General features: G+C 73.5%; 45 protein-coding genes and 1 riboswitch. Of the genes, 21 read left to right on the top strand and 24 right to left on the bottom strand.

From position 1 onward, the window contains the following. Positions 1-56: 56 nt before the first annotated feature. The 4 genes from ACFU5G_RS09200 to ACFU5G_RS09215 are packed head-to-tail and all read right to left on the bottom strand — an operon-like array spanning position 57 to position 3,696. Entirely contained in the window at positions 57-884 is an 828-nt protein-coding gene (locus tag ACFU5G_RS09200; protein ID WP_377242913.1) for an enoyl-CoA hydratase/isomerase family protein, read from the bottom strand. Positions 885-920: 36 nt separating this feature from the next. Beyond that, positions 921-1,673, bottom strand: a complete 753-nt coding sequence (locus ACFU5G_RS09205; RefSeq protein WP_377242915.1) for an SDR family oxidoreductase — start codon at positions 1,671-1,673, stop codon at positions 921-923. Continuing rightward, positions 1,670-3,064 (bottom strand): dihydrolipoyl dehydrogenase family protein, encoded by a 1,395-nt coding sequence (locus tag ACFU5G_RS09210; RefSeq protein ID WP_377242917.1) that lies wholly within the window; start codon positions 3,062-3,064, stop codon positions 1,670-1,672. Before ACFU5G_RS09210 ends, ACFU5G_RS09205 begins: the two co-directional genes overlap by 4 nt. Beyond that, complete coding sequence (locus ACFU5G_RS09215; RefSeq protein WP_377242919.1) at positions 3,061-3,696, bottom strand: VOC family protein; 636 nt, start codon at positions 3,694-3,696, stop codon at positions 3,061-3,063. Before ACFU5G_RS09215 ends, ACFU5G_RS09210 begins: the two co-directional genes overlap by 4 nt. A gap of 169 nt (positions 3,697-3,865) precedes the next feature. Here ACFU5G_RS09215 and ACFU5G_RS09220 point away from each other — a divergent pair, with 169 nt between their 5' ends. After that, positions 3,866-4,468 (top strand): muconolactone Delta-isomerase family protein, encoded by a 603-nt coding sequence (locus ACFU5G_RS09220; protein ID WP_377242921.1) that lies wholly within the window; start codon positions 3,866-3,868, stop codon positions 4,466-4,468. Beyond that, the gene (locus ACFU5G_RS09225) at positions 4,465-5,985 is read left to right on the top strand and encodes an MFS transporter (protein ID WP_377242923.1); all 1,521 of its coding nucleotides are present in this window, start codon (positions 4,465-4,467) and stop codon (positions 5,983-5,985) included. Before ACFU5G_RS09220 ends, ACFU5G_RS09225 begins: the two co-directional genes overlap by 4 nt. 15 nt (positions 5,986-6,000) lie before the next feature. Here the strand turns inward: ACFU5G_RS09225 and ACFU5G_RS09230 are convergent, their stop codons facing one another. After that, on the bottom strand, positions 6,001-8,772 hold the full coding sequence (locus ACFU5G_RS09230) for an ATP-binding protein (protein ID WP_377242925.1): 2,772 nt from the start codon (positions 8,770-8,772) through the stop codon (positions 6,001-6,003). Positions 8,773-8,998: 226 nt separating this feature from the next. Here ACFU5G_RS09230 and ACFU5G_RS09235 point away from each other — a divergent pair, with 226 nt between their 5' ends. From ACFU5G_RS09235 to ACFU5G_RS09250, 4 genes are all read left to right on the top strand, one after another. Next, a complete protein-coding gene (locus tag ACFU5G_RS09235) occupies positions 8,999-9,817 on the top strand; it encodes a hypothetical protein (RefSeq protein ID WP_377242927.1) in 819 nt (272 codons plus the stop codon). A gap of 9 nt (positions 9,818-9,826) precedes the next feature. After that, positions 9,827-10,816, top strand: coding sequence for a Dyp-type peroxidase (locus ACFU5G_RS09240; protein ID WP_377242929.1), 990 nt, complete (start codon positions 9,827-9,829; stop codon positions 10,814-10,816). A 98-nt stretch (positions 10,817-10,914) separates the two neighbouring features. Then, positions 10,915-13,281 (top strand): arylsulfatase, encoded by a 2,367-nt coding sequence (locus ACFU5G_RS09245; protein ID WP_377242931.1) that lies wholly within the window; start codon positions 10,915-10,917, stop codon positions 13,279-13,281. A gap of 11 nt (positions 13,282-13,292) precedes the next feature. Beyond that, positions 13,293-13,820, top strand: coding sequence for a hypothetical protein (locus ACFU5G_RS09250; protein WP_377242933.1), 528 nt, complete (start codon positions 13,293-13,295; stop codon positions 13,818-13,820). Between the two features lie 13 nt (positions 13,821-13,833). Here ACFU5G_RS09250 and ACFU5G_RS09255 read toward each other — a convergent pair whose 3' ends face one another. Further along, on the bottom strand, positions 13,834-14,607 hold the full coding sequence (locus ACFU5G_RS09255; protein ID WP_377242935.1) for a helix-turn-helix domain-containing protein: 774 nt from the start codon (positions 14,605-14,607) through the stop codon (positions 13,834-13,836). Positions 14,608-14,853: 246 nt separating this feature from the next. Between ACFU5G_RS09255 and ACFU5G_RS09260 the strand changes: the two genes are divergently transcribed. Both ACFU5G_RS09260 and ACFU5G_RS09265 read left to right on the top strand, forming a co-directional pair. Next, a complete protein-coding gene (locus tag ACFU5G_RS09260; protein ID WP_377242937.1) occupies positions 14,854-15,519 on the top strand; it encodes a DUF4097 family beta strand repeat-containing protein in 666 nt (221 codons plus the stop codon). Positions 15,520-15,610: 91 nt separating this feature from the next. After that, positions 15,611-16,420, top strand: a complete 810-nt coding sequence (locus ACFU5G_RS09265; protein WP_377242939.1) for an alpha/beta fold hydrolase — start codon at positions 15,611-15,613, stop codon at positions 16,418-16,420. A 99-nt stretch (positions 16,421-16,519) separates the two neighbouring features. On the opposite strand, the gene ACFU5G_RS09270 is transcribed toward ACFU5G_RS09265, so the two are convergent. The 10 genes from ACFU5G_RS09270 to ACFU5G_RS09315 form a co-directional block, all read right to left on the bottom strand. Continuing rightward, positions 16,520-17,626, bottom strand: coding sequence for an enolase C-terminal domain-like protein (locus ACFU5G_RS09270; RefSeq protein WP_377242941.1), 1,107 nt, complete (start codon positions 17,624-17,626; stop codon positions 16,520-16,522). 9 nt (positions 17,627-17,635) lie between these two features. Continuing rightward, positions 17,636-18,397: an IclR family transcriptional regulator gene (locus ACFU5G_RS09275; protein ID WP_158610440.1), complete on the bottom strand. Its 762-nt coding sequence runs from the start codon at positions 18,395-18,397 to the stop codon at positions 17,636-17,638. 24 nt (positions 18,398-18,421) lie between these two features. Continuing rightward, entirely contained in the window at positions 18,422-19,339 is a 918-nt protein-coding gene (locus ACFU5G_RS09280; protein WP_377242943.1) for a carbohydrate ABC transporter permease, read from the bottom strand. Between the two features lies 1 nt (position 19,340). Then, positions 19,341-20,309, bottom strand: coding sequence for a carbohydrate ABC transporter permease (locus ACFU5G_RS09285; RefSeq protein ID WP_377242945.1), 969 nt, complete (start codon positions 20,307-20,309; stop codon positions 19,341-19,343). Position 20,310: 1 nt separating this feature from the next. Beyond that, on the bottom strand, positions 20,311-21,642 hold the full coding sequence (locus ACFU5G_RS09290) for an ABC transporter substrate-binding protein (RefSeq protein WP_377242947.1): 1,332 nt from the start codon (positions 21,640-21,642) through the stop codon (positions 20,311-20,313). Between the two features lie 177 nt (positions 21,643-21,819). Further along, positions 21,820-23,166, bottom strand: a complete 1,347-nt coding sequence (locus ACFU5G_RS09295) for a dipeptidase (RefSeq protein WP_377242949.1) — start codon at positions 23,164-23,166, stop codon at positions 21,820-21,822. Positions 23,167-23,168: 2 nt separating this feature from the next. After that, positions 23,169-23,618, bottom strand: a complete 450-nt coding sequence (locus ACFU5G_RS09300) for a hypothetical protein (protein ID WP_377242951.1) — start codon at positions 23,616-23,618, stop codon at positions 23,169-23,171. Beyond that, positions 23,615-25,090 carry an APC family permease gene (locus ACFU5G_RS09305; RefSeq protein WP_377242953.1) on the bottom strand — a complete coding sequence of 492 codons (1,476 nt, stop codon included), beginning with the start codon at positions 25,088-25,090 and terminating at the stop codon, positions 23,615-23,617. Before ACFU5G_RS09305 ends, ACFU5G_RS09300 begins: the two co-directional genes overlap by 4 nt. 61 nt (positions 25,091-25,151) lie before the next feature. Continuing rightward, positions 25,152-25,442, bottom strand: a complete 291-nt coding sequence (locus ACFU5G_RS09310) for an SHOCT domain-containing protein (protein ID WP_377242955.1) — start codon at positions 25,440-25,442, stop codon at positions 25,152-25,154. Then, positions 25,442-25,924 carry a DUF6325 family protein gene (locus ACFU5G_RS09315; RefSeq protein ID WP_377242957.1) on the bottom strand — a complete coding sequence of 161 codons (483 nt, stop codon included), beginning with the start codon at positions 25,922-25,924 and terminating at the stop codon, positions 25,442-25,444. The genes ACFU5G_RS09310 and ACFU5G_RS09315 overlap by 1 nt, the downstream gene beginning before the upstream one ends. 148 nt (positions 25,925-26,072) lie before the next feature. Here ACFU5G_RS09315 and ACFU5G_RS09320 point away from each other — a divergent pair, with 148 nt between their 5' ends. Next, the gene (locus tag ACFU5G_RS09320) at positions 26,073-26,834 is read left to right on the top strand and encodes a hypothetical protein (RefSeq protein ID WP_377242959.1); all 762 of its coding nucleotides are present in this window, start codon (positions 26,073-26,075) and stop codon (positions 26,832-26,834) included. A 7-nt stretch (positions 26,835-26,841) separates the two neighbouring features. Here ACFU5G_RS09320 and ACFU5G_RS09325 read toward each other — a convergent pair whose 3' ends face one another. Together ACFU5G_RS09325 and ACFU5G_RS09330 are read right to left on the bottom strand one after the other, a co-directional pair. After that, positions 26,842-29,514: a LuxR C-terminal-related transcriptional regulator gene (locus tag ACFU5G_RS09325; protein WP_377242961.1), complete on the bottom strand. Its 2,673-nt coding sequence runs from the start codon at positions 29,512-29,514 to the stop codon at positions 26,842-26,844. Positions 29,515-29,643: 129 nt separating this feature from the next. After that, a complete protein-coding gene (locus ACFU5G_RS09330; protein WP_377242963.1) occupies positions 29,644-31,035 on the bottom strand; it encodes a cryptochrome/photolyase family protein in 1,392 nt (463 codons plus the stop codon). Positions 31,036-31,075: 40 nt separating this feature from the next. On the opposite strand from ACFU5G_RS09330, the gene ACFU5G_RS09335 reads away from it, so the two are divergent. Together ACFU5G_RS09335 and ACFU5G_RS09340 are read left to right on the top strand one after the other, a co-directional pair. Further along, positions 31,076-31,564: an HIT family protein gene (locus tag ACFU5G_RS09335; RefSeq protein WP_377242965.1), complete on the top strand. Its 489-nt coding sequence runs from the start codon at positions 31,076-31,078 to the stop codon at positions 31,562-31,564. 120 nt (positions 31,565-31,684) lie between these two features. Continuing rightward, positions 31,685-32,182 carry an NUDIX domain-containing protein gene (locus ACFU5G_RS09340; protein WP_377242967.1) on the top strand — a complete coding sequence of 166 codons (498 nt, stop codon included), beginning with the start codon at positions 31,685-31,687 and terminating at the stop codon, positions 32,180-32,182. 18 nt (positions 32,183-32,200) lie between these two features. On the opposite strand, the gene ACFU5G_RS09345 is transcribed toward ACFU5G_RS09340, so the two are convergent. Both ACFU5G_RS09345 and ACFU5G_RS09350 read right to left on the bottom strand, forming a co-directional pair. Beyond that, positions 32,201-33,070: a M15 family metallopeptidase gene (locus ACFU5G_RS09345; RefSeq protein WP_377242968.1), complete on the bottom strand. Its 870-nt coding sequence runs from the start codon at positions 33,068-33,070 to the stop codon at positions 32,201-32,203. 80 nt (positions 33,071-33,150) lie between these two features. Further along, positions 33,151-33,304, bottom strand: a riboswitch (cyclic di-AMP (ydaO/yuaA leader). 119 nt (positions 33,305-33,423) lie between these two features. Continuing rightward, positions 33,424-34,362, bottom strand: coding sequence for an NADP-dependent oxidoreductase (locus ACFU5G_RS09350; protein WP_377242969.1), 939 nt, complete (start codon positions 34,360-34,362; stop codon positions 33,424-33,426). 124 nt (positions 34,363-34,486) lie between these two features. Here ACFU5G_RS09350 and ACFU5G_RS09355 point away from each other — a divergent pair, with 124 nt between their 5' ends. After that, positions 34,487-34,999, top strand: coding sequence for a MarR family winged helix-turn-helix transcriptional regulator (locus tag ACFU5G_RS09355; protein ID WP_377242970.1), 513 nt, complete (start codon positions 34,487-34,489; stop codon positions 34,997-34,999). On the opposite strand, the gene ACFU5G_RS09360 is transcribed toward ACFU5G_RS09355, so the two are convergent. After that, positions 34,996-35,616: a DUF402 domain-containing protein gene (locus tag ACFU5G_RS09360; protein WP_377242972.1), complete on the bottom strand. Its 621-nt coding sequence runs from the start codon at positions 35,614-35,616 to the stop codon at positions 34,996-34,998. The two genes, ACFU5G_RS09355 and ACFU5G_RS09360, sit on opposite strands and share 4 nt — an antisense overlap. Positions 35,617-35,646: 30 nt before the next feature. Further along, positions 35,647-36,954: a phosphopyruvate hydratase gene (eno, locus tag ACFU5G_RS09365; RefSeq protein ID WP_377242974.1), complete on the bottom strand. Its 1,308-nt coding sequence runs from the start codon at positions 36,952-36,954 to the stop codon at positions 35,647-35,649. Between the two features lie 150 nt (positions 36,955-37,104). On the opposite strand from eno, the gene ACFU5G_RS09370 reads away from it, so the two are divergent. From ACFU5G_RS09370 to ACFU5G_RS09405, 8 genes are all read left to right on the top strand, one after another. Further along, entirely contained in the window at positions 37,105-37,527 is a 423-nt protein-coding gene (locus tag ACFU5G_RS09370) for a MarR family winged helix-turn-helix transcriptional regulator (RefSeq protein WP_377242976.1), read from the top strand. 89 nt (positions 37,528-37,616) lie between these two features. After that, entirely contained in the window at positions 37,617-38,093 is a 477-nt protein-coding gene (locus ACFU5G_RS09375; protein ID WP_377242978.1) for a GtrA family protein, read from the top strand. Next, complete coding sequence (locus ACFU5G_RS09380) at positions 38,090-39,556, top strand: glycosyltransferase (RefSeq protein WP_377242980.1); 1,467 nt, start codon at positions 38,090-38,092, stop codon at positions 39,554-39,556. The genes ACFU5G_RS09375 and ACFU5G_RS09380 overlap by 4 nt, the downstream gene beginning before the upstream one ends. Then, entirely contained in the window at positions 39,553-41,532 is a 1,980-nt protein-coding gene (locus ACFU5G_RS09385) for an ArnT family glycosyltransferase (protein ID WP_377242982.1), read from the top strand. The genes ACFU5G_RS09380 and ACFU5G_RS09385 overlap by 4 nt, the downstream gene beginning before the upstream one ends. Continuing rightward, positions 41,529-42,410 carry a DUF4397 domain-containing protein gene (locus tag ACFU5G_RS09390; RefSeq protein WP_377242984.1) on the top strand — a complete coding sequence of 294 codons (882 nt, stop codon included), beginning with the start codon at positions 41,529-41,531 and terminating at the stop codon, positions 42,408-42,410. The genes ACFU5G_RS09385 and ACFU5G_RS09390 overlap by 4 nt, the downstream gene beginning before the upstream one ends. Further along, positions 42,410-43,579 carry a glycosyl hydrolase family 8 gene (locus ACFU5G_RS09395; protein WP_377242986.1) on the top strand — a complete coding sequence of 390 codons (1,170 nt, stop codon included), beginning with the start codon at positions 42,410-42,412 and terminating at the stop codon, positions 43,577-43,579. The genes ACFU5G_RS09390 and ACFU5G_RS09395 overlap by 1 nt, the downstream gene beginning before the upstream one ends. After that, positions 43,576-44,229, top strand: a complete 654-nt coding sequence (locus tag ACFU5G_RS09400; protein WP_377242988.1) for a class F sortase — start codon at positions 43,576-43,578, stop codon at positions 44,227-44,229. The genes ACFU5G_RS09395 and ACFU5G_RS09400 overlap by 4 nt, the downstream gene beginning before the upstream one ends. Before the next feature lie 14 nt (positions 44,230-44,243). Beyond that, positions 44,244-45,050, top strand: a complete 807-nt coding sequence (locus ACFU5G_RS09405) for a polyprenol monophosphomannose synthase (RefSeq protein ID WP_377242990.1) — start codon at positions 44,244-44,246, stop codon at positions 45,048-45,050. A gap of 18 nt (positions 45,051-45,068) precedes the next feature. On the opposite strand, the gene ACFU5G_RS09410 is transcribed toward ACFU5G_RS09405, so the two are convergent. Continuing rightward, positions 45,069-45,851: an anti-sigma factor domain-containing protein gene (locus ACFU5G_RS09410; RefSeq protein ID WP_377242992.1), complete on the bottom strand. Its 783-nt coding sequence runs from the start codon at positions 45,849-45,851 to the stop codon at positions 45,069-45,071. Next, entirely contained in the window at positions 45,844-46,539 is a 696-nt protein-coding gene (gene sigK, locus ACFU5G_RS09415) for an ECF RNA polymerase sigma factor SigK (protein ID WP_377242994.1), read from the bottom strand. Before sigK ends, ACFU5G_RS09410 begins: the two co-directional genes overlap by 8 nt. Before the next feature lie 302 nt (positions 46,540-46,841). On the opposite strand from sigK, the gene ACFU5G_RS09420 reads away from it, so the two are divergent. After that, positions 46,842-47,780, top strand: coding sequence for a ferritin-like domain-containing protein (locus tag ACFU5G_RS09420; RefSeq protein WP_377242996.1), 939 nt, complete (start codon positions 46,842-46,844; stop codon positions 47,778-47,780). Positions 47,781-47,817: the final 37 nt, after the last annotated feature.

The raw sequence follows: 47,817 nt of genomic DNA on the forward strand, positions 1-47,817 counted from the left end.
GGTCGGCACAGGCCTGTGCCGACCTCGAAGCCAACTGCCGACCTGACGGGCGGCGCCTAGTCCTGCCGGAGCCGCCCGATCGCAGTGCCCAGGTCCGTCTCGACGCCGTCGGGCTGCTGGAGGCCGTGCTCGAACAGCCGGCCGACGAACGGCCGGTGCTCCGGGCGCCCGGCGGTGGCGAAGTACGCCGCCAGCCCGCGGGCGAGCTCGTCGTCGGCGGGCAGGGTCGCCACGTCGACGAGCTGCTTGATGCCCGCCACCGCCACCTTGTCGAAGGCGGCGATGCGGCGGGCGAACGCGTCGGTGACCTGCTCCAGGTCGGCGTCGGGCACGAGGCGGTTCACGTAGCCGTACTCGGCGGCCCGCGCGGCCGGGACGTCCTCGCCGCCGAGCAGGATCTCCAGCGCGCGGCCCCGGCCGACCAGCCGCCCGAGCCGCGCCATCGGCCCGCCACCCGGGACGGCGCCGACGCCGACCTCGAACTGGCCGAGCACCGCCTGCTCGGACGCGAACCGGATGTCGGTGGCCAGCACGAACTCGCTGCCCGCACCGCGGGTCCGGCCGCGGATCTCCGAGACGGTCGCCACCGGCACGCGGCTGAGCCGCACGAAGTTGTCCAGGTACGGGTGCAGGCCGGTGGGCCCGGGGCGCATCGCCACGACCCGGGCGGTGTCGGACCGGAAGTCCCAGTGCGCCATGAAGTAGCCGGGCGTCTCGCTGCGGAACACGACGACCGTGAGGTCGGGCGCCGTCTCGATCCGGTCGACCAGCGCCCCGAGCTGCTCGACGGTGTCGGGGTCCAGCAGGTTGACGGGCCCGTTGTCGAAGGTCACCCGCCAGTAGGACGGCGAGACCTCGTCGACGTGGAACTGCTCCGCGCTCATGGTCGTGCTCCTCACCCGACGGGCCGGAAGGACCGGTCACCAGACGAACTGCTGACCGCCGTCGATGTCGTAGGTCGCGCCGGTCAGCGCGGTGTTGGTCATGAGGTGGACCGCGAGCGCCGCCACGTCCTGCGGGCCGACGACCCGCCCGATCGGCAGGGTGTCCCGCAGCTCGGCGCGGCGCTCGTCCAGCCGGTCACCGAGCAGCGTCGCCGACAGCGGGGTGTCGACGAAGCCCGCGGCGATGAGGTTGACCCGCACCGGCGCGAGCTCCAGCGCAAGCGCCGCCGTGAACGGGGGCATGGCGGCGGTGGTGGCCGACGCGATGCCGAGGCCGTGGCCGACGCGCTTCGCCCCGGTGCCGCTCATGAGCAGGAGGGTGCCGCCCGGCCGCAGCCGGCCGGCGACGTGGCGGGCCACCTCCAGGCCCACGACCATGTGGGCACTGAGCGCGTCGCGCAGCTCTTCGGCGCCCATCTCCAGCAGGGGCCCGTAGTGCGGGCCGCCGGCCGTGATCAGGACGTGGTCGACCGGGTCGGGCAGCTCTGCGAAGAACGCCGCGAGAGCGGCGGTGTCGGTCGCGTCGAAGGCCGCGGTCTCCCGCGCGCCGACGTCCGCCGCGGCCCGCTCCAGGCGGGCCTGGTCCCGTCCGGTCAGGACGACGTCGGCGCCCTCGGCCCGGGCCCGGCGCGCGGTCTCCAGGCCGATGCCCGCGCTGCCGCCGATCACGACGACGGTCTGCCCGGCCAGCTCGGGGGTGCGCGGGGCCGGCGCGCCGGAGTCGCTCACGACTCCTCCGACGCCGCTGCCGACGCCACTGCCGACCCCGACGCCGCCGTCGGCTGCCGGTCCGCGGCGACCTGCGCGAGCAGGTTCTTCAGGGCCGCGTTGTAGATCTCCGAGAAGGTAGGGAACGGCTGGATGGTGTCGCGCAGCACCCCCAGGGGGATCCCGGCGCGGATCGCGACCGTCGCCTGCTGCAGCCACTCCCCCGCCTCGGGCCCCAGGCCGTAGGCGCCGGTCAGCACCTCGCCGTCGCTGAGCAGCGTGAGGAACCCGTTGGCGTCCGCGTACTCGCGCGTGTACGCGGCCGTCTTCGGCACCTCCGAGATCGGGGCCGTACCGCTGAACCGTGCCTCGGTGGCGCCGACGGCGGCCGCCTGCGGGTCGGTGAACACGACCCGCGGCACGGCGGTGTAGTCGGCATCGCGCGGGATGCCGAGGATGTTGTCCGCGACGACGTCGCCCTGGTACTTGCCGACGTGCGTCAGCATCCAGATGCCCGTCGCGTCGCCGACCACCCAGAGGTTCTCAGCGGCTCGCAGGCGCGCGTCGACCGGGATGCCGCGGGCCTCCGCCCGCACCCCGACCGTCTCCAGCCCGAGGTCCTGCACGCGCGGCCGCCGCCCGGTCGCGACGAGCAGCTTGTCGCCGCGCAGCTCCTGGCCGTCGTCGAGCGTCAGCACGTAGTCCGGGCCGTCCCGCCGGGCCTCGACGGCGCGCGGCCCGAGCACCAGCTCGATGCCGTCGCGGCGCAGCACCTCGCCGAGCGCCTCGCCCAGCGGCGCGGGCTCGCGCGGCAGCACGCGGTCGCCGGACCCGGTCAGGACCACCTCGCCGCCCAGCCGGCGCACGGCCTGGGCCATCTCGATGCCGACGGGTCCGCCGCCGAGCACGACCATCCGCCGCGGCACGGCCTTCATGCCGGTGGCCTCGCGGTTGGTCCAGATCCCCGGCAGCTCCCGCAGGCCCGGGACCGGCGGGATCACCGGCGACGCCCCGTTGGCCACGACCACGTGGCGCGCCGTGTAGGGGGTGCCGTCCACCTCCACGACACCGGGCCCCGCGAGCCGGCCCGTGCCCCGCAGCAGGTCGATGCCCTGGCTGGCGAGCCAGCGCACCTGCCCGGCGTCGGAGTAGTCCGAGACCATGAAGTCGCGCCAGGCGAGGGCCCGCTCGACGTCGACCTGGGCCGTGCCGGCCGCCTCCCGCACGCCCTGCACCGCCTCGCCCGGGCGGAGCAGCGTCTTGGACGGGATGCACGCCCAGTAGGAGCACTCACCGCCCACCAGCTCCCGCTCGACGAGCGCGACGCGCAGCCCGCCCTCGGCCAGCGCCCCGGCGCAGTGCTCCCCGGGCGACCCGCCACCGATCACGATGACGTCGTAGGTGCTGCTCATCCGTTCGCTCCTTCGCCCGCACCCGCGCCGGTCCCCGCCTGCTCGCGCACCATGTGGTCGGCGTACCAGGCGGGCCAGTCCGGGTCCTCAGCGCCGATGCGCGCCTCGTGCTCGCCGTGCGCGGCGGCGGCACGGCGGAGGGCCGCCGCGAGGTCCGCCGTCGAGGCGAACGTCGTGGCCGACGGGTCCACCCGCCCGGGGAGCCGCGTCGTGATCTCCTGCAGCAGCCAGCCGTTGCCGTCCGGGTCGCTGAACGACAGGAACGAGCCGTAGCTGCCGCGCTGCGGGTCCGGCCCGGACACCCGGGCGTCGGTCCCGGCGTGGTGGAACACGCCGCCCGCGTCGTGGAACACCTCGCTCGGGTCGGCGCCGAGCCGCTTGAGCTCGTCGCGCGCCGCCTCGATGTCGCCGACGATCAGGTGCAGCCCCTGGGCCGTGCCCGGTTCCTGGGCGGTGACCGAGGTGCCGAAGATGACCGAGGCCGGCGATCCGGGCGGCGTCACCTGCACCACCCGGAACGTGTCGTCGGTGGCGACGTCGGCGTCCAGCCGCCAGCCCAGCCCCGTGTAGAACTCCTTGGCCCGGTCGACGTCCGCGACCGGGACCACGACGACCTCGAGCTTCATGTCCATGACGTGCTCCATTGCTCGTGCGTGTGACGTTCCCCCCGAGACTCGCCCGGGTGGGCGCACGAGCGCACCAGGGAGTCACCCTGGTCCGCGCGGACCAGGGAGCGGCACGGGCGCGAGGTGCCCGGCGTCGGGCCGATGCTGGACGTGCTGGCGACCGAGGAGGCACGGCATGGAATACCTCGTCACGATGACCACCCGGGTTCCGGACGGCACGACGCCGGACGCCGTCGACGACGTCCGTGCTCGCGAGGCCGCACACACCCGGGAGCTGGCCGCGCGTGGGCGGGTGCTGCGGCTGTGGCGTCCCCCGCTGGCGCCCGGCGAGTGGCGCACTCTCGGGCTGTTCACCGCCGACGACGCCGACGACCTGGAGCGGACGCTCACCTCGATGCCCCTGCGCGTCTGGCGCACCGACGAGGTCACCCCGCTCGGCGCCCACCCCAACGACCCCGGGGCCGGCACCGTGCCGCCCGTACCCGGCACCACCGAGCACCTGGTCACGTTCACGCTCGACGTCCCCGCCGGGGCGAGCCCGGACACCGTCGCGGAGCGGACGGCGGGCGAGGCCCGGCGCACCCGCGAGCTGGCCGCCCAGGGCCGCCTCGTCCGGCTCTGGTCGCTGCCCACCCCCGGCCAGGCCCTCGGCCTGTGGCAGCACGCCGACGTCGACGAGCTGTACGACGACCTCCGGTCCCTGCCCCTGGCCGCCTGGCTCACCGTCGAGACCGTGCCGCTGACACCACACCCCAGCGACCCCGGGGAGCGGGCATGACCGCCGGGCCCCGCGGGCCGGCCGAACCCACGGAACCCGCCGACCCGGCCCCACCGGCGGGATCGCTGGTCCCGCTGCGCAGCCGCACCGGCGCCGCACTCATCACCGCGACCGTCCTGGCGTCCACCGTCGGCTTCCTGGACGCATACATGATCAACGTGGCCGTGCCCGCGATCGGCAGCGACCTGAGGGCGAGCGTCAGCGAGGTCCAGTGGGTGATCACCGGGTACCTCGTCACCGTCGCCGCGCTGCTGCTCGTCGCGGGAGCGCTCGCGGACCACTTCGGCCGCAGACGGATCCTGGTGACCGGCCTCGTCGTGATGCTCGTCGCCTCGCTGTGCTGCGCCGTCGCACCGACCGCCCCGGCGCTGATCGCCGCGCGCCTGGTCCAGGGCGTGGGCGGCGCCATGGTCGTGTCCAGCAGTCTCGCGCTGCTCAACGGCACGCTGCGCGCCGCGGACCGGACCCGGGGCATCGGTATCTGGGCCGGCATCTCGACGCTCGGCACCACGCTCGGGCCGTACGGCGGTGGATGGCTCGTCGACCACGCCTCGTGGCGGTGGGTGTTCCTGCTCAACCTCCCGCTGATCGCGGCCGCGCTGTGGGTGCTGCGCGGTGTGCCGGCGGGCGTCGGGACCCGCCGGCCGCTCTCCGTGGACGCCGGCGGGGCGCTGCTCGCCGTCGTCGGCCTGGGCGGGGTGGTCTACGCACTCACCGCCGGCCCGGAGGCCGGGTGGACGTCCGGACCCGTCGTGGTGTCCGGCCTGCTCGGGCTGGCCTGCCTGGCGACGCTCGTGCCGGTCGAGCGCCGGCAGCGCGTGCCCATGCTCCGGCTCTCGCTGTTCCGCTCACGAGCGTTCGACGCGATCAACGTGGCCACCCTGCTGTTCTACGGCTCCCTCTCGGCCGCCGGGTACCTGGTGGTGCTGCAGTGCCAGCTGCAGCTCGGTTACAGCGCCGCCGGCGCGGGCGCCGCGCTGATCCCGGAGTCGGCGGTGTTCCTGGTCGTGTCGCCGCTCGTGGGCGGGCTGGCCGGGCGGGTGGGCACCCGCTGGCCGATGGCGGCGGGCATCCTGGTGGTGGCCGCCGGCTTCGCGTGGCTGTCCGCCGCCGAGCCCGGCCAGCCGTACGTACAGGCGATCCTGCCCGGTGCGCTGCTCTGGGGGCTCGGCCTCGGGCTGGCCGTGGCGCCGCTCACGGCAGGAGTGCTCGCCGCCGTCGACGACAGCGACCTGGGTGAGGCGTCGGCGATCAACGACGCCGCGTCCCGCGTCGGCGGCGTCGTCCTGGTCGCGCTGGTCCCGGCCCTGCTGGCCGCGGGCGACGCGCCCGACCTGACGCAGCCGCTGGCCGCGCACTACCGGTCCGCGATGCTGGTCATGGCAGGGCTGAGCGTGCTAGCCGCCGTCCTCACCGCCGTGTTCGTGCCGAGCCACCGCCCTGCGGCGCAGCCGGCCCCGCCCGGGCCGCGCCTGCACGCCTGCGCGCTGCCGGACCCCGACCCGGCGCGGCCCTAGCCCGCGGTCCGGAACCTAGCCAGCGGCGGACTCGAGCTCGCCGCGGGGCAGGGCGTCCCGGAGCTCACGGCGCGAGGTGATCCGTAGCTTGACGAAGACCTTGCGCAGGTGCCACTCGATCGTGCGCGGGCTGAGGAAGAGCCGGGTGCCGACCTCGGGGTTGGACAGACCGTCGCGCACCAGCAGCGCGATCTGTCGCTCCTGGGCCGTCAGCTCGTCGTCCGAGGCGACCTCGACCGCGTGCCTGCGGGGCGACTGGCCCGTGGCGACGAGCTCCCGGCGCGCACGCTCCGCGAACGCCTCCATGCCGATCACCGCGAACAGCCCGTACGCGGTGCGCAGCTCGTCGCGTGCCTCGACCCGGCGGCGCTCCCTGCGCAGCCACTCTCCGTACAGCAGGTGGGCCCGGGCGAGCTCGGGGCGCAGCTGGGTGCGGCCGAGCCGCACGACGGCCTCCCGGTAGAGGTCGTCGGCGTCCGGCCCGTCGGCCAGGAGCGCCCGGCTCCGGGCGGTGATGCCGGTGGCGAAGTCGGTGCCGAACGGCTCCGTGCTCTCGACGAGCCGGTCGAGGGCGGCCCGGGCCAGGTTCTGCTCGCCGACGCGGCTCGCCGCCTCGACGGCCTCCGGCAGCATCCAGGTGGAGATCCACGGCTCGGAGAGGTGGGTGACTGCCTGCGTGGCCCGCATCGCCTCGGGATAGCGGGCCAGGCCGTTGTAGAGCACCGCCGACGCCCAGGACGCTGCCGACAGCCCCGTCCCGAACCCGGCAGCGGCCGGCCCCTGGACCGTCGCGGCCAGGAGCCCGGCCGCCTCGGCCTCCCGGCCCCGCAGGGACAGCAGCCGCAGTGCGGGACAGGGCGGCATCACGGTGCCGGTCGCGGCGGCGACGGCGTTGCCCTCGGCGATCGCGGCGGCCGCCCCCTCGAAGTCGCCGGCCCACGAGAGCGCGTGGCCGAGCGTGGACAGGTGGTAGGGCAGCTCCCGGAGCGCACCGGCGTCGCGGACGACCCGGACCTGGCGGGCGGACAGGGCCCGCAGGCCGGCGTCGTCCCAGATGGCCGAGCTCGCCGCCGTGGCCACCCAGCCCCAGCGCAGCACGTCTCGTGCGGGGAGGTCGGCCAGGGCCGCAGCGGCCTGGCGCAGGGCCGTGGCGGCAGCCGCCCGGCCATGGGTGGAGAGCAGCGTGAATCCGTCGAGCAGGAGCTCCAGCGGACCGGGGTCGTCGGCCCGCGGGAGCGTCCGGGCGGCCCGGGCGACCGCCAGCAGCGTGTCCTGGTCGGCGACGCCGACAGCCATCCCCCAGGCAGTCAGGTAGGTCTCGCGCGCCAGCCGGGCGTCGACGGCGGCGAGCCGGCCGGCGGCGTCGAGCAGCAGGCCGATGCCGTCGGGGACCGCGCCGGACGCGAACGCGACCTGACCGCTGAGCACCCCGGCGCGGCCGCTCTGGAGCTCGTCGAGCGGTCCGGCGCGTCCGGCGCTCAGCAACCTGCGGACGTCGTCGAGCTCCCCGGCGTCGAGGCTGGCCTCCGCCGCGGCGAGCATCCGGTCGGCCCGAGGTCCGGGTTCTGCGGTCAGCGCCGCGGAGCGCTGCAGGAACGCCGCGCCGGCCGCCACCCCGCCGCGCGCCTGCGCCCGGAGCGCGGACCGCTCCAGCTCGACGGCGACGGCCTCGTCCGGCCCGACCGTGGCGGCCGCGAGGTGCCACGCCCGCCGGTCCGGCGCGTGCCGAGGGTCGGTGACGTGCGCCAGTGCGAGGTGCACCGCCCGGCGGCGCGCCGGGTCCGCCGACCGGTACAGCGCGGACCGCACCAGCGGGTGGCGGAACGTGACGCGCTCGTCGAACGTCACCAGGCCGTCGGTCCCGCCCGCGAGCGCTGTGCCGAGCGGGACCCCGAGCCGTTCGGCGGCTCGGCTGACCAGGACGACGTCGCCGACCGGTTCTGCGGCGGCGACCAGCAGCACGAGCCGGGTCTGCTCGGGCAGCGCCCGGACGCGGTGGCGAAAGCTCTGCTCGATCTGGCCGGGCAGCGTCTCGGCGTCGAGCAGGCCGAGACCACCGGCCATCTGGGTGGCGGTGAGGCCGCGGGGCAGCTCGAGCAGTGCGAGTGGGTTGCCGTGGGTCTCGGCGACGATCCGGTCGCGGATGTCCCGGTCGAGGCGGGCGTGGATGACCGTGTCCAGCAGGGCGTGCGCGTCGACGTCAGCGAGTCCGGCGACGTCCAGCACGGGCAGCCCGTACAGGTCCGGGTCGGTACCCCGCACGCCGAGGAGCACGGCGATCGGCTCGGCCCCCAGCCGTCGCGCGACGAAGGAGAGGACCCGCGCCGAGGCCCGGTCGAGCCACTGCGCGTCGTCGACCACGCAGAGCACCGGGCCGGCGCCGGAAGCGTGCGAGAGGAGGCCGAGCACGGCGAGCCCGACCAGGAAGCGGTCGGGTGGCGGGCCGGCACGCAGGCCGAACACCGTGGACAGCGCGTGCCGCTGCGGTGACGGGAGGTGCTCGATCCCGTCGAGCAGCGGGGCGCAGAGCTGGTGCAGCGCGGCGAACGCGAGGTCCAGCTCGGGCTCGACGCCTGCGGTGCGCAGGATCCGGATGCCCGCCGCGGCATGCTCGGCGTGGTGCAGGAGGGCCGACTTGCCGACCCCCGGCTCACCACGCACCACGAGCACCCGGCTCTCGCCGGCGCGCAGCGCGCCGACGAGCTCGTCGAGCCGGGCGAGCTCCACGTCTCGCCCGAGCAGTGCTGGCCCGTCGCCCGGGCAGGAGTTCTCTTGCCGTCGATCCACCGTCGTCCGCCTTCTTCACGCGCGGGAGAGGTGCTCGACACTGAGGCGAAAACTCCGCGCTGCCGGGATCCGACGCTACGCCCGCCGACCGGGCCCCGCTCCGCGGGAGAGGGTGAGTTCCAGGGGCCGGGACCGCCGGTCTCGACCGCCGGATGCGGGCAGGTTCCGGCGCTGCCCCCCGAAATTCCCGGGCCCGCGCCAGCCCCCGCCAGCTACCCTCCGCCGGATGATCGTGACCGAGCTCGACGGCCTGCCCGTACGCCTGCGCGCACCCCACGACCTGTCGTTCACTGCGCGCTGGGGCACGGTGTTCGCGGTGCTCGACCAGCAGGACTCCGGCAACCTCTGCCTCGGCGTCGAGGGGCCCGCGGGCCGGGTGTTCGTCAAGTACGCGGGTGCGCCCACGGCGCGGTACGACGGCGACGTCGACGCTGCCGCCGCCCGCGCGCGCCGCGCGGCCGAGGTCTACCGGGCGCTCGCCCACCCCACGCTCGTGACCCTGCGCGAGGCCGTGGACGTCGGGGCCGGGCACGCCCTGGTGTTCGACTGGACCGACGCGACGCCGGTCGGCCGGCAGTACGAGCGGTCGCACGTGGTGCGGTCGATGGACCTGGCCGCCCGGGTCGACGCGATGCGGCAGGTGTACGACTTCCACGCCCACGCGGCCGCGCTCGGCTGGGTCGCGATCGACCTGTACGACGGTTCGGTGATGATCGACCCGGCGACCGGGCGCGTGGTCCTGTGCGACCTGGACCTCTACGAGCGCGCCCCGGTGGTCAACGAGATGGGCCGGATGTGGGGGTCGTCGCGCTTCATGTCGCCGGAGGAGTACGAGCTCGGCGCGCCGCTGGACGAGGTCACCAACGTCTTCGCGCTCGGCGCGCTCGCGCACACGTTCCTGGGCGACGACGCGACGAGGTCGCCCGAGGCTTGGGCCGGCTCGGCGGCGCGGCTCGCCGTCGCCACCCGCGCGACGCAGGCCGAGCGGGCCGCCCGCTGGCCCTCGGTCGCGGCACTGGCCGAGGCCTGGCGCACCGCGTTGTAATCTTCCGGCATGCCGGACAACGTGAGCAGCCCAGACGGCGGCCGGACCGCCCCGTCGACCTACGGTGCACCCGTCTCGCCCCAGGGCGTGGACGCCCCGCTGCGCCGGTCCGCCGTCTTCCTCACTCTCGTCGTGGCCGACGGCGAGGACGCGCTGGCCACCGTCCGCGAGGTGCTCGCCGACCTGGGCGGGCTGGTCAAGACGGTCGGCTTCCGCGACCTGGCGAACCCGGTCTCGTGCACCGTCGGCATCGGCGGCCGCGTCTGGACGGACCTGACCGGCCGGGAGCGGCCCGCCGAGCTGCACCCGTTCCGGGAGATCGCCGGCGCGACGCACACCGCCGTCTCCACCCCCGGTGACCTGCTGTTCCACATCTGGTCGGACCGGCAGGACCTCTGCTTCGAGCTGGAGCGCCTGCTGCTCGCCGCGCTCGGCACCGCCGTCACGACCGCCGACGAGGTCTCGGGGTTCCGCTACTTCGACACCCGCGACCTGCTCGGCTTCGTGGACGGCACGGCCAACCCGGTCGGCCCGGACCTGCCGGAGGCCACCCTCGTGGGCGACGAGGACCCGGAGTTCGCCGGGGGCAGCTACGTCGTGGTGCAGAAGTACCTGCACTCGCTGGCCGCCTGGCAGGCGCTCACCACCGAGCAGCAGGAGCGGATCATCGGCCGCACCAAGGCCGACGGAGTCGAGCTCGACGACGCGGCCGAGGGGCAGAAGGCGCACAAGACGCTGGCCACGATCACCGACGAGGACGGCGAGCACGACATCCTGCGCGACAACATGCCGTTCGGCCGCCCGGGGCACGGCGAGTTCGGCACCTACTTCATCGGTTACGCCCGCCACCTGTGGGTCATCGAGCGGATGCTGGAGCGCATGTTCGTCGGCGACCCGCCCGGCCTGCACGACCGGATCCTCGACTTCTCGACGCCGCAGACCGGCACCACGTTCTTCGTGCCGCCCACGTCGGTCCTCGACGCGCTCGACGCCGGCTGAGGCCCCGGGGCAACTCACCTCTTTTGTGGGATGTGCCGCCGTGGCGCCGGCCTAGCGTGAGAGGGGCCCGACCTCCCCCGCGACGAAGCGGAGCCCCCATGCGTCCCGACACGCACGCCCGCACGATGCTCCCCATCCCGGACCGGCCGGCGTCGGGCCTGACGACGTACGACGCGAAGGACCCCGCCACCTCGTACCCGCCGATCGAGCCGCTGCTGCCCCCGCCGGGCGCGCCCAACGTGCTGATCGTCCTGCTCGACGACGTCGGCTTCGGCGCGGCCAGCGCGTTCGGCGGCCCCTGCTGGACGCCGACGGCGGAACGGCTCGCTGCGGGCGGCCTGCGGTTCAACCGCTTCCACACCACCGCGCTGTGCGCGCCGACGCGCCAGGCGCTGCTGACGGGCCGCAACCACCACTCCGTGGGCATGGGCAGCATCACCGAGACCGCGACGTCGGCCCCCGGGAACAGCTCCGTGCGCCCGAACACCAAGGCCCCGCTGGCCGAGACGCTGCGGCTGAACGGCTACTCGACGGCGCAGTTCGGCAAGTGCCACGAGGTGCCGGTGTGGCAGTCGTCGCCCATGGGCCCGTTCGACGCGTGGCCGACCGGCGGCGGGGGCTTCGAGACGTTCTACGGGTTCATCGGCGGCGAGAACAACCAGTGGGCGCCCGCCCTGTACAGCGGTACCACGCCGGTCGAGCCCCCGGCGACGGCCGACGAGGGCTACCACCTGACCGAGGACCTGGTGGACCACGCGTGCGCCTGGGTGCGGCAGCAGAAGGCACTGATGCCCGACAAGCCGTTCTTCGTGTACCTCGCCCCCGGCGCGACGCACGCCCCGCACCACGTGCCGCGAGAGTGGATCGAGAAGTACCGCGGCCGGTTCGACGACGGGTGGGACGTGCAGCGCGAGCGCACCTTCGCCCGGCAGAAGGAGCTCGGCGTGGTGCCGCCCGAGGCCGACCTGACCGAGCGGCACGACGAGATCCCCGCCTGGGCCGACATGCCGGACGAGCTCAAGCCCGTGCTCGCGCGCCAGATGGAGGCGTACGCGGGCTTTCTGGAGCACACGGACGTGCAGGTCGGGCGGCTGATCGACACCCTGGAGGACCTGGACGTCCTCGACGAGACGATCGTCTACTACATCATCGGCGACAACGGGGCCTCGGCCGAGGGCACGGTCAACGGCGCCTTCAACGAGATGGCGAACTTCAACGGCATGGCTGCCCTGGAGACGCCCGAGTTCCTGCGCTCCAAGCTGGACGAGCTCGGCTCCCCCAGCTCGTACAACCACTACGCCGTGGGCTGGGCGTGGGCCATGGACACCCCGTACCAGTGGACCAAGCAGGTCGCCTCGCACTGGGGCGGCACCCGCAACGGCACGATCGTGCACTGGCCGGACCGCATCGCCGAGCACGGCGGCCTCCGCTCGCAGTTCACGCACGTCATCGACGTCGCCCCGACGATCCTGGAGGCCGCCGGACTGCCCGAGCCGACCACCGTGAACGGCGTGCTGCAGGCGCCCATCGAGGGCACCTCGATGCTCTACACGTTCGACGACGCCAGGATGCCGGAGCGGCACGACCTGCAGTACTTCGAGATGTTCGCCAACCGCGGGATCTACGACCGCGGGTGGAGCGCGGTGACCAAGCACCGCACCCCGTGGGCGCTCACCGGCGCGGAGCCGCCCGCGTTCGACGACGACGTCTGGGAGCTGTACGACGGCCGGACGGACTTCAGCCAGGCGCACGACCTGGCCGCCGAGCGCCCCGAGGTGCTGGCCCGGCTCCAGCGGCTGTGGCTCATCGAGGCCACGAAGTACAACGTGCTGCCCATGGACGACCGCACCGCGGAACGCCTCGTGCCCGAGCTCGCCGGCCGGCCGACCCTCATCCACGGCGGCTCGCAGCTCTTCTTCCCCGGCATGGGGCGGCTGTCGGAGAACAGCATCGTCAGCGTGAAGAACCGGTCGTTCTCCGTCACGGCCGAGGTCGACGTCCCGGCGGGCACCGCCTCCGGCGTGCTCATCGCGCAGGGCGGCCGGTTCGGCGGCTGGTGCGTGCACGTCGTGGACGGGCGGCTGACGTTCACGTACAACGTGCTCGGCATCAGCCGGTACGACGTCACGGCCGACGAGCCGGTGCCCGGCGGCAAGCACCAGCTGCGCGCCGAGCTCGCGTACGACGGCGGCGGGCTGGGCAAGGGCGGCGCGGTCACCCTCTTCCACGACGGGTCCCCGACGGGGAGCGGCCGGGTGGACGCGACCCAGCCGCTGGTGTTCTCGGCCGACGAGACCACCGACATCGGCTACGAGTCCGGGACCAGCGTGTCCGGCGCCTACACCCCGGCCTCCAGCCGGTTCGCCGGCCGGATCAGCTGGGTGCAGCTCGACGTCGGCACCGACGACCACGACCACTACATCAGCCCCGAAGAGCGGCTCCGGGTCGCCATGGCCCGGCAGTAGGCAGGGCTGCCGTGCGCGACGAGGAGCCGCGACCACGCCACGCCGCCGCGGTCCCCGCGCCCGGCGAGCGGGGCGAGTCGCTCAAGGAGCGGGCGGCGTACCTGTACGGGCTGGTCATCACCGGGTCCGTGCTCGCGTCAGCGCCCCCGGAGCTCGGGCTCGTCCGGGTCGCCGTCCTGCTGGGCGGCACGCTGCTGGTCTACTGGTGCGCCGAGTCCTACGCCCACCTGATCGCGGCCCGCTCCGTGGCCCGCCGCCCCCTGCACCCCGACGAGCGCCGGCACGTGCTCGGCGAGGGCCTGCCGCTCATCGCGGCGTGCACGGCGCCCGTCGTCGTGCTCCTGATCGAGGCGGTGCTGCGGGTGCCGCCGGACGTCGCCGTCGACATCGCACTCCTGGTCAACCTCGCGCTGCTGCTGCTCGTGGGCTGGCGCATGAGCACCGACGGCGGGCTCACGGGCAGCAGGCGCTGGGCCGCGACGCTGGTCGCGGGCCTGCTCGGCGTCGCGATGATCGGGCTCAAGCTGGCCCTGCACTAGCCGGCCGAGCGCGCTAGCGGTCGCGGTCCCCCACCTCGGCGTCGCCGGGTGTCGCGGCATCGGACGGCGGCGTGGCGGGCCCGGTGTGCAGCACCTCGCGCGCCTGCTCCGCGGCGCGGATCATGCTCTCGCTGATGAAGTCGAGGAACCGGGCGATGTTCTCGAGCCGCACCGCGGCGGGGGTGTCCGCCCCGAGCACGACGACACCCTCGCGGGCGGTCGCGGCGAGCTGGTCGTTGGCCCGCGCGCTGGCGATCGTCGACTGGTACCAGACGTCGTTGTCGGCCACGTACCGTTCGCGGCGGCCGCCCTCGGCGCGCTCCCGGCGCACGAGGCCCTGGCCCTCCAGGAAGGTGATGGCCTTGGAGACCGACGCCGGGCTGACCTGGAGGCGCTGGACCAGGTGCGCGGCGGTGACACTGCCGTCGTCGGTGGTGAAGATGCAGGTCAGCACCCGGGCCGTCATCTTGGACAAGCCCGAGGCCATGAGCACGCCGATGAGCGACTCCTCGAAGTCGGCCACGGCCGCGGCGTCGCGCCCGTGGGCCTGCGGGGCAGGCTGGGCGTCCCGGGGCGCGGCCTGCCGGCTGCGGTGGGCCCGGCGCTCCGTGGCGCGGTGCGCGACCTCGGCGCGGTAGCCGGTAGGGCCGCCGTTGCGCAGCACCTCGCGCGTGACCGTGGAGGTCGGGCGGTCCAGCCGCCGGGCGATCTCGGCGTAGGACAGGTCGTCGGCGAGGCCCAGCGCGATCTGCTGGCGCTCCTGCCTGGTGAGTCGGCCTCCCGGCATGACGGTCTCCTCGGGTTCTCTCTCGATGCGGTACCTGCCTGCCCACCATAGCGTTCACCTCCCACTCATTGCAATGCAACACGGTGTTGCGTTGCTTTACTTTCACAACCGTTGCAACAGTTTTGTGGTTCTGACCTGCATAAACGTGATTCCAACGCAACAAGTATGTTGCCTTGTTCTGGAAAGCAACGTAGCGTTTGCGATGTCAGAAACACAGGGAAGCCACCAGCACAGGAGCCGATCACCATGCAGAACTTCGCCACCCCCGCCCCGATCTCCGCCGTCGTCGAGATCCCCGCCGGCCGGGTCCAGGTCATCGCCGCCGACCGCGCCGACACCACCGTCGAGGTCCGGCCCACCAACCCCGCCAAGAACCGTGACGTCCAGACCGCCGAGCAGACCACCGTCACCTTCGCCGACGGCGTGCTGCAGATCCGCACCGCCGAGCCGCACAACAAGCTCGTCGGCCACGCGGGTTCGGTGGAGGTCACCGTCCAGCTCCCCGCCGGGTCGGGTCTCGAGGGCAAGTCCGACGCCGCTGAGCTGCGCGCCGTCGGCCGCCTGGGCGACGTCGTCTTCGACGGGGCGTACCAGCAGATCAAGGTCGACGAGGCGGCGACGCTCCGCCTCACCGCGATCGACGGCGACGTCGAGGTGGGCCGGCTCACCGGTCCCGCGGAGATCACCACCGCCCGCGGTGACATCCGCATCGCCGAGGCCGCGAGCGGCTCGGTCGTGCTCAGCACCCAGTCCGGTGACATCACGGTCGCCGCGAGCGCCGGCGTCTCGGCCACCCTCGACGCCGGTACGACCCTCGGCCGCGTCAGCAACACCCTCAAGAACGACGGCGCCGCCGTGCTCGACATCCGCGCGACGACCACCCACGGCGACATCTCGGCTCGCAGCCTCTGAGCCGACCGGTCCGGGCCGCGAGGCCCGGACCAGGCACGACCCCGCACCGACCAGCACCACTTCCCGCACCACGAACCGACAGGTGGAGAACATGACGAACCACAGCGCTTCCTCGACCAGCACCGCGTGGTCCGGCCTGGTGCCGGTCGACGACACGACGCTGGCCGTGACCGACACGGGCGGCACCGGCATCCCGGTCGTCTACCTCAACGGCCAGTTCGCCACGCAGGGCTACTGGCGCAAGACCCTCGCCGAGCTCGGCGGCGGGTGGCGGCACATCACCTTCGACGAGCGGGCCCGCGGCAAGAAGTCCGGCACCTCGGCCGACTACTCCTTCGAGGCCGCCGTCCGTGACGTGGACGCCGTCCTCGCGGCGCGCGGCGTGGAGCGGGCCCTGCTGGTCGGCTGGTCCTACGGGGCGGTCGTCGCCGCCCACTGGGCGCACCGCAACCCGGAGCGCACCCTGGGTGCGGTCCTGGTCGACGGCGCCTTCCCGCACGACTGGCTGGACGACGCGATGGAGGTCCGGATCCGCAAGCTGTTCCGCCGGATGAGCTGGTTCACGGTCCCGCTACGGATCACGGGCATCACCCCGCGGATGTCCGCGGCGCAGCAGGCCGAGAGCAACATCGAGCTCGGCCGGCTGTCCCGCGCGAGCTCCCTGGGCCCCGTGCTCGACGAGCTCACCGTGCCGGTGCGGTACGTCGTGGCCTCGGGCACCTCGCTCGGCAGCAAGGGCGACGAGCAGGAGGAGATCCGGGCGAGCCTCCAGGCGACGACCGAGAGCAACCCGAACATCAGGATCAGCGCCAAGGTGGCCAGCAACCACGGCGCCATCCTGAACAAGGACTTCCGCGCCATCGCGGACGCCGTCCGGGAGGTCGCGGCGCCGGCCCGCTGAACCGCCGGACGACGCACGAGGGCCGGGACACCGCGCGAGCGGTGCCCCGGCCCTCGTCCCGTGTGCGATGCCGGACCAGATGCCGGATCAGACGCCGGGTCAGCCGATCGGCCGCAGGTGCGCGTCCTCGGGCACCGGGATGCCGAAGCCCGGGGCGTCGCCCAGCCGCAGCACGCCGTCGACCGGGCCGAGCAGGCCCGGGTCGACGCCGGCCACGGTGCCGGGCACGCCCTCGACGATCTCGATGTTGCCGAGCCCGGCGGCCAGGTGCGCGGCGTACCGGGTCTTCAGCGGCCGGCCCCAGGCGTGCGGGGAGCCGTGCACGCCGTCCGCCACGAGCTCGGGCATCAGGCGGCGCCAGGCGGTGAGGCCGTACGACATGACGTCCATGAGCAGCACGTCGATCGACCCGGCGGCGGCGACCGGCCGCAGCGCGGCGACGTCGGGCGAGGTCTCGCCCTCGGCGATCCGGGTGTCCGGCGAGTGCGCGTCGAGCCAGGAGCGGAGCGCCTTGAGGTCGTCGGCGTCGTCGAGGAACGGCTCCTCGACCCAGTACAGGCCGACGTCGGCGACGGCCTCCAGGTAGGTGATGAACCCGTCGCGGTCGTAGCCGTCGTTGGCGTCCACCAGGATGCGGGCGTCGGGGAACGCGTCCCGGACGGCGCGGGTCACCTCGATGTCGCGGGCGTCGCCGGCCGCCCGCGGCAGCCACTTGTTGCCGCGGCCGATCTTGAGCTTGAAGTCGCGGAAGCCCAGGGCGGCGTCGGCCCGGCACTCCTCGATCAGCACGCCCACGCCGCGCGGCGCGTCGTCCGGGTCGAGGTCGTCGAAGTAGACGGCGCCGTCGTAGACGGCGACGTCGGGCGAGCCGTGCCCGCCGAGCAGCGCGTGCACCGGCGCGTCGAGCACCACGCCGAGGAGGTCGTGCAGGGCGATGTCGAGCCAGTGGTCCGCGTCGTCGCGGATGCCGGTGGCGGGGTCGATCAGCTCGGAGAGCAGGCGGCCCTCGACCCGGCTCACGTCGCCGGGGCGCCCCTCGAACAGTCCCCAGCCGGTCCGGCCGTCCTCGGTGACCAGCACCGCGACGTCGGAGTCGGGGCCGGAGCCGTGGCTGCCGAGCCGGGCGTTGCGGCCCACGGTCCGGGGGTAGCGGGTCTCCAGCGAGGCGAGCCGGACGGAGCTGATGCGGGGGTCTGCGGAGGGCATGGGATCCAATCAGGGCAGGTCGGGTGGGGGTGCCGCGCCGAGCGCGACGGACAGGCGGGCGGCGGTGCGGCGCACCGCCGTCACGATGGCGGGCTGGGCCGCGACGATGCGGTCGCGCGGGCCGGCCACGCTGATCGCCGCGACGGGCAGCTCGCCCGCACCGCGGATCGGCGCGGCCACGCAACGCACGCCGGGCTCGCGCTCGGCGTCGTCGAGGGCCCAGCCGAGCTCGCGGATGCGGGCGAGCTCGGCGTGCAGCGCGGGCGGGGTGGTGAAGGTGGTGTCGGTGTAACCCGTGAGCGGGATTCGGCCGACGACCGCCTCCGCCTCGGCGGCGGGCAGCGCCGACAGGTAGGCCTTGCCCAGGCCCGACGCGTGCAGCGGGGCGCGGCTGCCGAGCTTGGAGACCACCTTGACCACCTGCGGCCCCTCCTCCTGCATCACGTAGCACATCTGGTCGTCGTCGAAGATGGCGATGAACGCCGTCTCCTCCGTCTCGGCGACGAGCTCCCGCAGGTGCTCGGGCCCGACTGCGTGGATGTCGAGGCCGTCCAGCGCCTGCAGGCCGAGCCGCATGACGACGGGGCCGAGGCGCAGCTCGGTCTCGCCCACCACGTAGCCGCGCTCCCGCAGCGTGCCGACGATGCGGTAGGCGGCGCTGCGGCTGAGGTCGAGGTCGGTGGCCAGGCGCTGAACGGTCGCGCCCGGCGTCGCGGCGAGCCGTTCGATGATGTCCAGGCCGCGTGCGAGGGTGCCGGTGGAGTCATTCACGCTGCCATTCTCCACGGGGCCGCCTCATCCCTTGAGACCCGAACGGGCCACGCCGGCGATCACGAAGCGCTGCACGAACGCGAACAGGATCAGCACCGGGATGCTCGCGATCGCCGCGCCGGCCATCACCGCCGGGTAGTCGGTGGCGTAGGCCCCGCGCAGGGTCGCCAGCCCCGCGGGGAGCGTGAGCTGATCCGGGTTGAACAGCACGTACAGCGGCCAGAGGAAGTCGTTCCAGCTACCCAGGAACGACAGGAGCCCGAGCGTCGCGAGCGGTGCCCGGGACAGGGGCAGCACCACGCGGACGAAGATCTGCCAGCGGTTGGCGCCGTCGAGCAGCGCCGCCTCCTCCAGCTCGGCCGGGATGCTCTGGAAGAACTGGACCAGGAAGAACACGCCGAACGCGCTCGCGGCGCCCGGGATGACCAGCGCCCAGATGGTGTCGAGCCAGCCCAGCCCGTCGACGATCAGGTAGTTCGGCATGAGGAAGACGAACCCCGGCACGAACAGGGTGCCGATGATCAGGGCGAACACGATGCGCCGCCCGGGGAACCGCATCCGGGCCAGCGGGTAGGCGGCCGCCGAGGCGGTGGCCAGCACCAGCACCGTGTGCAGCACGCCCACGAGCACCGAGTTGCCGAGCCAGCGCAGCAGCGGGGCCTGCGCGTCGGCGAACAGCTTGGTGTAGCCCTCCATGGTCGGGGTGGGCGGGATCCACGCGGGCGGCAGCGCGGTGGCGTCGCCCGTGGTCTTGAACGACGTCGAGAGCATCCACAGCAGCGGGGCCAGGATGATCACCGACAGGATCAGCAGCGCCGCGTACAGCAGCAGGGTGCCGACGACGCCGCGGCCGGTCGCCTCGTCGCGCCGGGCTCTGGCTACGGGCCGCCGCGGGGCCGCGGGCGGGGTGGTGCTGCCGGGGGGAACGACGGTGGTCGCCACGTCAGCTCTCCTTCTGTCGCAGGAAGAGGAAGTTCAGGGCGCTCACGACGATCAGCAGCAGCGCGAGCAGGTAGCTCATGGCGGCGGCCAGGCCCATGCGGAACTGCTCCAGGCCCACCTCGGCGATGAACATGATGGCCGTGCGCGTCTCGTTGGACGGGTTGCCCGCCGTGAGCAGGTAGGACTGGCCGAACATGTTGGCCGAGGCCAGCACGGTCATGGTCAGCACGAAGAGGAGCACGGGGCGCAGCTGCGGGATCGTCACGTGCACGAACTGCTGCCAGCGGTTGGCGCCGTCCACCTTGGCGGCGTCGTACAGCGCGTCGTCCACGTTCTGCAGGCCCGCGAGGTAGACCACGGAGTTGAAGCCCATGGTCCACCAGACCGTGACGCCCACCAGGGAGACCCAGACCCAGGGGGTCGCCGTCAGCCACGGCACCGCCTCGGTCACGCCGAGCTCGGCGAGGTACCCGTTGATCAGGCCCGTGTTGCCGTTCAGCAGGTACTGCCACAGCAGGCCGATCACGCTGACACCCAGCACGTACGGCGCGAAGAACACGGCGCGGAAGAAGGTACGCCCGCGGAACCGCTGGTTGAGCAGGAGCGCCAGGCCCAGCGGGATCGCCATGAGCAGCGGCACCGAGAGCACCACGAACAGCCCCGTGGCCCGCATGCTCTCCCAGAACTGCTGCGCCACCAGGGCGTCCGGCGTGAACAGGTCGATGTAGTTCTGCAGGCCCACGAACGGCCGGTCGGGCAGGAAGAAGTCCCAGTTGTGCAGGCTCATCCAGAGCCCGGACACGGCCGGGACCAGCACGAACGTGCCGAAGATCAGCAGGAACGGCGCCAGGAACAGGTACGGCGTCCACAGCCGGGGCCGGTGCGGCGGGCCCGGGCTGCGGCGGGCCGGCTCGGTGGGGCGCCGCGCGACGTCGTCGGCGGGGCGGCCCGGCAGGGTGGTGGCGGTCATCTCAGGCCCTCCCGTACTTCTCGGCGTTCTCCTGCAGCAGGAAGGACGCCTGCGTCGTCGCGGTCTCCAGCGCCGCGCCCGGGTCACCGAGCGAGAGCAGGGCGTCCCCGATCGCGGGGTACAGGATGGTCGTCTGCACCTCGGCGATGCCCGGCACCAGCGGGTAGAAGCGGATGTGCTCCACGCCCTCGGCCACGTGTGACTGCGCTGTCAGCTCAGCCAGCTCGGGCGAGTCGAGGATCGGCAGCCGCGCGGGGACAGGCCCAGCGGTGGCCCAGCCGATCGAGTTGGCCAGGATCCAGCCCAGGAACGTCACGACGGCGGCCAGCCGGTCGGCGTCGAACCGCGGCTGGCGGGCGACGACGAACTGGTGCGAGCCCGAGAACGCGGCGCGGCGCTCGCCGATCTGCGGCAGCGGGGCCACGTCCCAGTCGAGGCCGTCGACCGAGCCGAGGTCGTTGATCAGCGCCCCGGGCCCGCCCCACAGGAAGGCGTTCTGGTCGTTCTTGAACGCCGTCGAGGCGTCCGAGCCGCTGACGTTCCGCGGGCTCCAGCCCTCGCGGATCAGGGTCTGCTGCCAGGTCAGCGCATCGACCCCGGCCCGGCTGCCGAACGTGGCGGCGGTGCCGGCGTCGTCGTAGTGCTCGCCCCCGAACTGCCAGAGCAGGGAGTCGAACCCGCGCCCCACGCCCTGCGGGTCGACGGCGGGCAGCCAGTGGCCGCTGATCCCGGCCGAGGCCAGCGCGTCGAGCGCGTGCTCGTAGGCGGCCCGGTCCGTCGGCGGCGCGTCCGGGTCCAGCCCGGCCTGCTCCAGCACCCGGCGGTTGTAGAACAGCGAGTCGGGCCACATGTCCAGCGGCAGCGACCAGCGCTGGTCCCGGTAGACGCCGGAGCCCCAGACCACGGGGAGGTAGTCCGCCTCGGCGAGCCCCACGGTGTCGAGGATCTCGTCGACCGGCATGATCACCCGGCGCGCGGCGTTGGTCGCCACCTGGAAGTTGTGCATGAGCGCGAAGTCGGGCGCCAGGCCGCTCGTGACCGCCGCTGGGAACTTCTGGTAGAAGTCGCCCCACGGCAGGGCGTACATGTCGATGCCGATGTTCGGGTGCTCCCGCGTGAACTCCTCGATCAGCGTCCGCATGACCGGGCCGTCGCCGCCCGTCAGCCCGTTCCAGAACTTCAGCGTGACCGGCGGCCCGTCGTAGGCCGCGGGTACCCGCGGCATCCGCGCCGTGCCGATCGTCGGCGCGCAGCCGGCGACGGCCGCCGCGACGCCGGCGAGGCCGGCCGCACCGATCGCCCGCAGGACCGTGCGGCGCGTGAGCGTACTCATCTCCACGTCTTCACCTCGTTGTGTGCTGTCCCACTGATCGGGACGGCTGTGTCGATGAACGGGACACTAGCGAAGGCGGTGGAGTGCGCGCAAGAGTCCGCGCCAAGAATGTGTGTGCGCATGCTTTCGAGATCGAAAGCATGCGCACACACATTCCGGGTGCGGACCTTCTGCCGGTCAGCGGGCGGCAGAGTCCGCGTAGAGCTGGAGGAAGCGGGCCGTGGCGAGCGCCATCGACTCGATCTCACGGGGGTCCACGCTCTCGTTGGGGGCGTGGATGGCCGCGAGCGGCTCCTCGACGCCGACCAGGATGATCTCGGCCCCGGGGTAGGTGTCGGCGAAGACGTTGCACAGCGGGATCGACCCGCCCTGGCCGAGCTTGGCCATCGGCCGGCCGTAGGCCTCCTCGAGGGCGGTGCCGAGCGCGTGGAACGCGGGCCCGTCGACCCCGGCGAGGAACGGCTCGCCCTCCGCCTCGACCGTGATCTGGACGGCGACGCCCCACGGGGCCGCGGCCCGCAGGTGGCTCTCGAGCGCCGCCCGGGCCTTGTCCGCCGTGGTGCCGGGCGGGATCCGGAGGTTCAGCCGGGCGGACGCGCGGGGCGTGATCGCGGAGGCAGAGCCCACCACCGGCGGGCAGTCGATGCCCAGGATCGTCAGCGCCGGCCGCGCCCAGAGCTGGTCCGCGACGCTGCCGTCACCGAGCAGGGAGACGCCCTCCAGCACGGTCGCGTCCCAGCGGAACCGGTCGGCCGGGTAGGGCTCGCCGGGCCAGGTCCCGTGGTGGTCGAGCCCGGCGACCGTGGTGTCCCCCTCGCTGTCGCGCAGGGTGCCGAGCACCGCGACGAGCGCGGCCAGCGCGTCGGGCGCGGCGCCGCCGAACATGCCGGAATGGACCTCCGCGCCGAGCGCCTGGAGCGTCAGCACCACGTTGACCATCCCGCGCAGGCTGACGGTCGCCGCGGGGTGCCCGACGGCGGCGTTGCCCGTGTCGCACACCAGCACGGCGTCGGCACGCAGCAGGTCGGCGTGCCCGGGCACGAACGCCTCCAGGCCGCCGGTGCCCTGCTCCTCGGAGCCCTCGACGACGAGCTTGAGGTTCACCGGCACCTCGCCCAGGGCACGGAGCGCGGCCAGCAGCATGACGATGTTGCCCTTGCAGTCGGCGCTGCCGCGGCCGTACCAGCGCCCGTCGGCCTCGGTGAGCTCGAAGGGCGGCGTCCGCCAGGCCGACTCGTCCAGCGGCGGCTGCACGTCGTAGTGGGCGTAGAGCAGCACCGTCGGCCCGGCCGGGTCGGGGCCGGGCCGGGAACCGACGACGGCCATGCTGCCGTCCGCCGTCCGCTCCAGGTGGGCGTCGCCGAAGCCGACCTCGGCGAACCTGTCGAGCACCCAGCGCGCGGCGCGCTCGCACTCCTGCGGCGGGAACTGCCGGGGGTCCGCGACGGACCGGATGGCGACCAGCTCGGCGAGCTCGTCGCGGACGCGCGGCATCTGGTCGCCGACCCTGCTCCGGAGGTCCATGGTCAGGCTCCCGCCACGTCGTCGGTCTGGAGGCTGTCCACGTACTGCTGGAACTCCTCGAGCTCGTCGGGGCAGTAGATCTGGATGATCAGCAGCTGCCCGTGCAGGATCTTGCGGTCCGAGATCACCGGCCGCGACCCGGGTCCCGACGCCCCGTTGGCGAGCTGCGCCTGCAGCGTCGCCCGGGTCAGGGGGTCGTTCGGGTCGGCGCAGGTCGCCCCGCCGTCGTCCCCGAGCACCCGGACGATCTGGTCCTTCGACGGCGTGACCGTGGCGCCGGCGGCGTCGAGCGCCTGGATCAGCTCGTCGGCCTTGGCCTCGGCGTCGCGGCTGCGGTCCGCCGCGCGGAAGAAGATCAGTCCCAGGACCAGGAGCGCGGCGATCACGACGCCGAACACGACGTAGAGGATCGCGCGCTCACGCCCGGACTGGGTCTCGTCGGGGGTGCTCATTCCGGACTCATCTCCTCGGTCGCGTCGGCCTGCTTCCACGAGGGCTTGCGCGCCCGGTAGAAGAGGTACGGGACGAGCAGCCCGAGCCCCAGCGCTCCGACGACGACGATCACGACGTACACGAACGGGTTGCCCCCGCCGAACTGGGACGGCGGTACGAACCCGACGAGCAGGGCCGCGAGCGACGCCCCGAAGCCGATACCGCAGAGCGACTTGAGCATGGGGCTGCGGAACCCGCGCGGATGGTCGGGGTACTTGCGGCGCAGCCCGATGGCCGCGACGAACATGAGCAGGTACATGATCAGGTACACCTGCGTCGTGATCACGGAGAAGATCCAGTAGGCGCTGGAGACGTTGGGGATCAGCGCGTACATCAGGCCGATCGCCGTGGTGACGATGCCCTGGACCACCAGGATGTTCTGCTGCACGCCGTTCTTGTTGAGCCGCTGCAGGAACGGTGGCAGGTAGCCCTCCTGCCGGGAGATCAGCAGCAGGCCCTTGGACGGGCCGGCCAGCCAGGTGAGCATGCCGCCGAGGGACGCCGTCACGAGCATGATCCCGACGATCGGTGTGAGCCACTGGGTCCCGAAGTTGGCGAAGACCGCGTCGAAGGCCTGCATGACGCCCGCGGTGAGCGACAGCTGGTCGGCGGGCACCACCCAGCTGATCGCGAGGGCCGGGAGGATGAAGATCAGCAGCACCAGCGTCATCGCCAGGAACATCGACTTGGGGAACTCCTTGGCCGGGTTCCGCAGCGACGACACGTGCACCGCGTTCATCTCCATGCCCGAGTAGGACAGGAAGTTGTTCACGATCAGCACGAGGCTGGACAGCCCCGCCCACGCGGGCAGCAGGTTGTCCGCCGTCATCGGCGCGGCCGACTCGTTGCCCTGGCCGAGGAACACCATGCCGAGCACCACGAGCACCACGCCGGGGATCAGCGTGCCGATGATCAGGCCGCCGCTGGCCAGCCCCGCGACACCCTTGGTGCCGCGCGACGAGACCCACACGCCGCTCCAGTAGACGACGATGATGACGCACGCCGTCCAGACGCCGCTGCTCGCGAGCGACGGGTTGAACACGTAGGCCAGCGTGCTCGCGACGAACCCCAGCAGGCTGGGGTAGTAGAAGATCGTCATCGCGAACTGGCACCACACCGCCAGGAACCCCATCGGTTTGGAGATGCCGCGCGCCACCCAGTTGTACACGCCGCCCTTCCAGCCCGACGCGAGCTCGGCCGAGACGAGCGACGTCGGCAGCAGGAAGACCACCGCGGGCACCAGGTACAGGAAGACGCACGCCAGCCCGTAGACCGCCATGGTCGGGGCGGCGCGCAGGCTCGCCACCGAGCTCGTGGTCATCATCGCGAGCGCGACCCACGAGATCCACGCCGTGGCCGGCACCTTCTTGCGGGCGACGGCCTCGGCCGCGGGTTCGGCCGCGGGTTCGTTCGGAACGTCCATGGAGCTCATGAGCTGCCTCCGGTCCTAGCGGTACGCGTGAGCCCGCGGACGGCGCCGCCGGCGGAACACCTCAGCCGGCCAGGAGCCTGGCCTTCTGCGCGCTGAACTCGGCGTCGGTCAGGACGCCCTCGTCCCGCAGCTTGCCGAGCCGTTCGAGCTGGGCGATCACGTCCTCCGAGCCGGACGCCGCGGGCTGCTGCGGCGGCGGCGCCGCGTAGACCTGCTGCGGGGCCTGCTGCTGCTGCGGGTAGCTCTCCTGCGCCGCCCAGCGGTTCGCCTGCCGCCGCGAGACCCGGTTGGACACCGCCGTCGCGGTGCCGGCCACGACCGCGGTGCGCGCCATGCCTCCGATGAGTCCCATCAGACTTCCCCTTCCCGGGTCTGCGCCGGCGTCGTGCTCGGCGAGGTCTGCTCCGCCTCCAGGGCGTCCAGCGCCGCGGCGACGTCCTCGACCGGGATCCGGCCGCTGGCGATCACCTCCGCGCCCGCGGCGCGCATGGCCGACACGAACGGGCCGGCCCAGGTGTTCTCGTAGACGATCAGGCCGACCGCGTTGCCGGGGGCGATCAGCTCCACGCCCTGGCTCAGGTCGTCGTCGTCCAGCAGGCCGGAGCCCACGCCCTCGAACACCGCGAGGTCCAGCTCGCCGTCGTGGTCGAGGTCGCGCAGCTCGACGGCGACGACGTCGCCCTCCTCGGTCCGGCGCGCGACCCGCAGGTCGAGGATCCGGATGATCCCGCGTTCGACCAGGTCCAGCAGGGCCGCCAGGCCCCGGCCGTTCAGCCTGCTCTCCGGGAACTCCAGCGCAAGGTAGTCGATGGGTCCGACGTCCAGCTCGGTCATCTCCGGGCCTCCTGTGGTGGCGGGCGGGTACAACGCTTCCGCCACGACACTGGCACCACCCCGGGTGGTCACGGCCCACCCGGACCGGGGTGGACCTGCGCCACCCGGGTGCGCGCCATGATCACGGGACAGACCCCCGGAGGCCCTCATGTCCGCCATCCCCACCTACGACGCCGACCAGCTCGCCGGCATGCTCGCGCTCCTGCCCGACGTCGACTCGGTCGAGCTCAAGCTCACCGTCCCCGACGACTTCCAGCGCTCCGTCGTACGGGTGCTCGGCATCGACCCGCTCGACGCCGTCGTGCGCCAGGTCGCGTTCGTCGACACCCACGACCTGCGGCTCTCGGACGCCGGCGTGGTGCTGCGCGCCCGGCGCACCCAGCGCAAGCCGGGCGACCTGACCGTCAAGCTCCGGCCCGCCGCACCGCACGACGTCCCCGAGGGCTACCGCGGCCACGCCGGCTTCAAGGTCGAGGTGGACGCCTCGCCGGCCGGCTACACCTGCTCGTGCTCGCTCACCGTCCAGGCGCCCGACCGCAAGGTGCGCAGGATGATGACCGGCGCCCGCGGCATCCACGGCATGCTCGACGACGACCAGCGGGCCCTGCTGCGCGAGCGCATGCCCGAGGACGTCTCGCCCGACGACCTCGTGGTGCTCGGCCCGATCAACCTGATCAAGTGCCGGTTCCGCGCCAAGGGCTACCCGCGGCGCATGGTCGCCGAGCTGTGGGCCATGCCCGACGGCAAGCGGATCCTGGAGCTGTCCACGAAGGCGCCGCCCGAGGACGCGTTCCAGGCCGCCGCCGAGACCAAGGCCATCCTCGCGGGCAAGGGCCTCGACCTGAGCGCCTCGCAGGAGACCAAGACCAAGGCGGCGCTCGCCGCGCTGACGGCGCCCGGGGCGGGGTGAGGCGCGCTCAGCGCCGCCAGGCCCCCGCGGGCTGACCGCGCCGGTGCCGGTTCATCAGCGCCCGGGCGAGGTCGGCCGCCTCGGCGCGGGACCCGCAGCCCAGCTTCCGGTAGATCACCTTGAGATGGAACTTGAGGGTGTTCACCGAGATGAACAGCTCGTCGGCGATCTCCCGCAGGCTCAGCCGGCTCGGCAGCATCCGCAGGATGCCGAGCTGCCGGTCGGTCAGGGCCTCGACGAGCTCGACCACGGCGGTCCCGGGCGGGGAGGCGCCCGACAGCGGCACCCGGCGGAGCCGGTCCAGCCAGGGCTGCGGCACCCGCCAGGCCAGCCGCTCGATCGACTCGACGACGCCGGTGCCCTCCGAGGCGAGGGTCTGCACCAGGCCGTGCGCGGCGCCGAGCCGCACCGCCCGCGTGAGGGCCGCCTCGGCCTCGTCCACGTCCCGGGTGGTGCGGCTGAGCAGCAGGTCGAGGAGCACGTGGTGACGCACGCACCGGGGCGCGGCCGCGCGCAGCGCCGTGTCCGCCGCCCCGACGTCGCCGGTGGCGATGAGCACGCGCGCGGTCTCGACCCCGCCCCAGAACGGGTCGTCCACCTCGGCGGCCCAGCGCCGGGCCTGGTCCGGCCGGTCCTCGGCCAGGGCCAGCAGCGTGCCCGTGCGGGCCAGCAGCGTGCGGCTGCCGGGGCCCGGGAGCTGGGTGTCCACCATCTCGGTGGCGTCGCCGAACGCCCGCTCGGCCGCGGCCGCGTCCCCCGAGTCGACGGCGGCCCGCGTCAGCTCCAGGCACGCCAGCAGCCGGCAGTGCGGCACCGGGTCGCACGCCGTCTCGACCAGGTGCGTCAGCACGGGCAGCGCCGCCGACTGCTCGCCGATCTCGCGGTTGGCCAGCGCCTCGGCGACCATCAGCTCGGTGCGCGCCGTCGTCAGGCTGGCCGCCTCCGAGACCTGCCGCGTGCCGTAGACCAGGCGCAGCGCCTCGACCGGGCGGCCGGCGAGGGCGGCGCCCAGGGCCCGGGTGGCCTCGAACGCGATCCGCCGCTCGGGCGCGGTGCTGAGGGTGCGGGCCACCTGGCGCACCTCGGGTGCGGCGTCGTCCCACCGCTCGGTGAGGGCGATCTCGCGGGCCAGCAGGTTCCAGCCGAACCGGCACAGCGGGTCGGCCTGCCACCCGTCCCCGATCGCCGCCAGCGACCACCGGGCCGAGCGGGCCCCGGCCGTCCAGTCGCCCGAGACCGCCGCCGACGCCGCGCGCAGCATCTCCAGCCGCGCGAGCAGCCACGGCTCCAGCCCGCCGTCCTTGTCCGCCTGGGCCACGACGGCGTGCACGGTCTGCACGAACGCGCTCCGGTCGGCGAAGAGCTGGCACCACGCGAGGTCGATCGCCGCGGCCGTGTCGGACGCCGCGGCGCCGGCCGGGATCTCGGCGAGCATGCGCCGCACCGTGGCCTCGCGGCCGCTGTCGTAGAGCTGCGGCACGCACGAGGCGAGCAGTCGCAGCGCCTCGCGCCCCTGCTCGGCACGCAGCAGGTGCTCGAGGGCGGCCACCGGCTGCCCGGCGTCCTCGAACCAGCGCGCCGCGCGCTGGTGCAGCTCGGCCAGGCGCTCGGGGTCGCGGCGCCGCAGCTCGACCAGGAGCGCGTCCCGGACCAGGGCGTGCGTCTCGTAGGCCCCCGACGGCTCGATGCGGGCGGCGAACAGCCCCCGCTCCTCGGCCCGCTCCAGCAGCCGGGGCGCGTCGAACCGGCCCGCGAGCGCCCGCGCGAGGTCGGGTTCGACCCGGTCCACGACGGACACGGCGATCAGCACGTCGACGACGTCGGCGGGCTCGCCGCTCAGCACCTCGTGCCAGACGTAGTCGCCGAGGTAGCGACCGACGTCGTCCTGCCGGGGCGCGTCGGCGGACGCCCGGGCGTCGGCGGCGCGGGCCGCCAGGGCGGCGAGCTGGATGCTGGCGGCCCAGCCGCCCGCGTGCCGGGCGGCCTTGGCGACGCGGTTCGGCGGCAGCGTCGGCGCGAGCCGGGCGAGCATCTCGGTCGCCTCGTCGAACGAGAACCGCAGCTCGGGGAACCGCACCTCGCCGAGCATGCCCCGGGCGCGCAGCCGGTCCACGGGCAGGTGCGGGGCGTGCCGGCTGACCAGGACCACGCGCAGCCACCGCGGCAGGTGCTGCACGAACATCGTCAGCGCCCCGGAGGCCACCGCCTCGTCGACCACCTCCAGGTCGTCGATCACCAGCACGCGCGGGCCGTAGCTGCGCGACTCCAGGTCGTCGAGCAGGGTCCCGACGGCGTCGACCAGCGCGTGCCGGCGGCGGACCAGGTCGGCCGCGGGCTCGGCGCAGCCGGGGGCGATCCCGTCGAGCGCGGCGAGGATGCTCAGCCAGAGCTGGGCAGGGTCGCGGTCCGACTCGTCCACGGACAGCCAGGCGTGCGGCAGGTCGGTCCAGCCCACCCAGTCCCGCAGGAGGGAGGTCTTGCCCGAGCCGGCCGGCGCGACCACGAGCGTGAGCGGCGACTCGACGGCGGTGTCGAGCAGCTCGATGAGCCGGGGCCGGCGCACGATGTGCTCGGGGTTGACCGCAGGCCGCAGCTTGGCCTGGTAGACCGTCGCCAGGGGTGGGGTGCCGGGTGCCGCTTCCGGGTCCTTCAGCACGCCCGAGCCGGTTGAGTGCGTCATCGCTGCTCCACGAGGTGTGCTCTTTTCAGCAGGGTATCCCCGGGCAGCGCGCCACGCCCCGCGACGGCGGAGGGTTCCCGCGATGCGGATTCTGAGGCCCGATCGGCGCGGATCTCGCCGGGCGCCCCGTCAGGAAGCCGCGCGCTTGGCCTCCCGGACGGCCTCGTAGCGGTCCAGGGCGACGGTCCGTTCGTCCTTGTGGTCGACGACGGGCTCGGGGTACCCGGCCGGCACGCCGCCCGGCAGCTTCCAGGGCTGGTGGGCGGCCTTGCCGGGCACGTCCGCGAGCTCGGGCACGTACTTGCGCACGTACGCGCCGTCGGGGTCGAACCGCTCGCCCTGCAGCACCGGGTTGAACACCCGGAAGTACGGGGCGGCGTCGGTGCCGCTGCCCGCCACCCACTGCCAGCCGTGCTGGTTGGAGGCGAGGTCGCCGTCGACCAGCCGGCCCATGAAGTGCCGGGCGCCCCACCACCACGGCAGGTGCAGGTCCTTGACCAGGAACGACGCCGTGATCATCCGCACGCGGTTGTGCATCCAGCCCTCGGCCAGGAGCTGGCGCATGCCGGCGTCGACGATGGGGTAGCCGGTGCGGCCCTCGCGCCACGCGTCGAACAGCCGGTCGGCCTCCGGGCCGCTGTCGGTGGCCAGCGCGTCGAACGCGCGGTCGTAGTTGCGGCGGGCGGAGTCGGGGCGCTGGTCGAGCACGTCGGCGTAGAAGTCGCGCCAGGCGAGCTCGTTGCGGAACGACTGGGCGCCGTCCGACCGCTTGGCCGCGATGTCGGCGAGCAGGCTGCGCGGGTGCACGCAGCCGTACTTGAGGTACACCGACATGCGGGAGGTGCCGGGCCGGTCGGGCCGGTCCCGGCCGTCCGCGTACTCCTGCAGGTGCTCGTCGACGAACTCGTCCCAGCGCCGGTGCGCGGCGGCCTCGCCCGGTTCGGGCAGGTCGGCGTCGACGGCGGGCTGGTCGGGGATCTTCGTGGCCCGGACGTCGACCGTCGCCGGGTCGATCCAGTCCAGGTAGCCGGCGTCGGTGTCCGCCGGGGCGCGCCAGCCGTGGTCGGCCCAGGCGCGGCTGAACGGCGTGAACACGCGGTAGCGGCCGCCCTCCCCGGACAGCACCCGCCCGGGCGCGACGGCGTAGGGCGAGCCGGTGCGCACCAGCTCGCGGTCCGCCTCCGCGAGCGCCTGCTCGACGTCGTTGTCCCGGGCCTGGCCGTAGGGCCCGAAGTCGGCGGCGACGTGCACGGTCCCCGCCCCGATCTGCTCGGCGACCCGGGGCACGACCTCGACCGGGTCGCCCTTGACGACCAGGAGCCGGCCGCCCAGGCTCTCGTCCAGGTCGCGCAGGCATCCGTACAGGAACCACAGGCGCGCGTCCCCGGCCGGCCCGAGCAGGCGCGGGTCGAGCACGAACAGGGCGAGCGCGGGGGTGCCCCGGCCTGCGGCGAGGAAGGTCGGCTGGTCGGCGACGCGCAGGTCGCGCCGGAACCAGATCAGCGACGGGGCTGTGGTCATGCCGCCCACCGTACGGGGGTGCGGCCGGGCTCGCGCCCGGGTGAGATCATCCACGTCTCGATCCCTGCGACGGCCCGGGAGGCACCCCCTGCACAACCACGAACCCGCCGGCTACGACTGCCCGTTCTGCGACTTCACCGCCGAGCGCGAGGCCGAGGTGGTCTACCGCGACGACCGGGTCTTCGCGACGATCGCGCCCCGCTGGTGGCCGCGGAACCCCGGCCACGTGCTGATCGTCCCGGTGGCCCACCACGAGAACCTCTACGACCTGCCCGCAGCGGACGGTCACGCGGTCTTCGACGCGACCCGGCTGCTCGCCCGGGCGATGCGCACCGCCTACGACTGCGCGGGCGTATCGACCCGGCAGCACAACGAGCCCGCCGGCAACCAGGACGTCTGGCACTTCCACCAGCACCTCTTCCCGCGCTACCCCGGCGACGACCTCTACGGCACCCTCCCGGAACCGGACTGGCTCCCGGTCGAGCGGCGCCGGGCCTACGCCGAGCGGCTGCGGGACGCGCTCGGCTGAGGCGGGATGTCTTGGGCCGCCGGGTGATCGGCAGAATGTCAGGTGGTCGGCAGCCCGGACTGCCGACCACCTGACGTCCTACCGATCACCTGTGAGGAGTGTGGTCCGTAGGCTGGGCCGATGCCCGTCTCGCCCTACATCCTCGGCCTCCGCCGGCACATCGGCACCGACCTCCTGTGGCTCCCCGGCGTGACCGCCGTGGTGCGGGACGACGACGGCCGTGTGCTGCTCGGCCAGCGTTCCGACAACGGCCGCTGGGCGCTGGTGAGCGGCATCCTCGAACCCGGCGAGGAGCCCGGCCCGGGGATCGCCCGCGAGGTGCTGGAGGAGACCGGGGTGGAGATCCAGGTCGAGGCCCTGGCGGCGATCACCGTCACCGAGCGCGCCGCCTACCCGAACGGCGACGAGGCCCAGTACCTGGACCTGTGCTTCGCCTGCCGCCCGGTCTCGGCCGAGGCCGCGGCCGGGGCACGGGTGAACGACGACGAGTCGCTCGCCGTCGGCTGGTTCGCACCCGACGAGCTGCCCGAGGGGCTGCATCGCGACACGGTGCGGCGGCTGGAGCTCACGCTCGCGTACCTGGCCGACCCGAGCACGGGGCCGCACTTCGCGCGATGAGCGGCGTGGCGCCGCGCGTCAGCCCTGCCCCTTCTGCGCCACGGCGGCGGTGAACTCCCAGTGCCACGGCTCGTACGGGCCGACGCCGCCCGACTGCGCCCAGCCCGGGTTGTCCCAGCCGAACTCCGGGGCGTTGGCCTTGAGCCAGTCCCAGCGGTCGCCGGCGTAGCCGTCGGCGCAGATGTCGATCGCGAGGCCCCAGCCGTGGTTGGAGGTGCCCGGGGTCGCCGTCAGCGTGGGCTTGTTGGCCTTGGCGGTCACCTGCTGCGCGTAGCTGCGGTAGCCGTCGGTGATGCAGATCGCCTCGCCGAACCGCTCGGTGTACGCCTGGTTCAGGCGCGCCAGGGCCACGGCCGCGTCCGCGCGGATGGCGGGGTACCCGTCCCACAGGTCGCACAGCTCGCCGGCCGGCACCTGGCCGTTCGTGCCCGCGCCCGTGGCCACGCCGTCGCAGCCGGGCAGCACCGGCGGGGCGTCGACCTCCACCGCGGAAGCCTCCTCGGCCGGGAGCACCGCGTCCCGGGGAACGGTCACGCCGGCGGACGACCCGAGCGCCGAGCGCTCCTGGCTGCGCGACGCGCCGCTCTGCCGGTCGGCCAGCGCGGCCGCTGCCGCGCCCTGCCCGGCCTGCCCGTCGGCCGCCGCGGCGGCGTCGCCCCCGAGAGCGATCTCGCCCGTGGTCGGCGCCCCGAAGGAGACGGCGGTGAACGACGTCGTCGAGGCCAGCGCGAGGCCGACACCGATCTTCAGGGGCAGCCGGCCCAGGACCGAGGGGCGCGGGTGCCGCACCGGAGCGGCGGCGTGCCGGCCCTTGCTGTGGCGCCCGCCGGCCCGTCGTGCCGACCGCCCCGTGGGCTCCGGCAGGGACCGCTCGCGCCCGTGCCTCATCGCGTTCCCCGAGACCGGGTGCGGTACGACAGGACTGGCTGACCGGGGACGCGTGCGCGCCCGGGGAACGTCGATGGCATGGAGCATCTCCCGGCGCCTGCGAGGTTAGCTGTCGGGTTCGGGTCGGAGACTGACCCGGCCGGCGGCCGAAACCGCACGGCTCCACCCCGAGGACACCTAGGTGTCCAAAAGTGGGTCCCCCGTCCCTGTCATGTGGTTCGTCGGTACCCCCGGCGGTGACAGGGCTCGGCGCCCGCCAGGACGTCCCGCGGTGCTGCGGGCCGCAATGAATGTACCCCGCCCTGGCAAAGATGTCACGAAATAGTAACGAAGGCCGGACGTGGGCGGACCGGTCAGACGGCGGGCGGGACGACCACGACCTTGCCGTGGACCCGCCCCGCGTCGGCCTGCTCGTGGATCGCGGGCAGCTCGCTCAGCGGCACGCGCCGGGCGATCTCGACGTGCAGCTCGCCGCTGTCGACCAGGGCGACCAGACCCGAGAGCACGTCGGCGTCGGGGTGGACGAAGATCGTCGCCGCGCGCACGCCCCGCTTCTCGTCGCCGGGCGTCGGCACGGTCGGCGTCGTGGAGACGACGACGCCGCCGTCGCGGACCCGGGCCGCCAGGGCGGTGAACCCGTCAGGGGTGATCGGGGCCAGGTTGAGCAGCACGTCGACGGGCTCGGTCACCGCGTCGAGCACCGGGCCGGCCGTGTGGTCGATGATCTCGTCCGCACCGGCCGCCCTGACGATCTCCGCGCTGCGCGGGCTCGCCGTCGCGATGACGTACGCGCCGGCGCGCCTGGCCAGCTGCACGGCGTAGCCACCCACCGGACCGCCGGCGCCGTTGATCAGCACGCGCTGACCGGCCTGGAGCTCGCCGGCCTCGAACAGCGCCTGCGAGGCGGTGAGCCCCACCGACGGCAGCCCGGCGGCGTCGGCCAGCGGGATGCGCGTCGGGGCCGCGACCAGGGCTTCCGCCGGCGCGACGACGTACTGGGCCGCCGAACCGTCGGCCGCCATCGGGAGGAACCCGACGACGTCCTGCCCCACGGCGAGGCCGTCCACTCCGTCGCCGAGCGCGTCGACCGTGCCGGAGACGTCGTAGCCCGGGACGTGCGGCAGCGTGATCGGGATCGGCAGGAAGCCGCCGCGCATGCCGCCGTCGGCCGGGCTGAACGCCGAACCGGCGACCCGGACGAGTACCTCGCCGGCGCCGGGAACCGGCTGGTCGGCGTCCTCGTAGCGCAGAACCTTGGCGTCGCCCGTCTCGTGGAACCGAACTGCCTTCATGATGCCGTTCCCTTCGGTCATGTACTTCGGATTCGAAGCAACTGCTGAGCACGCTAGCACTGCTTCAAATTGGAAGCAAGTACTTCGAGTTGGAAGCATCCGACACGCTGGCTAGGCTGGAGGCGTGACCTCGACACCACCGCCCCTGGACGCGACGCAGCTGGGCGCGTACTTCGCACTGATCGAGGCGAGCAGCCTGCTGAAGCACTCCGTCGAGCAGCAGCTACGGGACGCCGGGGACCTCAGCTACGTGCAGTTCCAGCTCCTGGCGACCCTCGGGGACGCCCCGACGGGCAGCCGGCGGATGACCGACCTGGCCGACGGCGTCGTCTACAGCCGTAGCGGGCTGACCTACCAGGCGCAGACGCTGGAGAAGCGGGGCCTCGTGACCCGCTCGCAGTCCTCGGACGACGAGCGCGGCGTCACCGTCACCATCACCGACGAGGGGCGCACCGTGCTCGCGGAGGTCTTCCCGGGCCACGTCGGCCTGCTCGACGACCTGCTGTTCGCCCCGCTGTCCCGCGTCGACGTCGAGACGCTCGCCGACATCCTCGGCCGCGCGCGGGACCACATGCGACAGACGCCGCCGCGGTCGGCGGGGGCGCGACGGCGCAAGAAGGCCGACACGGGAAGCTAGCCCGACCAGCTCCGGCGAGTCCCGGGAGCGACCGACGGCACCTCGCTCAACGGCGTCCGCTCGACCGGTAGCGGCTCGGGCGCCGTCGCCACCGGCGCGGACGGGATGCCGTCGAGGAGGTCGTGCAGACGCCCCGTCCGGATCCAGCTCAGGAGCCGGGCGAGGCCGCTCTCCGCAGCCCGCACCTCTGCCGCCGAGATCAGGCCCGCGGACGCCGCCTGCGCGAACTCGTCCTCGTCGACGACCCGGTGGTCGCCGTCCAGGGAGACGAGCACGTCGAGGAAGAGATCCACCGCCGAGACGTCCCCGCCGACCCGGACCATCGGGGTCGAGATGTCGCAGTTGAGCGCGAACGGCGCCCCGTCCGGCGGTCGCGTCTCGATCAGGTTGCCCGACAGGTCATACGTCGCGTTGATCTTGAACCACTCGACCGAGAAGGCGAGGTGCCGAAGAACGAGCTGTTCGCCGGCACCCTCGCCCCACGCGGGTTCCCTGCTCTGGCGCACGTACATGTCCGCGTCGTTCACGAGGACGCCGGGGTCGGGCACGCGATAGCACCGGACGTGGTCCTCGTCGGGATGGAAGTCGAGATCTCGGATGGTCGGTGCTCGGCGCATGACCGCTAGTTGTACCGCCCTGGTGCGTGGTCAGGCTCGCGCGAGCGCCGAACGCCCGGCGAATCGCGCCGACTCCCCCAGCTCCTCCTCGATCCGGATGAGCTGGTTGTACTTCGCCGTGCGGTCCGACCGCGACAGCGAGCCGGTCTTGATCTGGCCGCAGCCGGTCGCCACCGCCAGGTCGGCGATGGTCGTGTCCTCGGTCTCGCCCGACCGGTGCGACATGACGACAGTCCAGCCGGCCTCGTGCGCCGTGGTCACCGTCGCCAGCGCCTCGGTCAGCGTGCCGATCTGGTTCACCTTGACCAGCACCGAGTTGGCGACGTCGGTCCGGATGCCCTCGCGCACGAGCGTCTCGTTCGTGCAGAAGACGTCGTCGCCGGTGAGCTGGCAGCGGTCCCCGACACGGGCCGTGAGCGCGCGCCAGCCGTCCAGGTCGTCCTCGGCCATGGGGTCCTCGATCGAGACCACCGGGTAGGCGTCGATGAGCCCGGCCAGGTAGTCGGCGTGCTCGGCGGGCGTGCGGCGCACACCCTCGCCCGCGTAGTCGTACACCCCGTCGCGGAAGAACTCCGACGACGCCGGGTCCATGACCAGTCCGACGTCGACGCCGGGCCGGTAGCCGGTGCGCTCGATCGCGGCCACCACGAAGTCGAGCGCCTCCTCGGCGGTCCGCAGCGCGGGCGCGAACCCGCCCTCGTCGCCGACGCCCGTGGAGTGGCCGGCCGCCAGCAGGTCGCGGCGCAGGGTGTGGAAGACCTCGCTGCCCATGCGGACCGCCTCGGCGAAGGTGTCCGCGCCGAGGGGCGCGATCATGAACTCCTGGAAGTCCAGCGGGTTGTCGGCGTGGGCGCCGCCGTTGACGATGTTCATCATCGGCAGCGGGAGCAGGTGTGCGGCGTCCCCGCCGAGGTAGCGGTAGAGGGGCTGGCCGTGGGCCGCCGCGGCGGCCTTGGCGGTGGCCAGCGAGACACCGAGGATCGCATTGGCGCCGAGCCGGGACTTCGTGGCCGTGCCGTCGAGCTCGATCAGGGCGGCGTCGAGGCCGGCCTGGTCGGCCGCGTCCCGGCCCCGTACCGCCGCGGCGATCTCGCCGTTGACGTGGCCGACGGCGCGGTCCACGCCCTTCCCGTGCCAGCGCGCGGGGTCGCCGTCGCGCAGCTCCAGGGCTTCCCGGGCGCCGGTCGAGGCGCCCGAGGGGACCATCGCGCGCCCCAGGGATCCATCCGTCAGCACGACGTCGACCTCGACCGTCGGGTTGCCCCGGCTGTCGAGGACCCGACGGGCTCGCACCGTCTCGATCGCGGCGCTGACGGTTCCGGCTGCTGTTGCGGACATGGGAGTCCTTCCCGTTGTCGTGTGCCGGGCACGGCTGCGACGACGCTGGCGCTGAGCCCGACAGCGCCAAACCATACAGCAAGACTGTGCAGTTTAGGTGTGCAGGTTAGGTGCACAGTTCTCCTGGGGACCGGAAAGGTAAACTGACCTGTGCCCACCCCGGAGTCAGCCGCCACCGCCGCCGAGCTGCGTACCGCGATGGGCAAGCTCACCCGGCGCGTCAAGCACGAGGACCGCATCCCGCTCGGCCAGATCGCGGTGCTCGGCGCCCTCGACCGCGACGGCGCCATGACCACCAGCGACCTCGCCGCCGACCAGCGCGTGCGCCCGCAGTCGATGGCCCGGGTCGTGGGCCTGCTGATGGAGCAGGACCTGATCACCCGCCGGGCGCACCCGACGGACGGCCGCAAGTCGCTGGCCGAGCTGACGGACGCCGGCCGCGCCGCGCTCGAGGCAGAACGGGGCCGCAGGGCGGGCTGGCTCGCGCAGGCCATCGAGGCCGAGCTCACGGACGAGGAGCAGGCGGTGCTGGCGCGGAGCGCGGCTCTGCTGGAACGGCTCGCTTCCCACTAGGCGGCCGGCCCGGATGAACGTCATGTGAAGGTATGAATCCGGGCGGTTCGGAATGCCATCCGAACAGCGGATGCCTCCGAACGCCCACCATGACCCTTTCCGCCACGGCACCTCGTGGTCACCTCGCACATCTCCTGTCGGCGGTGCGCTCGGCCGTCCCACAGCTCATCGCCTTCGGCGGCGTGGGCCTCGTGGCATTCGTCGTCGACGTGGGTACCTACAACGCGCTGCGTGCCACCGTGATGACCGACCAGGTCATCTGGGCCAAGGTCGTCTCGGTCACGGTCGCGACGGCCGTGGCCTGGCTGGGGCACCGCTACCTCACCTTCCGCAGCACCCGCCGTCCCACGGTGGCCACCGAGCTGGTCCTCTTCGTCCTGGCGAACGCCGGCGGGCTGCTGATCGCCGCGGGCTGCCTCTTCGTCTCGCACTACGTGCTCGGCTTCCGGTCCACCCTGGCCGACAACATCGCGGGCAACGGCGTCGGCTTCGTGCTCGGCACCGCCTTCCGGTACCTGGCCTACCGGTTCCTGGTCTTCTCCCCGGCGAACGGAGGCACCGCATGACGACGCCGCTCCTCGCCCTGGCGGCCGACGTCGTCCCCGGCCCACTCCTGACCCCCGAGCCCGAGCGGGCACCCGCACCCGCCGACCTGCCCAACCGAGGTGTCGTCGACCCGAACCTGGCCGACGTCGCCCGCGGGGCCGGCGACCTGGACTGGGCTGTCCTGGCCGGGTACACCGCGCTGGTGCTGCTCGCCCTGGCCCTCACGGCGGTCGCGGTGACCACCCTGTGGTGGATGCTCTACGCCTGGCGGTCAAAGGGGACCCTGGAGAGCACCGGGTTCTCGCGGGACCCGCACCCGCCACGGAACACCTTCACCCTGCTGGTCCCCGGGCGGCACGAGGAGGAGGTGATGGGCCGCACGCTCGACACCCTCGCGACCCAGACCCACCCGCACGTGCAGATCATCGCGATCGTCGGGCACGACGACCCGGGGACCGAGGCCGTCGCCCGCGCGGCCGCGGAGCGGCACCCCGACCGCATCGAGGTCGTCGTCGACGACAGCGTCCCGAAGAACAAGCCCAAGGCCCTCAACCGGGCGCTCCCGTTCGCGACGGGCGACGTCGTGGGCGTGTTCGACGCCGAGGACGAGGTGCACCCCGACCTGCTGCGGCACATCGACTCCCGGTTCACCGAGACCGGCGCGCTCGTGGTCCAGGGCGGCGTGCAGCTGATGAACTTCCACACGAGCTGGTGGGCGCTGCGGAACGTGCTGGAGTACTACTTCTGGTTCCGCTCGCGGCTGCACTTCCACGCCGGGGCAAGGTTCATCCCCCTGGGCGGCAATACCGTGTTCGTCCGCCGCGAGGCCCTGATACGTAACGACGGCTGGGACGCCGACTGCCTCGCGGAGGACTGCGAGCTCGGCGTGCGGCTCTCCAGCCAGGGCGCGGAGGTCGCCGTCGCCTACAGCCCGCAGTACGTGACCCGCGAGGAGACCCCGGGGTCGCTCGCCTCCCTGTACAAGCAGCGCACCCGCTGGAACCAGGGGTTCCTCCAGGTGCTGCGCAAGGGCGAGTGGCGCGCGCTGCCCACGCGGTCGCAGCGCGCCTTCGCCCGGTACCTGCTCGCCATGCCGTTCCTGCAGGCCGCCACGGGGCTGCTGATCCCGCTCTCGGTGTGCCTGATCCTGTTCGCGAAGGTGCCCACCGCCGTGGCGCTGCTGACGTTCGTGCCGCTCGCGCCCACCCTGGTCACCGTCGCGGTCGAGGTGGCGGGGCTCGACGAGTTCGGGCGCCTGTACGGCGCGAAGGTCCAGGCCCGGGACTACGCCCGGCTGATCCTCGGGACCATCCCCTTCCAGGTGTTCCTGGCGCTCGCCGCCATCCGGGCCGTGGTCCGCGAGACCCGCGGCGAGCGCGGCTGGGAGAAGACCGAGCACACCGGGGCACACCGCACCGACGAATCCGTGCCGGTACCCGACCAGGCGGCCGAGACCGCCGTGGTCCGGAAGGTGGCGGCATGAGCGCACCGGCGATCACCAGGCCCTCCCCCACCTCCGGCCCGACGACGGCGCACCGCCCCGCGCGGCGCCTGACCGCGTGGGCCCGCCGGCACGCCCGCTCGCTGCTCTGGCTCGCGCCGGTGCTGGTCGTGGGCGCCGTCGTGAACCTCGTCAACATCGGCGGCTCCCCGCAGCGGATCGACGACGAGGGCACCTACACCGCGCAGGCGTGGGCGGTGGCGCACCTCGGCGAGCTCGCGCACTACACCTACTGGTACGACCACCCGCCCCTCGGCTGGCTGCAGATCGCCGGGTACACCCAGCTCACCGGCGCCTTCGCGCGCTGGGACGTCGCGGTGCTGGCCGCGCGCGAGGCGGTGGTCGTCGCGACCCTGATCGCCACGGTGCTGCTGTGGGTGCTCGCCCGCCGCGTGGGCCTCTCCCGCGCCGCGGCGTCTGCCGCCGGGCTGATCTTCGTCCTGTCCCCGCTGGCGGTGCAGTTCCACCGCACGGTCTACCTCGACAACATCGCCGTGCCGTGGCTGCTCGCGGCCTTCCTGCTCGCGACCAACCGGAAGGGGCAGCTCGCCGCGTTCACGGGGTCCGCGGTCGCGTTCGGCGTCGCCGTCCTGACCAAGGAGACGTTCCTGCTGGCCCTGCCCGTGCTGGTCTGGGTGATGGTGCGCTCGGCGCACCGGGAGACCCGCCGGTACACGCTGTCGGTGGCCACCACCGTCCTGGTCCTCATCGGCGGCAGCTACCTGCTGCTCGCCGCGGTCAAGGGCGAGCTGTTCAGCGGGGCGGGCCGCGTGAGCCTGATGGACGGGATCACGTTCCAGCTCGGGTCCCGCGAGGGCAGCGGCTCCCTGACCGACCCCGACTCGCTCCTGAACCGCACGCTCGGCCTGTGGTGGCAGCTCGACCAGGTGATCGTCGTGCTCGGGCTGCTCGCCGCCGTCGCCGGGCTCGCCCTGCCGCGCCTGCGGCCCTACGGCGTGCTCGTGCTGGGCCTGGTGCTCTTCATGCTCCGGCCCGGCGGCTACCTGCCCGTGCCGTACGTGATCGCGCTGCTCCCCTTCGCGGCGCTGCTGATCGCCGGGGTCGTGGACGCCGCGGTCCGCCGGCGTGCACAGCGGCGCGGGCTCGCGACGGGTGTCGTGGCGGTCGCCGCGATCGGCGCGGTGGCCGCGGTGCCGCTGTGGACCTCGCAGCTGCGCGGCTTCCTGCTCGCCGACCTGGACCGGCCGCTGCGCTCCGCGCAGACCTGGCTCGCGGAGAACGTCTCCCGCGACCAGCGGCTGATCGTCGACGACGCGATGTGGGTCGACCTGGTCCGCGCCGGCTGGGACCGGGACAACGTGGTCTGGTACTACAAGCTCGACACCGACCCCGCAGTGCGCGCGGAGTCGCCCAACGGCTGGCGTGACGCCGACTACGTGGTCACCACCGACTCGATGCGCACCTTTCCCGGGGCGTTCCCCGAGGTGCAGCAGGCGATCGACAACTCGGTCGTCGTCGCGTCGTTCGGCGAGGGCGCCCAGGCCGTCGAGGTGCGCCGCGTCGTCGCCTCCGGGACCGACGCCGCCGGCGATGCCCAGGAGCAGGCGGCCGCGGTCCGCGCCGACCTCGGCGAGCAGCTCGCCGCCAACCCGGGACTGCGGCTCGCCGACGCCGACCGCGACCTGCTGCGCGACGGGCAGGTCACCGCCCCTGTCGTGTCGGTGCTGGGCGCGCTCGCCGGGGCGGGCGGCGCGACCGTGTCGGGCTTCCCCGTCGTCGATGGCGAGGAGGGCGGGGCGCTGCGCCAGGTGTCGATCTCCCGGATCGACGGCGGACCCGCCGTCGTGGACGGCGCACCGAGCACGGACGCGAGCGCCCTCGTGGCCTCGCTGGCCGGGGCCTACGCACCCCAGGACGTCCGCGTCAGCGGCGACGCCGTGGTGCTGCGCTACCCGCTCATCAACCTGCAGGACCCCATGGAAAGGAACGCATCATGATGCACTCCCGCACCTCCCGCATCGGGGTGACCGCCGCCGTCGCGGCCCTCGCACTGCTGCCGGGCACGGCCGCCGTCGCGACGGCTGCGTCCCCGGGCGGAGCGACGCCTGCCGGGGCTACGTCTGCCGAGGTCACATCCACCGGAGCCGTCGCCGCGCAGAAGGGCAGCGGCTGGCTGCGCCTCGGGCACCTCTCGCCCGACACCAAGTCCGTGGACGTCAGCGTGTCGGCACTCCGCGGCGGGTCCACCGTGTTCGAGCTCGACGGCGTGGGCTACGGGGACGTCTCCGGCTACGAGTCCCTGCCGACGGGGAGCTACACCGTGAGCATGGTGCCCGCCGGTGCGTCCAGCTCCACCGTGCCGGTGATCTCCGAGACCGTGCGCATCTCCGCGAAGGAGGCGACGACGGTGGCCGCCTACGGGCCGAGCGACGACCTCAAGGTCCGGACCTTCGCCGACGACCTGACCGAGCCGGGCGCCGACAAGGCCCGCATCCGGCTCATCCAGGCCTCGACCACCACGCCCGAGGTCGACGTCACCACCTCCACCGGCCAGGCGATCGTCGAGGGTGCGCAGGCAGGTTCCGCCACCCGGTACGCCGAGATCGACGCCGGGGACTGGTCGCTGGAGCTCACGGGCGGCGACGTGCGGGACACCGCGGACGTCACCGTGCGGCCCGGCAGCGTGACCACACTGTTCGTGCTGGACACCGCCGACGGCGGCCTCACCGTGCAGCCCGTGCTGGACAGCTCCTCGGTGGGTGACGTGCCGGAGGGCGGCGTCGACACCGGCGGCGGCTTCCTCGACAGCGGCTTCCTCGCGACGCTGCCGTGGGCGTCCTGGGTGCGCACCGTCCCGGGTCCGGTGATGACCTGATGCGGCCGGCGAAGGTCGCCGCGGCCGCCGTGGGCGCCGTCGTCGTGGCCGGGGGCGCCGCCCTGCTCGCCGTCGGTGGGGGCGAGGCGCACGACCACGCCGGCCAGGCCGCGCCGTCCGGGTCCGCGCCGTCGATGCTGCCGTCCGGCACCACCGCGCTCGCCGACCTCGACGTCCCGGAGCAGGCCGCCGCATTCCTCGACGGCTGGGTGGACGACGGCCGCGTGGTACGCCGCGACGAGGGCGGCGACACGGTGAGCGAGGGGCAGGCCTACGGCCTGCTCGCCGCCGTGGCCGCCGACGACGAGGAGTCGTTCGACAAGATCTGGGACTGGACCACCGCGGAGCTCGTGCGGGACGACGGCCTCCTGTCCTGGCGCTGGGCCGACGGCGAGGTCGTCGACGACGAGCCCGCGTCGGACGCCGACCTCGACGCCGCGCGGGCGCTCGTGCTCGCCGGGGACCGGTTCGACCGGGACGACCTGCGCGCGGACGGCACGGGCCTCGCGGACGTCATCACCGACCGGCTGACCGTCGAGACCTCGCTCGGCCGCATCCTGCTGCCCGGGCTCTGGGCGGCGGAGCAGGAGCCGTACGCGTACAACCCGAGCTACGCGTCACCGGCGGCCTTCGACCTCCTCGGCGAAGCGACCGGGGACGCCCGGTGGGCCGAGCTGAGTGAAGGGAGCGCTGCGGTGACCGCCGAGCTGCTCGACGCCACGGCCCTGCCGCCGGACTGGGCCCAGGTCCACGAGGACGGCCTGATCGAGCCCATGCCGGGCCCGCTGGGCGGCGGCGACCCCGTGCAGTACGGGTACGACGCGCCCCGGCTGGCGCTGCGCTACGCGGAGTCCTGCACGGAGAGCGACGTGGAGCTCGCCGGCAAGACGTACGCGGCGCTCGACCGCGGCGTCGAGCCCGCGGCCCGGCTCGACCTGGGCGGCGGGCCGCTGACCGAGGACCGGTCGCCGCTGAGCCTGACCGCCCGCGCGGCCGCGGCCGCCGCCGTCGGCGAGGAGCAGGCGGGCCGGGACGACCTGGACGGCGCGGCGGCGCTGGCCACGGACCACCCGACCTACTACGGGCAGGCGTGGGTGGTGCTGGCGTCGGCCATGCTGACGAGCGAGACGCTGGGCGGCTGCGCCCCGCTGCCGGGGGCGGCGTCGTGACGGCCCGGACCGGCTCGCGGCTCGCGGCCGCGGGCCTGGCGGCCACGCTGCTGCTCGGCGGCTGCGCCGGCCCGGGACACCACGCGGACGGGGAGGCCGGCGGGCACGGGGCGGCGTCGGACGCCCCGGACGACTCCTTCGCGGCGGGAGCGATGCAGGACCCCGCCGCCCCCGAGACTGCGGACGGCGCCGAGAGCTCCGAGCCGGTCCGGATCAGCATCCCGTCGATCGACGTCGACGCCGGCTTCGAGCACCTGGGGATCGGGAGCGACGGTCGGCTGGACGCACCCGTCGACTACGACCTCGCAGGCTGGTACGCCGACGGCGTGGAGCCGGGCGACGTCGGGCCGGCCATCGTGGCCGGGCACGTGGACTCCCGGACCGCCCCAGCCGTCTTCGTCCGCCTGGCGGAGCTCGACCCCGGGGCGGAGGTCGTCGTCGAGATGTCGGACGGCGACCTGCTCACCTTCGAGACGACGCGCTCGACCCAGTCCGCCAAGTCGGCCTTCCCGACCGCCGACGTGTACAGCAACGTCCCGGCGCCCGAGCTGCGGCTGGTCACCTGTGCCGGCGACTTCGACTCCGGCAGCGGCCACTACGTCGACAACCTCGTCGTGTTCGCCGAGCTGCGCGACCGCACGACCTCCTGACGAAAGGACGCACCATGCACGACACCCTGGTCATCATCCCCACCTACAACGAGGTCGAGAACCTCGAGCCGATGGTCGGCCGCATCCTCGCCGCGAACGACGCGGTGGACGTCCTCGTCGTCGACGACTGCTCCCCGGACGGCACGGGCGACCTCGCCGACGAGCTCGCAAACCGGCACCCCGAGCTGCACGTGCTGCACCGGGCGGAGAAGAACGGCCTGGGCGGGGCCTATCTCGCCGGGTTCGCCTGGGGCCTGGAGCGCGGCTACGGCGCGCTGGTCGAGATGGACGCCGACGGTTCGCACCAGCCGGAACAGCTCCCGCTGCTGCTCGCGCAGCTCGTGGACCACGACCTCGTGCTCGGCTCCCGGTGGGTGCCCGGGGGCAGCGTGGTGAACTGGTCGCGGCGGCGCGAGCTGCTCAGCCGGGGAGGGAACCTCTACGCGCGCCTCGCGCTGGGGATCGACGTCCGGGACGCGACCGGTGGCTACCGCGTGTTCAGCGCCGCGGCGCTGCGCCGGGTGGACCTGGCGCACGTCGCGTCCCAGGGCTACTGCTTCCAGGTGGACCTGCTCTGGCGGGCGCTGGAGCGGGAGTTGCGCGTGGTCGAGGTGCCCATCACCTTCGTGGAACGCATCCACGGCGAGTCGAAGATGAGCGGGTCGATCGTCTCGGAGTCGCTCGCGCTCGTCACCTGGTGGGGCGTCCGACGCCGGCTCGCGGCGGTCGGTGCGGTCGTGCGCCACGGGCGCCGGCTGCCCTCGGTGCGGGCGCTCTCGCACCGCGTCCTGCCGCCGGTGGGGGCCGCGGCCGAACGGTGAGCCCGGCCGCGGCGCCGGTCAGGTGCCGAGCACGACGACCGGCTCCGTGGTCGGCTGCCGGGAGCCCGCGTCGGGCTCGACCGACACGGCCAGGCCCACGCCGTCGGACCCCCGCACGAGCGACGTGGCCTGGCCGTCCCGCAGGGCGAGCATGCCGGCGGAGGAGACGCTGCCGTCGCCGTCGACCACCCAGAGCTGGTAGCCCTGGCCGGGGGCAGGCTCCGGCAGGTCGTCCGCGCGGAAGAACATGTCGCCGTCGGCGGCCACCATCGACGCCTCGCCGCCCCCCGCGACGGAGCTGCGGAGCACCGAGGCGTCGGGGTCCGCGAGCATCTGCGACACGATGTCGGCCTGCTGGCGCAGCACGTCGCGTTCCGCAGTCACCTGCACCGCCACGGTGGTCGGCACCGCGATGGCCACGGCGGCCGCGACGGACACGGCGGCGAGTCCCCACTGCCGGCGCCGACGTCGGGCGGACAGGTCCACGACGTCGGCGTCGGGCGCCGGGTCGACGTCGGGCCGTGCGGTGGCGGCCGGCTGCCGCGAGGTGACGGCCACCCGCTGGAGCACGCTCACGCGCAGCGCGGCGGGCGGCTCGGCGTCGACCACGAACGCGGCGACCACCTCGCGGTACTCGTCCAGCACCCGGCGCGCGTCGGCGTCCGACGCGAGCAGCCGCTCGGCCGCCCGCTGCTCCGGGTCGTCGAGAGCGTCCAGGGCGTATCCGGGCAGGAGATCCCAGACGTCCGCACGAGTGTTCCCCGGGAGGGCGTTCGTCGGACCGGCGTACTTGTCAGACATGGCGCACCCCCAGGCAGTCGCGGAGCCGGTTGAGGCCGTCGCGGATCCGGCTCTTGACCGTCGGCAGGGCCTTGTCGAGCCGCTCTGCGACCTCGCGATAGGTCAGGCCGCCGTAATAGGCGACCACCACCGCCTCACGCTGCGTCGGGGTCAGGCCCCCGATGCAGCGGCGCACGGCAGAGCCCTCCAGCCGTCGCTCGACGTCCTCGACCACGGTGTCCCGCGCCACCTCGTTGGTGCGCAGGTCCGTGTCCCGCTGATCGCGGTCCCGGCGCGCCTGCTCCGAGCGGACGCGGTCGACCGCACGACGGCGCGCCAGCGTCGCGACCCAGGTACGGGCAGAACCCCGGGCGGAGTCGAACCGCGCAGCGGTCTGCCACACCTCCACCATCACCTCCTGGGTCACCTCGGCCGCATGATCGGGATCGCGCAGCACGCCGAGCGAGGCGCCATAAGCTACCGGACTCAGCACGTCGTAAACGGGCGTGAATGATGCCGGGTCGCCACCGGCGCACGCGACGAGCAGTGCGTCGACGGTGTCATGCGGCGAATTTCGGGTATGTGGTGAAGCCACGGCCTCAGTCTGCCGCACAAATGCCTTTTGCCTCAGAAGAGGTACGGCGAACCCACCACCGGACGTACACTCCGCGATCGCAATCGTGGTCCTCACGTTCTTTCCGGGCTTCATACACCTGATTCCAGCGCAGCGCCTGTCGAGACCTGCACTGGAGGTTCGGCGCCGAGCCGATCCCGGATGGGCTCATATTTTCACCAGAAACCACCAGGAAATGGCCGCCCGGCATTCGAAAAAAGAAAATACGCGCGGAGACCCATCCGAATCCATCCGCACCCCGAACCCATAACGCACCCCTGGGGGTATCGGAAAAATCAAACTCATGGAAAACCCGACAAAGTAGTCACCGGATTGCCTTTGTCGCCGTTTCTCCGGGTGTGTGACGACCCATCCACCACAGTGAAGGGGTACGCACGATGTTCGGCAAGAAGATGGTGGCCGAGATGATCGGCCGCAGCACAACGAGCCAGACCGACCGCCGCAACTTCCTGCGGGCGGCGGGGGTGGGCGGCCTGGGCGTGATCGGCGGCGCCGCCCTCCTCGCGCAGAACCCGTCACGCGCGGCGGCGACCGAGGAGGACGAGGCGATCAACGACGACGCGATCCTGAACTTCGCTCTCCAGCTGGAGTACCTCGAGGCGCAGTTCTACTCCTTCGCCGCCACGGGCCAGGGCATCAACGGCTCACTCACCGGGGGACGCGGAACGATCGGCAGGGTCACCGGCGGCTCGAAGGTGCCGTTCAAGTCCAAGCGGATCCGCCAGTACGCCGAGGAGATCGCCGGGGACGAGCTCGCGCACGTCCGGTTCCTGCGGACGGCTCTCGGCAACTCGAAGACGGCACAGCCCAACATCGACCTGAAGCACAGCTTCACGGCGGCGGCACAGGCCGCGGGCCTGATCGGCGCGGGCCAGACCTTCGACCCGTTCGCGGACGAGGACAGCTTCCTGCTGGGCGCCTACATCTTCGAGGACGTCGGCGTCACCGCGTACAAGGGTGCCTCCCCCCTGATCACCAACAAGACGTATCTCGAGGCGGCCGCGGGCATCCTGGCGGTCGAGGCGTACCACGCCGGGGTGGTCCGTAGCGCGCTGTTCGAGAAGGGTCTCGCGGAGGAGGCCGAGGCGATCTCCTCCGCGCGGGACAGCCTGGACGGCCGGACCGACCTCGACCAGGGGATCACCAAGCGCGGTGACGCCAACCTCGTGCCGGCCGACGTCAACGGCGTCGCGTACAGCCGCACGCCGGGCCAGGTGCTCAACATCGTCTATCTGAACCCGGCCCGGGTAACCCAGGGCGGCTTCTTCCCCGACAGCGTCAACGGCACGCTCCGGGTCAGCGACCGCAACGGCTGAGCCGTTCGCACCTCGGCGGCCGGGTGGGGTCCCCACC

This window comes from Promicromonospora sp. NPDC057488, from assembly GCF_042802395.1.
In the GTDB taxonomy this organism is placed as follows: Bacteria; Actinomycetota; Actinomycetes; order Actinomycetales; family Cellulomonadaceae; genus Promicromonospora.

Bases quoted from the DNA above. Each gene is read 5' to 3' on its own strand.
- ACFU5G_RS09200 (WP_377242913.1), bottom strand. From the start codon at position 884: ATGAGCGCGGAGCAGTTCCACGTCGACGAGGTCTCGCCGTCCTACTGG.
- ACFU5G_RS09210 (WP_377242917.1), bottom strand. From the start codon at position 3,064: ATGAGCAGCACCTACGACGTCATCGTGATCGGTGGCGGGTCGCCCGGG.
- ACFU5G_RS09215 (WP_377242919.1), bottom strand. From the start codon at position 3,696: ATGGACATGAAGCTCGAGGTCGTCGTGGTCCCGGTCGCGGACGTCGAC.
- ACFU5G_RS09220 (WP_377242921.1), top strand. From the start codon at position 3,866: ATGGAATACCTCGTCACGATGACCACCCGGGTTCCGGACGGCACGACG.
- ACFU5G_RS09225 (WP_377242923.1), top strand. From the start codon at position 4,465: ATGACCGCCGGGCCCCGCGGGCCGGCCGAACCCACGGAACCCGCCGAC.
- ACFU5G_RS09235 (WP_377242927.1), top strand. From the start codon at position 8,999: ATGATCGTGACCGAGCTCGACGGCCTGCCCGTACGCCTGCGCGCACCC.
- ACFU5G_RS09240 (WP_377242929.1), top strand. From the start codon at position 9,827: ATGCCGGACAACGTGAGCAGCCCAGACGGCGGCCGGACCGCCCCGTCG.
- ACFU5G_RS09245 (WP_377242931.1), top strand. From the start codon at position 10,915: ATGCGTCCCGACACGCACGCCCGCACGATGCTCCCCATCCCGGACCGG.
- ACFU5G_RS09255 (WP_377242935.1), bottom strand. From the start codon at position 14,607: ATGCCGGGAGGCCGACTCACCAGGCAGGAGCGCCAGCAGATCGCGCTG.
- ACFU5G_RS09260 (WP_377242937.1), top strand. From the start codon at position 14,854: ATGCAGAACTTCGCCACCCCCGCCCCGATCTCCGCCGTCGTCGAGATC.
- ACFU5G_RS09265 (WP_377242939.1), top strand. From the start codon at position 15,611: ATGACGAACCACAGCGCTTCCTCGACCAGCACCGCGTGGTCCGGCCTG.
- ACFU5G_RS09270 (WP_377242941.1), bottom strand. From the start codon at position 17,626: ATGCCCTCCGCAGACCCCCGCATCAGCTCCGTCCGGCTCGCCTCGCTG.
- ACFU5G_RS09285 (WP_377242945.1), bottom strand. From the start codon at position 20,309: ATGACCGCCACCACCCTGCCGGGCCGCCCCGCCGACGACGTCGCGCGG.
- ACFU5G_RS09290 (WP_377242947.1), bottom strand. From the start codon at position 21,642: ATGAGTACGCTCACGCGCCGCACGGTCCTGCGGGCGATCGGTGCGGCC.
- ACFU5G_RS09295 (WP_377242949.1), bottom strand. From the start codon at position 23,166: ATGGACCTCCGGAGCAGGGTCGGCGACCAGATGCCGCGCGTCCGCGAC.
- ACFU5G_RS09300 (WP_377242951.1), bottom strand. From the start codon at position 23,618: ATGAGCACCCCCGACGAGACCCAGTCCGGGCGTGAGCGCGCGATCCTC.
- ACFU5G_RS09305 (WP_377242953.1), bottom strand. From the start codon at position 25,090: ATGAGCTCCATGGACGTTCCGAACGAACCCGCGGCCGAACCCGCGGCC.
- ACFU5G_RS09310 (WP_377242955.1), bottom strand. From the start codon at position 25,442: ATGGGACTCATCGGAGGCATGGCGCGCACCGCGGTCGTGGCCGGCACC.
- ACFU5G_RS09315 (WP_377242957.1), bottom strand. From the start codon at position 25,924: ATGACCGAGCTGGACGTCGGACCCATCGACTACCTTGCGCTGGAGTTC.
- ACFU5G_RS09320 (WP_377242959.1), top strand. From the start codon at position 26,073: ATGTCCGCCATCCCCACCTACGACGCCGACCAGCTCGCCGGCATGCTC.
- ACFU5G_RS09325 (WP_377242961.1), bottom strand. From the start codon at position 29,514: ATGACGCACTCAACCGGCTCGGGCGTGCTGAAGGACCCGGAAGCGGCA.
- ACFU5G_RS09330 (WP_377242963.1), bottom strand. From the start codon at position 31,035: ATGACCACAGCCCCGTCGCTGATCTGGTTCCGGCGCGACCTGCGCGTC.
- ACFU5G_RS09340 (WP_377242967.1), top strand. From the start codon at position 31,685: ATGCCCGTCTCGCCCTACATCCTCGGCCTCCGCCGGCACATCGGCACC.
- ACFU5G_RS09345 (WP_377242968.1), bottom strand. From the start codon at position 33,070: ATGAGGCACGGGCGCGAGCGGTCCCTGCCGGAGCCCACGGGGCGGTCG.
- ACFU5G_RS09350 (WP_377242969.1), bottom strand. From the start codon at position 34,362: ATGAAGGCAGTTCGGTTCCACGAGACGGGCGACGCCAAGGTTCTGCGC.
- ACFU5G_RS09360 (WP_377242972.1), bottom strand. From the start codon at position 35,616: ATGCGCCGAGCACCGACCATCCGAGATCTCGACTTCCATCCCGACGAG.
- eno (WP_377242974.1), bottom strand. From the start codon at position 36,954: ATGTCCGCAACAGCAGCCGGAACCGTCAGCGCCGCGATCGAGACGGTG.
- ACFU5G_RS09375 (WP_377242978.1), top strand. From the start codon at position 37,617: ATGACCCTTTCCGCCACGGCACCTCGTGGTCACCTCGCACATCTCCTG.
- ACFU5G_RS09380 (WP_377242980.1), top strand. From the start codon at position 38,090: ATGACGACGCCGCTCCTCGCCCTGGCGGCCGACGTCGTCCCCGGCCCA.
- ACFU5G_RS09385 (WP_377242982.1), top strand. From the start codon at position 39,553: ATGAGCGCACCGGCGATCACCAGGCCCTCCCCCACCTCCGGCCCGACG.
- ACFU5G_RS09390 (WP_377242984.1), top strand. From the start codon at position 41,529: ATGATGCACTCCCGCACCTCCCGCATCGGGGTGACCGCCGCCGTCGCG.
- ACFU5G_RS09395 (WP_377242986.1), top strand. From the start codon at position 42,410: ATGCGGCCGGCGAAGGTCGCCGCGGCCGCCGTGGGCGCCGTCGTCGTG.
- ACFU5G_RS09405 (WP_377242990.1), top strand. From the start codon at position 44,244: ATGCACGACACCCTGGTCATCATCCCCACCTACAACGAGGTCGAGAAC.
- ACFU5G_RS09410 (WP_377242992.1), bottom strand. From the start codon at position 45,851: ATGTCTGACAAGTACGCCGGTCCGACGAACGCCCTCCCGGGGAACACT.
- sigK (WP_377242994.1), bottom strand. From the start codon at position 46,539: ATGAAGCCCGGAAAGAACGTGAGGACCACGATTGCGATCGCGGAGTGT.
- ACFU5G_RS09420 (WP_377242996.1), top strand. From the start codon at position 46,842: ATGTTCGGCAAGAAGATGGTGGCCGAGATGATCGGCCGCAGCACAACG.